Genomic DNA, 57,671 nt, shown 5'->3' with positions numbered 1-57,671 from the left:
CCCTGGCTGAGGCTGCGGGCCTGAAGCCCGCGATCCTGGACATCGAGTCGCACGCTTCCCGCCTGGCCATGGAGCGACTGGTCTCGGCCCTGCCAGGCGAGGGGCGTGATGCCCTGGTCGCCCTGTTCGAGATCGGCGCCGAGAACACCAGCCTGAAGGTCCTGCGCGACAACGAGTTGCTCTACGACCGCGATCAGGCCTTTGGTGGCGCGCAGCTGACCCAGTTGATCTCGCGCCAGTACGGCTTCTCGTTCGAAGAGGCCGAGGGCAAGAAGCTCTCGGGTGACCTGCCAGAAGACTTCCAGAACACCATCCTGGCGCCCTTTGTCGACAGCCTGTCGCAGGAAATCGGTCGCGCACTTCAGTACTTCTTCACCAGCACGCCGCACCACAAGGTGCACTACGTGATGCTGGCCGGTGGCACGGCCACCTTGCCCGGTCTGAAGGAGCGCGTGACCGACCTGACCGGTTTCGCATCCATGGTCGTCAACCCTTTCGAAGGCATGAAACTCGGTTCGGCCGTGCGTGAAAGCAAGCTGCGCCGTGAGGCCCCCGCTTACCTGACCGCCTGTGGCCTGGCCATGCGGAGGTTCCTCGCATGATTTTGATCAACCTCCTGCCTCACCGCGAGGAAAAACGCCGCCTGCGCAAGCAGGCCTTCTTCGCTGGCCTCGGGCTGTCCCTGGCCGCTGGTGCCTCGATCGTGGCGCTGGCGTACGGCGTTCAGGTGCAGATGATCTCCGGCCAGCAGGAGCGCAACCAGTACCTGCGCTCGGCCATCACCAAGCTCGACGAAGAAATCAAGGACGTGTCGGCCCTCAAGGCCGAGATCGAATCCCTGAAGGCCCGCCAGCGCGCCGTGGAAGACCTGCAAACCGGCCGCAACATGCCGGTCTACCTGCTCAACGAGCTGGTGGCCCAGACGCCCGAAGGCATTTACCTGACGTCCATTCGCCAGAACGGCCGCACCGTGCAGGTGACCGGCATGGCGCAGACCAACGAGCGCGTCTCCGAGTTCCTGCGCAACACCGGCGGTCGCTCGACCTGGCTGGAGCGCCCCGAGCTCGTCGAAATCAAGGTGTCGAACCAGGCCTCGAAGGATGCCCGTGCGGCCAAGCGCCTGTTCGAGTTCACCATGCGGGTCTCTTTGAAGCAGCCTGCCTCCGAAGAGAGCGCCGAGAGCGCATCCCGTCCGCGTGGCGCAGGCAAGCCTGCGGCCAAACCTGCCGGTCAGTCCTGAGGAGTCGCAGGTGGCCAAAACCAACATGAACATCGACGTCAACGCCCTCTTTGAACAGGCCCAGAGCCAGTTCAGCGGGCTCAATCCCAACGAGCCGGGGCAGTGGCCCTTGCTGCCCAAGCTGGCAAGCTTCGTCTTCGCTGCCATCCTGATTTTTGGCGTGGGCTGGGTTGCCTTGCTCTCCGGCCAGCGCGACGAGCTCGAAGCCGAGCGCAACAAGGAGCCGCAGCTCAAGCAGGAGTTTCGCGACAAGGTGGCTCAGGCGGTCAACCTGGCCGAGTTGCGCAAGCAGCTCATCCAGGTCGATGAGTACGTCAAGCAGCTCGAAAAACAACTGCCCGGCAAAGCCGAGATGGACGCGCTGCTGTCCGACATCAACCAGGCTGGCCTGGGTCGTGGCCTGGATTTCGAGCTGTTCCGCCCGGGTCAGGTCGTTGTCAAGGACTATTACGCCGAGCTGCCGATTTCGATCCGCGTGACGGGTCGCTATCACGACGTCGGCGCCTTCACCGCAGACATCGCCAACCTGTCGCGCATCGTGACCTTGCACAACCTGGTGATCACCAACGTGGGCAAGGATGCCGGGCAAGGCAACCTGGCGCTGGAAGCCACTGCACGCACCTACCGTTACCTTGACCAGGCCGAGCTCGACGCCATGCGCGCCGAAAAGAACAAGGCTGGCAAAGGCAAGAAAGGGGGCAAGAAATGAACGCGCCCTTGAAGAACGTGAAGGCAACGCGCCTGGCCTGTCTGGCCCTGGTGCTGCCGCTGATGCTGAGCGCCTGCGGCGGTGAGCAAGATGAGCTGCAGGCCTGGATGGACCAGGAGCGTCAGCACGTCAAGCCCAATGTGCAGCCGCTGTCGCCGCCTCAGAAGTTCAACCCGGAAACCTACGCCGGCTTGGATGGCGTCGAGCCTTTCAGCACCCAGAAGCTGACGGGCGCCCTCAGGCAGGAAGCTCGCCAGCCGAACTCTGCGGTGGCGGCCGAGCTCAACCGCCGCAAGGAGCCCCTGGAGGCCTACCCGCTGGACAGCATGTCCATGGTGGGCAGTGTCCAGAAGCAAGGGCGGCCATATGCCCTGCTCAGGGTCGACAACCTGCTCTATCAGGTCAAGGCAGGCGACTACCTGGGTCAGAACTACGGAAAGATCCTGAAGATCACCGAAACCGAGATCTCACTGCGTGAGATCGTGCAGGATGCCGCTGGCGAGTGGATCGAGCGGCCGACCACCCTGCAGTTGCAAGAGGGTGGCAAGTGATGATGAAGCTGGAGAATGCATCGATGAAAACGTGGCGTCTTGCGATGGCTGGGGTTGCCCTGGCACTGGTGTCGCCCCTGACCCTGGCGGCTGCGGCCATTCAGGCCATCACCAGCACGCAGCAGGCGGGCACGGAGGTCGTGAGAATCGACCTGTCCGAGCCCCTTGCCACGCTGCCGGCCGGCTTCGTGGTGCAGGCGCCTCCGCGCATCGCCATTGACCTGCCTGGTGTGACCAACGCCCTGGCGCGCAACGTGGTCGAGATCAACAACGGCAACCTGCGCACGGTCAACGTGGCCAACGCCGGCGACCGCAGTCGCGTGGTGCTCAACCTGCGCCAGGCGACCACCTACCGGGCGCAGTTGCAGGGCAAGTCCCTGTTGCTGATCCTGGATCCGGCCGTCGGTGCTGCCCCGGCTCCGGCCCAGACCGCGCAGCCCGCCCAGGCTCAGGTCAAGGCAGGCGCTGCGAACGCCGAGCCGGTGCATTTCGCCGAGAACAAGAACGCCACCCCGCTGGCCCTCAAGGAAGTCGATTTCCGTCGAGGGCAGGACGGTGCGGGTCGCGTGATCGTCGAGCTGCCCAACAACCAGGTGGGCGTGGACATCCGCCAGCAGGGCCCGTCCCTGGTGGTCGAGTTCGTGCGGGCCACGCTGCCCGAGCGGCTGCGCAAGCGCTTCGACGTGGGCGATTTCGGCACCCCGGTGCAGAAGGTCACGGCTTCGCAAAGCGGCGACCGCGTCAAGCTCACCGTCGACCCCACGGGTGACTGGGAACACTCTGCCTACCAGAGTGACAACCAGTTCGTGCTGGAAGTGCGTGCGCGCAAGGTCGACCCCAACAAGCTGACCAAGGGCCCGGGCTACTCGGGTGAGAAGCTGTCGCTGAACTTCCAGAACATCGAAGTGCGTGCGCTGCTGCAGGTGATCGCCGACTTCACGAACTTCAACGTTGTGACGTCTGACACCGTCACGGGTAACGTGACCCTGCGTCTCAAGGACGTGCCCTGGGATCAGGCCCTGGACATCATCCTGCAGTCCAAGGGGCTGGGCGTTCGCAAGTCCGGCAACGTGCTGTGGATCGCGCCCAAGGACGAGATCAACGCCAAGGAAAAGATCGACCTGGAAGCCAAGGCCCAGGTGGCGGCGCTTGAGCCGCTTCGCACGCAGTCCTTCCAGCTGAACTACGCCAAGGCCGAGGACATTGCCAAGGGCCTGGCTGGTCGCAGTGCGGGTGGTTCGGGCGGCGGCAGCGGGCAGGGCAACGGCCGGATCCTGTCGCCGCGCGGCAGCGTGATCTCTGAATCGCGCACCAACCAGCTGTTCGTCAACGACATCCCGTCCAAGCTGGAAGAAATCCAGGCCCTGATCACCAAGATCGACGTGCCGGTTCGCCAAGTGTTGATCGAAGCTCGCATTGTCGAGGCCGATGACTCGTTCAGCCGCAACCTGGGTGTTCGCCTGGGCACCAAGAACAGCGGAGCGGTCGCTTCGTCTGGCAACCTGAACGTGGGCGTCTCCGGCAACTACTCCGGCGTGGTGGCCGAAACCGGTCAGACCCTGTCTGGCTCGGCCGCCAGCGTGGCCAACAGCTACTTCGTGAACTTGCCGGGCGCCGGCATCAACGGCTTCAACGCCGCATCGGTCGGTGTGTCCTTGTTCACCTCCAGCGTGAACCACGCGCTGAACCTGGAAATCTCGGCCCTGGAAGCCGATGGTCGCGGCAAGATCGTCTCGAGCCCGCGTGTCATCACGGCCGACCAGGTCAAGGCGCTGATCGAGCAGGGCACCGAGCTGCCCTACCAGACGGCGACGTCCAGCGGCGCCACCGCCATCACCTTCCGCAAGGCCAACCTGAAGCTGGAAGTCACGCCGCAGATCACGCCTGAAGGCAGCGTGATCCTGGACGTCGACGTCAACAAGGACAGCGTGGGCCAGATCACCACGGCCGGCTTCGCCATCGACACCAAGCACGTGCAGACGCAGGTGCTGGTCGAGAACGGCGGCACCGTGGTCATTGGCGGCATCTTCCAGCAGACCGAGAGCAATGCCGAACAGCGCGTGCCGCTGCTGGGCGACATCCCCTACCTCGGCGCTTTGTTCCGCAACAGCTCGCGCAGCACCCAGCGCCGCGAACTGCTGATTTTCCTGACGCCCAAGGTGGTGTCCGACCGCACGGCATTGCGCTGATGTCGTCGGTGGTGGCTTTGGTGGGCTTGCCCGGAGGGGGCAAGTCCACGGTCGGGCGGCAGTTGGCCCGGCGACTGGGGGCTCGCTTCCTGGACGCGGACGCGGTGCTCGAAGAGCGGATCGGCATGCCGATCCGTTCGTATTTTGAGCAACACGGAGAGCAGCCGTTTCGTGACCTCGAAGAGCAGGTCATTGAAGAGCTGACGTCGCCGCAGCAAGGGCCCTTGATCCTGGCCACGGGCGGTGGCGCGGTGCTGCGCCCAGCCAATCGCAAGCGCCTGCACGAAGGCGCCACGGTCATTTACCTGCGATCGACACCCGAAGAATTGTTCAAGCGCCTGCGGCACGACACCCAGCGCCCGCTTTTGCAGGTTGCCGATCCGCTGGCCAAGCTGAGGGAACTCCACGCACAGCGTCACCCCCTGTACGAGGAGGTGGCGCATTACCGCGTGGACACAGGGCGGCCGTCGGTGGCGACTTTGGTCAACATGATCATGATGCAGCTTGAACTCGCGGGGCTGTTGCCTGCGCTGACGGTGCCGCCCGCGGAGCCGTCGCCATCGGTGTGATGCGCCGCCACGGCGAACACCCATGAAAAAGGCCGAACAGTTGTTCGGCCTTTTCGTTTGTTCGCTCAGGCATGGGGCCTGCCGCCCCAAGCCCCGGAATCAGCCCAGTCGGACCAGTTGCCCTTGCAGGCGCTCCACCGTCGCGCTGAAGTCGGCCACGCGTTGCTTTTCCTGCTCGACCACGGCTGCGGGCGCGCGGGCCACGAAGCTTTCGTTGCCCAGCTTGCCTTGGGCCTTGGTGATCTCGCCTTGCAGGCGGGTGATCTCCTTGCTCAGGCGGGCCTTTTCTGCCTCGACGTCGATCTCGACGTGCAGGGCCAGGCGGGCCTCGCCGTGCACGGCCACCGGGGCCATTTGCGTGGCGGCGGCAAACGCCGCTTCGTCGAGCACCTGCACCTCGCTGAGCTTGCCCAGGGCCTGGATGATGGGTGCGGCCTGGCGGATGAACTCGGCGTCGCCCGTGGTCAGCAGGGGCATGCGTTCGGCGGGCGAGAGGTTCATCTCGCTGCGCAGGGTGCGGGTGGTGCCCACGATGGCCTTGAGCTTGGCGACCCAGGCGTCGGACTCGGTGCAGACGCGGCCCAGATCGGCGCGGGGGTAGGCTGCCGTCACCAGGGTTTCGTCGCTGTCGGCCTGCTTGCGGCCGGCAACCGGTGCCACCACCTGCCACAGCTCTTCGGTGATGAAGGGCGTGATGGGGTGCAGCAGGCGCAGCACGGTTTCGAGCACGCGGATCAGGGTGCGGCGGGTGGCGCGCTGCTTGGCCTCGTTGCCCTCGGCCTTGGCAGCGTTGAGCTGGGCCTTGGCGATTTCGATGTACCAGTCGCAGTACTCGTCCCAGACGAACTGGTAGATGGCGTTGGCGACGTTGTCGAGGCGGAAGTCGGTGAAGCCTTGTTCGACCGCCGCTTCGACGCGCTGCAGCTCGGACACGATCCAGCGGTCAGCGGGGCTGAAGTCAAGGTAGCCACCTGCGGCGCACACGCCAGGCTCGTGCGTCTTGAGGCCACAGTCCTGGCCTTCGGTGTTCATCAGCACGAACTTGGTGGCGTTCCAGAGCTTGTTGCAGAAGTTGCGGTAGCCCTCGCAGCGCGTGGAGTCGAAGTTGATGGCGCGGCCCAGGCTGGCCAGCGCGGCGAAGGTGAAGCGCAGCGCGTCGGCGCCGTAGCCGGGGATGCCTTCGGGGAACTCCTTCTCGGTGGCCTTTCGCACCTTGGGCGCGGTCTCGGGCTTGCGCAGGCCGGTGGTGCGCTTGTCGAGCAGTGGGGCCAGCTCAATGCCGTCGATCAGGTCGACCGGGTCCAGCACATTGCCTTCGGACTTCGACATTTTGTTGCCTTGGGCGTCGCGCACCAGGCCGTGGATGTAGACGTGCTTGAAGGGCACCTTGCCGGTGAAGTGCTTGGTCATCATGATCATCCGGGCGACCCAGAAGAAGATGATGTCGTAGCCGGTGACCAGCACCGACGAGGGCAGGAAGAGGTCGAGCTCCTTCGTCTGCTCGGGCCAGCCGAGGGTGGAGAAGGGCACCAGCGCGGACGAGTACCAGGTGTCGAGCACGTCGGGGTCACGGGTCAGCTCACCGGTGTAGCCGGCGGCGCTGGCCTTGGCGCGCGCATCGGCCTCGGAGCGGGCGACGAAGATCTCGCCGTTGCTGCCGTACCAGGCCGGGATCTGGTGGCCCCACCACAGCTGGCGGCTGATGCACCAGTCCTGGATGTTGTTCATCCACTGGTTGTAGGTGTTGACCCAGTTTTCGGGCACGAACTTGACGTCGCCCGAATCCACCGCTTCGATGGCTTGCTCGGCGATGCTTTTGCCGCCAGCGCCGGGCTTGGTCATGGCCACGAACCACTGGTCGGTCAGCATGGGCTCGATGACCTGGCCGGTGCGGGCGCAGCGCGGCACCATCAGCTTGTGCTTCTTGACCTCGACCAGCTGGCCGTCGGCTTCGAGTTTGGCGACGATCTGCTTGCGGGCCACGAAGCGGTCCAGGCCGACGTACTCGGCGGGGATGTCGGTGGCCTCGTGGGCGCTGACCTTGGCTTCGAGGTCGAAGATGGTCAACATGGGCAGGCCGTGGCGAAGGCCGACCTGGTAGTCGTTGGTGTCGTGGGCCGGGGTGACCTTGACGACGCCAGTGCCAAATTCTTTGTCGACGTGCTCGTCGGCGATCACGGGCACCAGGCGGCCGGTGATCGGCAGGCGCACCTGCTTGCCGATGAGCGCCGTGTAGCGCTCGTCTTCGGGGTGCACCATGACTGCCGTGTCGCCCAGCAGGGTTTCGGGGCGGGTGGTGGCCACGACCAGGCTGGCGTCCGAACCCTCGACGGGGTAACGGATGTGCCACATCGAGCCGTCTTCTTCCTCGCTCTCGACTTCCAGGTCAGAGACGGCGGACTTGAGGATCGGGTCCCAGCTCACCAGGCGCTTGCCGCGGTAGATCAGGCCTTCTTCGTGCAGGCGAACGAAGGTCTCCACCACGACCTTGGAGAGCTTGTCGTCCATGGTGAAATACTCGTGTTCCCAGCTCACCGAGTCGCCCATGCGGCGCATCTGCTGGGTGATGGTGGAGCCGGACTTTTCTTTCCACTCCCAGACCTTGGCGACGAAGGCTTCACGGCCGAGGTCATGGCGCGACTGGCCTTTTTCCTGCAGCTGGCGTTCCACCACGATCTGCGTGGCGATGCCGGCGTGGTCGGTGCCTGGAATCCACAGCGTGTTGTGGCCCAGCATGCGGTGGTAGCGCGTCAACGAGTCCATGATGGTCTGGTTGAAGGCGTGGCCCATGTGCAGCGTGCCCGTCACGTTGGGCGGGGGCAGCTGGATGCAGAACGAGGGCTTGGCCGCGTCGAGGGTGGGCTTGTACAGGCCGCGTTGCTCCCACAGGGGGCCGTGCTGGGCCTCGATGGGGCCGGGTTCGAAGGATTTGGCGAGTTCGGTCATGGTGTGAGCGGCTGGCCGAGCGGGGCTCGGCGGCGGAAAGTGGTGCGGCTGTGGGCGGTGGTTGGCCGCTGCGCAGGGCAAGGGGCCAGCCCGCGCGCAGGCCAAACCTCGATTTTAGGTTGCTGCGGACCTTGTCAGGCGAATTCCTGCGCGTGGCGCGGACGCCGACCCGCGGGTCCAAAACATGATGTGAGTCAAGTGTGGCGGTGATTGCCGCCGAACGGGGTGGGGCGGCGGCTTGGCGGCTTGCTCCGCTGCGCCTACGATGAGCCGAGTTTCACCTTTTGCTGGAGGCGATCATGTACGAGCATTTGCTGGTGCCGGTGGACGGCAGTGAGTTGTCGCACAAGGCCATGGCCCACGCCATTGGGCTGGCCAAGATGCTGGGGGCGTCGATCACGGGCTTCACCGCCGAGCCGCCGCTGCCGGTGCTGGTGGTGGAGCAGGCCGCCGTGGCCTATGACGTGGCGACCTTCCAGGATCACGAGAAGCGTTGCGAGGCCCATGCCCGAGAGGTGCTGCTTGACTTCGCGGGCCGGGCCAAAGCCGCCGGGGTGACGTTCGACGGGCAGTTCATGATCACCGATGACGTGCAGCAGGCCATCGTCGACATGGCGAACAGGCAGCATTGCGACCTCATCGTGATGGCCACCCATGGCCGCCATGGGCTGGACGCCCTCATTCACGGCAGCCTGACCAAGAGCGTGCTGGCCCACAGCCAGGTCCCGCTGCTGGTGGTGCATTGACCCCATCGTTGAAAACATGCCGATCGATCTGACTTTCTATGGTGCGACGGGCACCGTGACAGGCTCGCGCAGCCTGGTGGACGTGGCGAGCCAGGCTGGCAGCCAGCGCCTGTTGGTGGACTGTGGCCTTTTCCAGGGCTACAAGACCCTGCGAGAGCGCAACTGGGCCGAGCTGCCTTTTGATGTCCGCAGCCTGGATGCGGTCCTGCTCACCCACGCCCACATCGATCACAGCGGGGCCTTGCCTTTGCTGATGAAGGCGGGGTTCAAGGGACGCATCTGGACCACGGCCGCGACGGCCGAGCTCGCCGAGGTCCTGTTGCTTGACACGGCGCACCTTCAGGAGGAGGAGGCCCGCTACCGCAACCGCCACGGCAAGACCAAGCACCAGCCTGCCGAGCCGCTCTACACGGTGGACGATGCGCACCGAGCCATCCAGCACCTGCAACGCGTGGGCTCGGATGGTCGGCTCGACCTGGGCGGCGCTCAGATCGAGTTCACGCCCGCAGGTCACATCCTGGGTGCCAGCAGCATCCGCGTTGGAAACGGCGAGCGCAGCGTGCTGTTTTCAGGTGACCTGGGGCGCGACGATGACCTGGTCATGTTGCCTCCTCAAGCCGGTCAGCGGGCCGACTGGGTGGTGATCGAGTCGACCTACGGCGATCGCCATCACATGGAGCAAGACCCGATCGAGCAACTGGGCGACATCGTGCGACGCACGGCAGCCCGAGGCGGGGTCGTGATCGTGCCCGCGTTCGCGGTGGGGCGCACGCAAAGCCTGTTGTACGGGCTTTACCGGCTCAAGCAGGCCGGTGCCATCCCGGACTTGCCGGTGGTGCTGGACAGCCCCATGGGCATCAAGGCCACGGGCCTGTACGAGCGCCACAACCACCTGCACCGGCTCAGCGACGACGAGTGTGAGGGCATCCGCCACATGACGCGCTTTGTCAGCTCCGTGGATGAATCGAAGGCGCTGATGCGGCAGCGCTACCCGATGGTGGTCATCGCGGGCAGTGGCATGGTGACGGGTGGGCGGGTGCTGCACCACATCGCTAACTTCGGCACACACCCGCGCAACACCATCGTGCTCAGTGGCTTCCAGGCCGGGGGCACGCGTGGTGCGGACCTGGCCGCAGGCGCCAAGTCGATCAAGCTGTTTGGCGAATACGTGTCGATCCGGGCCGAGGTGGCGCAGATCGAGGGGCTGTCGGCGCACGCCGACCAGAGCGGCCTGCTGAGCTGGCTCAAAGTCCTGGGCGAGGCGCCCCGGCAGGTGTTCGTGACCCATGGCGAGCCCCATGCCGCCGACACGCTGCGCCTGCGCATCCAGGAGCAATTGGGCTGGTCGGCCCGGGTGCCCGATTACCGCGAGACCTTCCGGCTCGACTGAGCCGGTGGTTTTCGGCTCAGCGGCCGAAAAAGAATCGGGTCATCTCGTCGGTGGCCGACAAGGCCGTGCTGCCTCGCCCGCCTCGGGCCTTCTGACCGCCCGGCCAGGAGTGCCCACCTGTGTCGGTCACACACAGCTTCACGCGGGCGCCACCCTGGCAGCCATCGTGCTCGGTGCAGCTCGCGCCAGCTTGCGTCGGCACCGTGCGGGGCGTGGCCTGGCACGCGTCGTGGGTCACCCAGCGCGCCACCGAGTCGGCCACGGACGTGAAGTCGGTCACTTGCTGGGAGGCCTTGCCGGCGCCACCGTTGAAGAGCACCCGCTCGTCGTCCTTCGCGTGGATGTGCAGCACCGACACCGGGCGGCTTGGCTGGCAAGTGCGGGTGTTGTCGGTGCCCGCGACGGCGGTGATGGCGGTGAACAGGTCGCTGGCTTCGCACGCCAGGCGGTAGGACATCATGGCGCCGTTGGACATGCCGGCGGCGAACACCTGCCTGGGGTCGACCTGGAACCGCTTGCCCAGCTCGGCGTGGATGGCGCGCACGAAGCCGACGTCGTCGACCTGGTCATCGCGCGCGGCGCCGCAACAGTTGCCGGCGTTCCAGGTGGCGAGCTTGCCGGACTTCAGTCGGCCGTGGCCGTTGGGGAAGACGACCAGGTGGCCCAGGCGGTCTGATGCACCGATCTGCCCATAGAGGCGGTCATCTGAGCCGTGTTCCATGTTGCCACCGCCTCCGTGGAAGAAGTAGACAACAGCCGTGGGCCGACCCGACTGGAAGTTGTGCGGCACATGCAGCATCCATTGGCGGGTCTCGCCGCGCCAGGTGAGCGTGAGTCGGTGGGTGCCTGGCGTCGTGGGGACATGGCTGGCGCCTGGTTCCGTCGCACCCGATGCCTGGGCCTGGCGGCGCTCGCGCAGCTTCTCGAGCAGCGGGCCGGCGTTCACGGCGGTCACGAGGGCCAGGCCGGCCAGCGATGCGGCCAGGAGTTTGAGGGGCGTCATGAGGCAAGGTTGCGTCGGGTTGGAGGTGGGGCAGCACGCAGGTGTGACCCAAGCAGGCTAGTGTCCCCTGCAGCCGGCGTCAACGCCGGGGTCCCTACAATCCGGGGATGAGCTTTCCGACCCCGTCTCCCGCCGAGTCCTCGCCGTTGCTGGCTGGCCTCAACCCCGAGCAACTGGCCGCCGTGACCGCCCCGCCAGGCCCGTCGCTGATCCTGGCCGGCGCCGGCTCGGGCAAGACGCGCGTGCTGACCACCCGCATCGCCTGGCTGATGCAGACGGGGCAGGCCTCGCCGGCCGGCATCATGGCCGTGACCTTCACCAACAAGGCCGCCAAGGAGATGCAGGCGCGCCTGTCGGCCATGCTGCCGGTCAACACCCGCATGATGTGGATCGGCACCTTCCACGGGCTGTGCAACCGCTTCCTGCGCGCGCACGCCAAGGCGGCCGGTCTGCCGCAGGCCTTCCAGATCCTGGACACGTCGGACCAGCTCTCGGCCGTCAAGCGCGTGATCAAGGCGCTGAAGTTCGACGAAGAAAAGTGCGTGCCCAAGCAGACCACCTGGTTCATCGCCAACTGCAAGGAAGACGGCAAGCGCCCGCAAGACCTGCAACCCCGCGACGAGCTCGGCCGCATGCAGCTGGCCGTCTACCAGGCCTATGAAGACCAGTGCCAGCGCGAAGGCGTGGTCGACTTCGCCGAGCTCATGCTGCGCACGTATGAGCTGCTGCGCGACCACCCCGAGATCCGCGAGCACTATCAGCGCCGCTTCAAGCATATCCTGGTCGACGAGTTTCAGGACACCAACCGATTGCAGTACCTGTGGCTCAAGATGTTCGCGGGCGACCCGGATGTGACGGGCAACAGCGTCTTCGCCGTTGGCGACGACGACCAGAGCATCTATGCCTTCCGGGGCGCGCAGGTCGGCAACATGTCCGACTTCGAGCGCGAGTTCCGCGTGCCGCGCGTCATCAAGCTGGAGCAGAACTACCGCAGCCACGGCCACATCCTCGATGCGGCCAACACGCTGATCGCACAGAACAGCAAGCGACTGGGCAAGAACCTGCGCACCGACGAAGGCCAGGGTGAGCCCATCCGCGTGCACGAGGCCGCCAGCGACTTCGCGGAGGCGCAATGGCTGATCGACGAGATCAAGCAGATCCGTCGCGGCGAGGAGCCCTTGCACGAGGTGGCCATCCTCTACCGCAGCAACGCGCAGTCGCGGGTGATCGAGTCGGCGCTGTTCAACGCCGGGCTGCCGTACAAGGTGTATGGCGGCCTGCGCTTTTTCGAGCGCGCCGAGGTCAAGCACGCGCTGGCCTACCTGCGCCTGATCGAGAACCCCAACGACGACACCAGCTTCCTGCGCGTGGTGAACTTCCCGGCCCGCGGCATCGGCGCGCGCAGCATCGAGCAGCTGCAGGATGCGGCGCAAGCCAGCGGCCGCAGCCTGGCGCAAAGCGTGACGGCGGTGCCGGGCAAGGCCGGCGCCAACCTGCAGGGCTTCGTGGCCCTGGTCGACGCCATGCGCGAGGCCACGCGCGGCCTGACGCTGCGCCAGATCATCGAGCACGTGCTGGACACCTCGGGCCTGCGCGACTTCTATCGCAACGAGAAGGAAGGCCAGGACCGGCTGGAGAACCTGGACGAGTTGGTCAACGCCGCCGAGGCCTTCGTGACGCAGGAAGGCTTCGGCAAGGACGCCGTGGCCCTGCCGGTGGACGAGTCGGCCGGCACCATCGCAGCAGGTCTGCCAGCCGCCGTTGCCCAGGTCGACACCTTGCCCGACGCCGAGACCGGCGAGATCATCTCGCCACTGCTGGCCTTCCTCACGCACGCCTCGCTCGAGGCCGGCGACAACCAGGCCCAGGCCGGCCAGGACGCGGTGCAGCTCATGACCATCCACGCCGCCAAGGGCCTGGAGTTCGTGCACGTCTTCCTCACGGGACTTGAGGAAGGCCTGTTCCCCCACGAAAACTCGATGTCCGACACGGATGGCCTCGAAGAAGAGCGCCGCTTGATGTACGTGGCCATCACCCGTGCGCGCCGCCGCCTGTGCATCAGCTTCAGCCAGACGCGCATGCTGCACGGCCAGACCCGCTACAACGTCAAGAGCCGATTCCTCGACGAGCTGCCCGAGGGCGCACTCAAGTGGCTGACGCCGCGCAACCAGGGCTTCGGCTCGGGTTTCGCCAAGTCCTACCAGGACGCGTGGTCGAGCGGCAAGGGCATGGGCTCGATGGTGGGGGCCGGGGCGCAACCCTGGCGCAGCAACACGCCGCCATCGTGGGCCGGGGCGCGCCGCGCAGAAGACAACTTCAAGGACCTCACCGCGCCCATCCCCAAGGCCATGGCCGAAGCCAAAACGGCGGGTGGCTTGCGCGTGGGGCAGGGCGTCTTCCACAACAAGTTCGGTGAAGGCGTGGTGCTCACGCTCGAGGGCAATGGCTCCGAGGCCCGCGTGCAGGTCAACTTCGGGCGACACGGCACCAAGTGGCTGATGTTGAGTGTGGCCAAGCTGACGCCGATCGAGTGAGCCCACACCCTGCTGCCCTGGCCGGTGGTGCAGGACTGGTGTCGCGATAGATTCTGGACAAGCGTTCGATAGAAGCGCTTGTGTCGGGTTTGTGCAGGCTGGGTGTCAAGCGTCACGGACCCTTGCTACAGTCAGAACATCCATTCAATTTTGTCTGCTCAGGAGATTGATCCATGGCCAAGACCGACAAGAAACCTGCCGCCAAGTCCGCCACCAAGGCTGCGGCCAAGCCGGTGCCCAAAGGCCAGGCCATTGACATCGGCATTTCCGCCGGCCACCGCGCTGCCATCGCCAAGGGCCTCAATGGCCTGCTGGCCGACACCTTCACGCTGTACCTGACCACGCACAACTTCCATTGGAACGTGACGGGACCGATGTTCAACACCCTGCACACCATGTTCATGGACCAGTACACGGAGTTGTGGAACGCGGTGGACCCGATCGCCGAGCGCGTTCGCGCACTGGGCTTCACGGCCAAGGGCTCGTTCGCTGACTACGCCAAGCTCAGTTCGCTGCCCGATGCGCCCAGCGAGCCGCCCAAGTCCAAGGAGATGATCCGCATCCTGGTGGCCGGGCACGAAGCCGTGGCACGCACCGCTCGCTCCTTGTACCCCTTGGTCGATGAAGCCTCCGACGAGCCTTCTGCCGACCTGCTGACCCAGCGCCTGGACGTGCACGAGAAGGCCGCCTGGATGCTGCGCTCGTTGCTCGAAGACTGAGCAAGGAAGGGCGCTGGCCGCTGCCTCAGCCGGGGGCCAGCTTCCGACGGCACTGAGCGGCCAGCGCCTCGGCGATGCGATCGCGGTCGTAGTGTTGCTGGGCGTAGGCGCGAGCCGCTTCGCCCAGTTGCGCCGCTCGTTGTGGGGCCGCCAGCAGCTCCAGGCAGCCCTCGGCCATGGCCGACGGGCTGTCACGCAGCAGCGCCTGTTGCCCATCGGTGAAGCCAAGGCCCTCGGCGCCCAGCGTCGTCGACACGATGGGCTTGCCGCGCAACGCCGCTTCGATCAGCTTGACTCGCGTGCCTCCGCCCGTGAGGATGGGGCAGATCACCACGCTGGCTTGCGCGTACACCGCTTCGATGTCGTCCACAAAGCCCAGCAGCTTGACGCCCTCGGGCATGCGAGAAGCCTCGCCGATGGCCTGCGGGCTGGCGCCTGCGAACCAGACCTCGGCATCGGGCCGGGCCTGGCGCACCAGAGGCCAGGTGTGCTCGATGAAGTGACGCGCGCCTTCGCCGTTCGGCTCGTAGGAGTAGATGCCGACCATCAGCAGGATGGGCGCCTGGGCAGCGGGCATGGACAGGTTCGGAGCCTGCGAGCTCACCGTGCCCTGTGAGCCCTGCGGCGGCAAAGGCAGGCCGTTCGGCACCACGGTGACCCGTTCGGTCGGCACGTCGCAGAAGTCGGCCAGCAGTTGCGCATCGTCACGGGCGCACACCAGCGTTTTCCAGGCGCGCCGCACGGCCTGACGCTCCAGGCGTGCCAGGGCGGGCAACTCGGCGCGCGACAGCCAACGCTCGCGTGTGCTCTGGCCCAGGCCCATGCGGCGCTGGTGCACCACGTGCTCGATGTCGTCCATGTCGAACACCGCTGTCGGCAGCCCCTGGCAGGCACAGAGCAAGGCCATGCTGCGCAGCCGATGCGCCAGCACCAGCACGGGCTTTTCATCGAGGGCGCGTTGCAGCACCTCGAGCTGGCCCCCGGCCACCGCTGCGCGCATGCCGGGCGACCAGCGTTGCGACACGCAGCCCAGCAGCTGTTGAACGATGTAGGGCGTGTGCACGTCTTTGACCGAGCGGGTCAGCCCGAGCACGCGCGCCTGCAGGCCCCAGTGCTCGCGGATGCCGTCTGACACGCGCGCCAGGGCCGCCGAGTCATGCCCTTCCACCCGGTTGCCTTGCGAGCACACAACGTCCAGCATCAAGCCGGTTCCAGCCATGGCCGTCATCAGCATCCGCAGGCGCTGGTAGATGCCGTGGCGGCTGGCTTGAAGGTCGTCCAGGGGCAGGGCAGTGACGATCAGGCAACGGCCACTGGCCAACGGTGGCGAGGCGTCAAAGCGGTCTGGCGTCGAGGCGGGCTGGTTCATGGTGGCCTGGGTGATGGGGCGTCGGCGAGGGACTGCGCGGGTTTCATCGACGCCACTGAAGCGCGTCGATGACGCGCCCCAGGGCCTTGGAGTTCTTGCGCAGCATGTCCAGGTCGTTTTTCTCCCAGGCCCCGATGTTCAGGGTCAGGATCAGGAAGAGCACGCCGAACAGCACGGTGGACACCAGCGTGCGCCAGATCGAACTCGGGTCATGCAGCGCCAGCTCGACCACGCCCAGCGCCATCAAGGCGGCCAGCAGCTGCAGCGCCACGTTGCGCACCGGGAAGCGGATGCCCAGGCTGCGATGCGCCACCGTGCCCACCATCGCCACATAGAGGATGTTGCCCACGGCGTTGGACAGCAGCGCGCCCGTGTAGCCCAGCCAGGGGATGAACAGGAAGGCTGTGGCCACCGAGATGCCGGCGCCTGCAAAGATGAAGCGCAGGCGGGCCTGGTGGTTGTCGGTGGCGATGAACACGGCCGAGTAGGAGGCCGAGGACGTCGTCAGCCCGCCGACGATGGCCATGGTCTGCAGGGCGGGGATGACCTCGTCGTAGGCATGGCCGTACAGCGTGTGCACGATCAGCTCGGACATCAGCCAGCCGCCTGCGGCCACCAGCACACCCATGAACTGGTAGAAACGCACCGAGACCGAGAAGATCTCCTGCACCTTTTCGCGCCCACCTTCCCCCTGGGCTCGCGAGATGAACGGCAGCAGCATCGACGAGAAGCCGTTGGTCAGCAGGTCCATGCCGCTCTTGGACAGCGCGCCAGCGATGTTGTAGAAGCCGACGTAAGTCGTCATCGCGCTCAGGCCCAGCAGGTAGGTGTCCATCGACTTGGACGACAGCATGCCCACCAGCGTCAGCGAGGTGTTCCAGCGCACGCCTTCGTTGAGCTTGGCCTTGATGTCGTCGGGCAGCGGGCCGTCCGAGGGGCGCAGGCCGGCGCGGCGCATCAGCACGTGGGCGATCACCGGGTGCAAGGCCGCTGCCGCCAGGAACAGCAACAGGTAGGCATCCAGTCCCTGCTTGGTCATGAACAGCGTGAAGGTCGTGGCCGTGGTGCCCAGGCTGATCAGCGTGGTGGTGATGGCCTCGGTGTGAAAGACCGAGTAGCCCTTGGAGGCAGAGACCTCGAACATGTACAGGGCGCGCAACACGGCGCACAGCACCACGAACACCAGGTGCAGCACCAGCCGCTGAGACACCTCCACCGGGTACACGGCGGGCAAGAAGGCCGTGGCCAGCAAAAGGGCCCCCATGCCGGCCAACGCCAGCCACAGCACCTTGCGCAGTCGCAGGAAGATGGCATGGCCCTGCTCGACGTCACCGCGCCCCACAGCCTCGGCGATGAAGCGGATGGCCGTGACGTTCAGGCCCCCACCGGCCAGGCTCACGGCCGTGCTCACCATCCAGATCAGGTAGGAGTAGACGCCGTAGGCCTCCGGGCCCAGCCCCCGGGTGATGAAGATGCTGTTGACGAAGCCGGTGACGAAGACGATGTAGCTCGACCCCGTCATCCATTTGGCCGCGTCAAAGGCCGACTGCTGCGAGCGCTTGATGTTCATGGGTCGCGATCATCCCTTGTCCGAAAGGGTTTTCGGCGGGGAGGGCGTGCCCCTGAACCACCAAATCAGGGGGAAATGAGCGCTCAGACCAGCCCGTTGCGGATGGCGTAGACCGTCAGCTCGGAGTTGTTGGTCAGGGCCAGCTTTTCCAGCACGCGGGCGCGGTAGACGCTCACCGTCTTGGGGCTGAGCAGCAGCTGCTCGGCGATGTCGGACAGGCGCTTGCCCGAGGCGATCATCACCAGCGTCTGCAGTTCGCGGTCCGAGAGCTTCTGGTGGGCGTCTTCCTGGGCGGGGGTGGTCAGGTTGTCGACCAGCATCTGCGCCATCTCGGGCGTGACATATTTCTTGCCCTGCGAGACGGTGCGCACGGCGGCGACGATCTGGGCGGCGTCGCTGCCCTTGTTGAGGTAACCGCTGGCGCCCGCTTTCAGGGCCCGCATGGCGTACTGGTCTTCGGGGTACATGGAGACCACCAGCACCTTGACCGGGTTGCCTTCTTCCTTGAGCACGTGCAGCACGTCCAGGCCGCTGCGGCCGGGCAGGTTGATGTCCAGCACCAGCACGTCGCAGCTTTGGTCGCGAAAGAGGGCGCGCAGCTCGCCGTAGTCGGCGGCTTCGCCCACGACGTCGATGTCTTCGGCGTCGGCCAGGGTGTCGCGGATGCCGCGTCGGATCAGCGCGTGGTCGTCACAGAGGATGACTTTGATCATAGGTTGCCCCAGGCGGTCGGGTCGTCTCGGTCGGGGTCAGCGATCGCTGCGTCACCATCCAGTGCGGGCAGCAGTCGATCGATGAAACCGTTTTCAGGGCCGGAGAGCGGCACGGACAGGATCAACGAGGTCACGCCGGGTTTGCTGCTGAGGTCGACCCAGCCGCCCACCGTCTCGGCGCGTTCGTGCAGGCCGCGGATCCCGAAGGAGCGCGCCTTGGCCAGGTCCTCCGGGCTCAGGCCTCGGCCATTGTCGGTCACTTCGATGGACAACACGCCCCCGGCCTGCGAGACATCGACGCTGACCTTGCTGGCCTGTGCGTGTTTGGAGACATTCGTCAGCGCCTCCTGGGCGAAACGGTAGGCCACCAGGGGCACGCCGATGGCCAGCTGCATCTTTTCGTGGCTGGTGCGGAAGGTGGTTTCGATGCCGGTGCGCTTGCCGAAGCGGTCGGTCATCCACTGCAGGGCGGCCACCAAACCCTGCTCCAGGATGGCCGGGCGCAGGTTGTGCATGATGCGCTGGCTGGCCTCGTGGGCGTGACCGATGGACTCCAGCGCCTGTTGCACCCTGTCTGCGATCTCGGGCGTCGGGGCGTGGCGAGCGATCCAGGCCAGGTCGAATTTCACAGCCGTCAGGGCCCCACCGACGTCGTCGTGGATCTCGCGGGCGATGGCGGCGCGTTCTTGTTCGATGCTGGTCTGCAAGTGCTGGGCGAGCTCACGCAACTGCTGGCGCGAGCGGGTCAGCGCGTGGTCGGCGCGCTGCTTGGCGATGCGGGTGCGGTTGGCTTCGATGGCCAGCAGGGCGGCCGGGGCCAGGCGGGCGAGGTTGCTTTTGAGCAGGTAGTCGTTGGCGCCATTGCGCATGGCCTGGACGGCGATGTCCTCGCCGATTTCGCCCGAAACCAGGATGAATGGCACGAGTTTGCCCAGAGCGCGCACCTTGTCGAGCGCCGCCAGGCCGGAGTAGCCAGGCAGGTTGTAGTCGGACAGGATCAGGTCCCAGTCCTCCGCCAGCGCCTCGATGAGGGCCCGCTCGGTCTCGACCCGGGTGATGTCGGCCTCGATGCCGCCTCGGCGAAGGTGGGCGGTCACCAGGGCGTGGTCGCCTTCGTTGTCTTCGAGGTGCAGAACCTTCAAGCGAACGGGCGGCAAGCCCGTGCCAGCCCCATTTACCGGGGGATTCGGTGTGGGCGAGTGTGAGAACTCTGGCACAGGTGCGTTTCCGATCCTTCGATTTGAGCCAAGTTTTCCCGCGTCATTTTGAACACCGACCGGCGAGAAGTGGAAAAAATTGTACCAACCGGCTAAAGCGCAAGGTCCGATTATGCAAAGGCCTAAGGATCTGCGAAAACCTGCCGAGAACCCCATGTGTCCGGTCATGACTTGAGCATGACCGCCCCCCAATCCGGTTGAGTGGAGCCACGATGAGCTACGAAGACCCCGGCACGGACCGGCCGCCAGAGATGCCTCTGCTGCTGGCGGCGGAGCTGCAGGATCACATGATGACGGCCACCAACGACCTGGAGCGCCTGCAGCGCTTGCTGGACGACGCCTGCCAGGCCCTGATGGAGGGCTTTCACACCTCGGCAGGCCAGCTCGGCACGGTCATCGACCAGGGGCACGAGATCACGCCGCACCTGCACGAGGTTCGCCAGACCCTGTACAAGGCCGTCACGGCCCTGCAGTTCCAGGACATGGCCACCCAGCTGATCGCCCACACGAACAAACGCCTGCGCAGCTGCGCCGACCAGATCGCCCGGGATGCCTTGGGCGACGACGACCCGGACGGGGCTGCCGTGGTCGAAGAAGGCCCGCTCAAGCCCAACCCTGTCACCCAGGACGAAATGGATGCCGGCTCGGTGGAGTTGTTCTAAAGAATGACTTACCACCTGCCGAAAACAACCATGCCGTTGACAGGTTTCAACACACCGATTCCCTCCTGATCACACTCATCCAGCAACGGAGCGCGCCATGCACTCGATTCTTGCCGTCGACGATTCCGCATCCATGCGTCAAATGGTCTCCTTCACGCTCAAGAGCGCGGGCTACAACGTCATCGAGGCCGTGGACGGCCAGGACGCCTGGGAGAAAGCGGGTGGACGCAGCTTCGACCTGGTGCTCACCGACCAGAACATGCCCCGCATGGATGGCATCAGCCTGACCAAGAAGCTGCGTGAGTCGCCCCAGTTCAAGAGCACCCCCATCCTGATCCTGACCACGGAGTCGAGCGATCAGATGAAGCAGGCTGGCCGCGCTGCAGGCGCAACGGGCTGGCTGGTCAAGCCGTTCGACCCGAACAAGCTGATCGAAGTGATCCAGAAGGTCATCCGCTGAGCGCCTGACCGACCGAGCGAATCGGCCCACCCGTTACACATCTGGAGCCAGACATGGCAGACACGAGCACCGACAACAGCACGTCATCCGCGGGCATCGACCTCAGCCAGTTCTACCAGGTCTTCTTTGAAGAAGCCGGTGAGAACCTGGAGAACATGGAGCAGCTCCTGCTGGAGCTCGACATCGAGTCCGCCGACGACGAGGAGCTCAACGCCATCTTCCGCTGCGCGCACTCCATCAAGGGTGGCGCCGCGACGTTTGGTTTCAGCGACGTGGCCGAGCTGACGCACCAGATGGAGACGCTGCTGGACAAGCTGCGTCGCCACGAGCTGACGCCCACGGCGCCGATGGTCGACGTGCTGCTGCAGTCGGGCGATGCGCTCAAGGCCATGCTGGGTCGTCATCAGGGCTCAGGTGCCGATGCCATCGACACATCTGAGCTGCTGGTCAACATCCGCGCCATGGTCGCTGGCGATGCGCCGGTGGTCGCCGTTGCGGCTCAGAAGCCCGCGCCTGCTCAGCCCGCCGCCACGCCTGCTCCCATCGCCGTCGCTGCTGCTGCGCCCGATGGCCAGCGCACCGTCGAGCTGCGTGTGGGCCCCCTGGACAACCCATCTCAAGCCGACAACTTGGTTGATCTGTTCAAGGAAATCGTCGACCTTGGCACCATCGAGCCTCTGCCGGATGACGCCATGCTCGTGGGCGTGCGCCGCTTCAAGGTCATCACCCGCACGCCCGAGTCCGAACTGCTGGACCTGTTCACGTTCCATGTGGCCCGTGAGCAGGTGGCATTCCTGGCAATGGGCGAGACCGCTCAGCCTGCTGCCGACGCCGGTTATGGATTCTTCGATGCCCCTGAAGCGCCCAAGGCACCAGAGGGTTACGGATTCTTTGACAACGCCCCCGGCTCGCCCGACAAGCCTGCACCGGTTGCTGCCGCCGAGGCGCCGCAGCTCAAACCCGTGGCCGCTGCAGCCAAGCCCGCTGCCAAGGTTGAAAAGCCCGCTGCCGGCCCCGAAACTTCGACCATCCGCGTGTCGGTCGAGAAGGTCGACCAGCTCATCAACCTGGTGGGCGAACTCGTGATCACCCAGGCCATGCTGGCCCAGAACAGCCGCGGTCTCGACCCGGTCGTCTACCAGCAACTGGTCTCGGGCCTGACCGACCTGGACCGCAACACCCGCGACCTGCAAGAAGCCGTGATGTCGATCCGGATGATTCCGATGTCGACGGTGTTCAGCCGCTTCCCTCGCATGCTGCGCGACCTGGCCAACAAGCTGGGCAAGAAGGTCGAGCTGGTCACCCAGGGTGAGGCGACCGAGCTGGACAAGGGCCTGGTCGAGAAGATCACCGACCCGCTGACCCACCTGGTGCGCAACTCCTGCGACCACGGCGTCGAAATGCCGGCAGACCGCCTGGCCAAGGGCAAGCCGGAAGTCGGCACCATCACCTTGGCCGCCTCGCACCAGGGCGGCTCCATCGTCATCGAAGTGCGCGACGACGGCCGTGGCCTGAACCGCGACAAGCTGATCAAGAAGGCCCGTGAGAAGGGCATCGATGCACCTGACACGATGACCGACGCCGAGGTCTGGAACCTCATCTTCGCGCCGGGCTTCTCCACGGCCGACGAAGTGACCGACGTCTCCGGCCGCGGTGTCGGCATGGACGTGGTCAAGAAGAACATCACCTCGCTGGGTGGCACGGTCGAGATCGACTCGGCCGAAGGCTACGGCATGCGCGTGGCGGTTCGCCTGCCACTGACCCTGGCCATCATGGACGGCATGAGCGTGGGGGTGGGCGAAGAGGTCTACATCCTGCCGCTGTCCTCGGTGGTCGAGAGCTTCCAGGTCAACCAGGACGTCATCAAGACCGTCGGCGGCTCGGGTCGCGTGGTCGAGGTGCGCGAGGAGTACATGCCGGTCATCGAGCTGGAAAAGGTCTTCCAGGTGCCTCGATTCGACTGGGAGCACAACAGCGGGATCATGGTGGTCGTCGAAGCAGAAGGTGGCCGAGTGGCCCTGCTGGTCGACGAACTGCTGGGCCAGCAACAGGTCGTGGTCAAGAACCTCGAATCCAACTACCGCAAGGTCAGCGATGTATCGGGCGCCACCATCATGGGCGATGGTCGCGTGGCGCTGATCCTCGACGTCGGCAGCCTGGTGCGCCGCTCGCGTCACTGACGCCGGGCACACGCAGGGCACAAGGAGAACAGCATGGGCATGATGGAAAAACTGGACGTGCAGACCGAACTGGCGCGCGAGTACCTGACCTTCCGCCTCGGTGACGAGGAGTACGGCATCGACATCCTGAAGGTGCAGGAAATCCGCGGCTACGAGAACCCGACCCGCATCGCCAACGCACCGCACTTCCTCAAGGGGGTGCTGAACCTGCGCGGCACGATCGTGCCGATCGTCGACCTGCGCCTGCGCTTTGGCTGCGCCACGGTCGAGTACAACGCCTTCACGGTCTCCATCGTGCTGCACATCGGCCAGCGCACCATCGGTGCCGTGGTCGACTCGGTCAGCGACGTGATGGAGATCCCCTCCGATGCGGTCCGTCCGGCACCGGAGATGAACTCGGCCATCGACGCCACCTACATCCGTGGGCTGGCCCAGATCGGCGAGCGCATGGTCATCCTCCTGGACATCGAGAGCATGTTGATGAGCCAGGACATGTGCCTGATCGACTGAAGCAGTTGAGCAGAGACAGGCGATCTTGTTGGAGCCGGGCAGTTGCCAGCGGCTTCGACACCAACCTTGTTGAGGAACGCGAGATGAAAAAGCACATCAAGTGGATGGTCGCCGCCGTGGTCGCCGCCGCAGGTCTTTCCAATGCTGCCCTGGCCGCCGATGGTGGCGCCACCAAGGACGATGCCGTGGGCATGGTCAAAAAGGGCGTGGCCCACGTGAAGTCGGCCGGCAAGGACAAGGCGTATGCCGAGTTCAGCGACAAGGCCAACGCCAGTTGGCGCAAGGAAGACCTGTACCTGGTGGTCTATGGCCTGGACGGCACCGTGCACGCCCACGGCGCCAACGCCAAGATGATCGGCAAGAACCTGATCGAGTTGAAGGACATCGACGGCAAGCTCTTCGTCAAGGAGCGCGTCGACATGGCCAAGTCCCAAGGCACCTTCTGGCAGGACTACAAGTTCACCAACCCCGAGACCAAGAAGATCGAGCCCAAGCAGATGTACTGCGAAAAGCTCGAGGACACCGTGCTCTGCGGCGGCATCTACAAGTGAACTGATTCGGTCCAGGATGCGGACCCGGTGGGTCCGAAGGATGACCCATGAAACTTCGCGCCAAGTTGATGGTGGCGCCAGCCCTGGTCAGTGGCGTGCTGCTGCTGGCCTTGGGCGGCTACCTGGCCGTGATGGCCCATTTTCGCGATCAAAGCCACGTCAGTTATGAGGACGCCATCACCCGGCAGGTCAGCATCGCGGGCGTGGTGGACTCGCTGGGGGATGCGCACGTCGACATGTACCGAACCGTCACGATCATCGGATCGCTCGACGATGCCCAGGTCAAAGCTCGGCGCGACGCCCTGCCCAAAGCGGCAGAGCAGGTCCGCAAGGGTGTGGAAACCAGCGTGCCCGAGGCGGTTCGTTCGTCACCTGCTTACCAGCAGTTTGATCAGGCGCTGAACAAGTACGCCAAGTCCGCCGATGCGGCCATTGACCTGTCCACCATCGACCCCAACACCGGCATCGCTGCCCTGCAGACCGCAGACGCCGATTTCAAGGCGGTCAAGGTCAGCCTTGATCAGCTCGAAGCACAGGTGCGAGGTGCGGCCGACGAGGCCGTGCTCGATCTCGAAGCTGCGGCTTTGCGCAACAGCCTGATCCTGTCGCTGATGGGTGTTCTGGCTGGTGTCGGCGCGCTGGTCTATGCATGGCGCTTGCAGAGCCAGGTGATCTCTGATCTGGGGCGGGCGGTCGATGCATCGAATGCGGTGGCGTCCGGGCGCTTTGACACCGACTTGTCTGCTCGCACGCAAGATGAGATCGGCCAGCTGATGGAAGGTCTGCAACGCATGGTCGCCGAGCTCTCGTCATCGATGACAGTGGTTCAACAGGCCGCGCAGATGATCGAGACCGCCTCCACGGAGATCGCTGCGGGCAACCAGGATCTCAGCCAGCGCACCGAGCACACGGCCTCGAGCCTCCAGGAAACCGCGTCCTCCATGGACCAGCTCACCAGCACGGTGAGGCACACGGCCGAGTCGGCCCGTTCGGCCAACGACCTGGCGGCCAGCGCCACCCAGGCCGCGCGCCAGGGCGGTGAGGTGATGCAGCAGGTGGTGCGAAACATGAGCGAGATCGACGCTGCCTCGCGCAAGATCAACGAGATCATCGGCGTGATCGATGGCATCGCTTTCCAGACCAACATCCTGGCCTTGAACGCTGCGGTGGAAGCTGCACGTGCCGGTGAACAAGGTCGAGGCTTTGCCGTCGTGGCCGGCGAGGTGCGCTCGCTGGCTCAGCGCAGCGCCAACGCCGCGCGCGAGATCAAGGGCCTGATCGGCTCGTCGACCGAACGCGTGGAAGTGGGCTCCAAGCTGGTGCAAGAAGCGGGCACGTCCATGCAGGGCATCGTCGAGGGTGTCGAGCGCGTGACGCAGATCATCCGCGAGATCACCCAGGCAGCCGACCAGGAATCCGATGGCATCGGCCTCGTCAGCCAGGCGGTGGGCAAGCTCGATCAGATGACGCAGCAGAACGCGGCCCTGGTTGAAGAGTCCGCTGCAGCGGCAGAGCACCTCAAGGGCCAGGCGGAAACGCTGGCCGAAGTGGTCAGGCGCTTTCAGTTGCGCTGAGCCCAGCGAGCCTGTTCAGTTCGAGGGCTTCGGATTGCGGTAGGCGTCGAGCAGTTCGCCTTGCGGCCCGAACAGCCGGTTGCGCCAAGCCTCTTCCAGAGCTTGCGTGGCCTGCTGGCGCGGGTGGAACTTGCGCCGCCAGAACTTGGGCATGTGGCGCAGCACCGAGCTGATCAATGCCTTGGGGCCAAACAGGGCCTTGAAGCCTCGCCGGTTCTCTTTCAGGTTGAAGAGTTGCCCTTCTTTGATCAGCAGGTGGAGCCAGCTGGCCACCACCGGCAGCATCACAAAAATGCCCACGAGCCAGCCGGCTTGCTTGCGCTCGCGCTGGGTGCCGCCGATCAGCTCGAAAACGTCGTAGGCCACTGACTTGTGTTCGAGCTCTTCGAGCGCGTGCCAGTACCAAAGCTGCAGCATTTCCGGGTCGGATGACTTTGCCAGGGCCTCGTCGGTCAGCCAGACCTCGGCGAGGTGGGCGGTGAAGTGCTCCATCATGGTGGTGCACGCCAATTGCAGCCGGGGCGAGAAGCGCTCGAGCTGGCGCAGTCCGAAGCGCACGTAGCGAGCAGGCAGGTCCACGTCGAGGCCGCGCTCGCGGAACAGGTCGTTGAGCCGATCGTGTTCACGGCCGTGCAGGGCCTCCTGTCCCATGAAGCCCGAGACCTGGGCCTTGAGCACCGGGTCGGTGATGCGGTCGCGGAAGTGGCGCACCGACTCCATGAAGAAGCGCTCGCCCGGCGGAAAGATGCCGGAGAAGACCACGAACATCAGGCTGGCCAGCGGGTTCTGGTCGTAAAAGAAATACCGCTGAGAAGCCTGGGGAAAGCGAAAGTCGATGTGACGGGGGGGATGCCCACCTGGGCGCCAGTGAGCGGGCGGGTGGCAACGGTGTCTGACATGCGTGGTCTCCTGATGGGCGCACGTTTGCTTGACGTGCACGATAATCGCTGACAGTTTGATCCGAATGTTCATTCGGATTCAATTCGGATCCTTTCACGTCAGCCATGCCACGCATCCCCCGACAGCAACGCGCCAAGTCCACCGTGGAAGCCATCCTGGACGCCGGCTACATCAGCCTGGGCAGGCATGGCCTGGCCGGCACCACCACCACCCACATCGCCGACATCGCGGGCGTCAGCGTGGGCTCGCTCTACGAGTACTTCCGCAACAAGGAAGCCATCTACGCGGCCATGCAGGAGCGCTTCGTTCGCGACCTGGTCAGCACCTTGCAGCCCCTGACACCCAGGATCGTGCGCACGCCTTTGACGCAGGCCATCCCGACGCTGCTCTACGAGGTGCAGGCCCTGCTGCTGCGCGACGAGCAGCGCTACCTGCGCTATGCCCGGGTGATCTTCAACGCCGACTTCCGCCTGGACCTGACCGAGGTCTCGCGCCTGCTGGGCGACATCATCGTGCAGTACTTGCTGCACAACCCGCAGTACGCGCGCATGCAGCGCTTCGCGGCCATGAGCTACATCTTCGTGAACGCCGGCATGTTCACCGTGATCCGGCACCTCTCCGATCCGAACCCGCCCATCTCATACGACGAGCTGGTCGATGGCCTGGCGCACATGGTGAGCCATTACGTTCGGATGGAGCAGCAGTTGATGCAGGCGGCGGCCCGAGACGGGCTGTCGGTGGCTCAGGCAGGCCCGTTGGGTGGGGGTGTCTCTGGCGGTGACCCTGGCGGTGCCGAGGGCGGTGTGCCCGGCGGCGGCTGAACTCAGCCGGCCAGCAGCGCCTCGGCCACGCGGCGGTCCAGCTCGGTCAGGGGCAGCGCCAGGCGAGCTTCGGCTTGCGCGACCTCGCGCTGCTTGGGCGCCCACACCGGCGCAGGCCAGCGGGCGTCCCAGTCGAAGCGCGCGATCACATGCCAGTGCAGGTGCGGCACCACGTTGCCCAGGCTCGCCAGGTTGACCTTGGTGGGCTTGATGTGCTCGCGCAGCACCGTCTCGACCTTGGCCACGGCCTGCATGATGCGGCTGCGGTCAGCCGGGGGCAGGTCGGTCCACTCGGCCACGTGCGCGTTCCAGATCACGCGGTAGAAGGCCGGGTGGTCGGCATCCACCGCGCGGATCACGCGCAGGGCTTCGTTGCGGAAGACGGGGATGCCACCTTCCTGCTCGCACAGCTCGCAACCGGTCATCGGACTCACACCAGCACCCGCTCGATGCCGCCGGTGTTGGCCCGGTCGACGTACTCGCGCATCCAGTTCTCGCCCAGGATCTGGCGGGCCATCTCGACGACGATGTAGTCGGCTTCGAGCAGGCCGTTGGCCGTGTCTTCACCGTAGCGGCTCAGGCCTTGCAGGCACGCGGGGCAGGAGGTCAGGATCTTGACGTTGTCCTTCTCGCCCAGCAGGCCCTGGTTGCGCAGCGCGGCCTCGCCCTTGCGGATCTCTTCTTCCTTGCGGAAGCGGATCTGCGTGGAGATGTCCGGGCGGCTGACGGCCAGCGTGCCGGCCTCGCCGCAGCAGCGCTCGGACTTGATGACGCCGTCGCCCACCAGGGCCTTGACGGTCTTCATCGGGTCCTGCAGCTTCATGGGCGTGTGGCAGGGGTCGTGGTACAGGAACGCGTCCTTGCCCTTGAGCGTGATGCCCTTTTCCAGCAGGTACTCGTGGATGTCGATGATGCGGCAGCCCGGGAAGATCTTGTCGAACTGGTAGCCCTGCAGCTGGTCATAGCAGGTGCCGCAGCTGACCACCACCGTCTTGATGTCCAGGTAGTTCAGCGTGTTGGCCACGCGGTGGAACAGCACCCGGTTGTCGGTGATCATCTTCTCGGCCTTGTCGAACTGGCCGGCGCCGCGCTGGGGGTAGCCGCAGCACAGGTAGCCCGGCGGCAGCACGGTCTGCACGCCCGCATGCCAGAGCATGGCTTGCGTGGCCAGGCCCACCTGGCTGAACAGGCGCTCCGAGCCGCAACCTGGGAAGTAGAACACCGCCTCGGTGTCGGCCGTCGTCTGCTTGGGGTCGCGGATGATGGGGACGTAGTCCTTGTCCTCGATGTCCAGCAGGGCGCGCGCGGTCTTTTTGGGCAGGCCGCCCGGCATCTTCTTGTTGATGAAGTGGATGATTTCCTGCTTCAGCGGGGCCTTGCCCACCGTGGCCGGCGGTGCGTCGGTCTGCTTGCGGGCCACCACCTTCATCACGTCGTTGGCCACGCGCTGCAGCGGCATGGCCACGTCCACCAGCGCCGTGCGGATCAGCTTGATGGTCTGCGGGTTGTTGGTGTTGAGCATGGCCATGCCGGCTGCACCAGCGGGGCGGAAGCTCTTCTTGCCCATCTTGGTCAGCAGGTTGCGCATGTTCATCGACACGTCGCCGAAGTCGATCTTGACCGGGCAGGGCGTCAGGCACTTGTGGCAGACCGTGCAGTGGTCGGCCACGTCCTCGAACTCGGACCAGTGCTGGATGGACACGCCGCGGCGCGTCTGCTCTTCGTACAGGAAAGCCTCGACCAGCAGCGAGGTGGCCAGGATCTTGTTGCGCGGGCTGTAGAGCAGGTTAGCGCGCGGCACGTGGGTGGCGCACACCGGTTTGCACTTGCCGCAGCGCAGGCAGTCCTTGACGCTGGCTGCGATGTCGCCGATGTCAGACTGCTGCATGATCAGCGACTCGTGGCCCATCAAGCCGAACGAGGGCGTGTAGGCCTCGGTCAGGTCGGCGGCGTGCACGTCATCGCCCAGGGCCTTGAGGGCCGCGCCGCGCAGCAGCTTGCCCTTGTTGAAGCGGCCTTCGGGGTCCACTTTCAGCTTGTAGGCCGTGAAGTTGGCGATCTCTTCGTCGGTCAGGAACTCGAGCTTGGTGATGCCGATGCCGTGCTCACCGGAGATGACCCCGTCGAGCGAACGCGCCAGCTTCATGATGCGCGCCACGGCTTCGTGCGCCGTTTGCAGCATCTCGTAGTTGTCGGAGTTGACCGGGATGTTGGTGTGCACGTTGCCGTCGCCGGCGTGCATGTGCAGGGCCACCCACACGCGACCGCGCAGCACCTGCTTGTGGATGCGCTTGAGCTCGTCGATGACGGGGCTGAGCGCCGCGCCGTTGAAGACCTTGGCCAGCGGCTCTCGGATCTCCTTCTTCCAGCCGGCGCGGATGCTCCACGTCTGCAGCAGGTTGAAGACGGTGCCCTGGCCAGCGGTGGCCTCATCTGGCACATAGGTGCCGTCCTGGTGCTGGGTGTAGCCCAGGGCCACCAAGTCGCCGCTGACGTCGGCCAGCGGGGTGTCGAGGTGCTGGTACAGGAAGCCCCAGCGGGCGCGCGTCTGGGCCAGCAGCGTTTGCGCCGCCTGCACCTTCTCGGTGAGTTGCTCGTCGCTGGGCAGCTCCGACGGGTCGTCTGCCTTGCCCATGAAAGCTGCCACCGCCGCGTTGCCACCCTTGAAGAAGGCGTCGAACGCATCCAGCAAGGCCAGCTTGTTGCGCAGCGAGAGCTCGATGTTGATGCGCTCGATGCCCAGCGTGTACTCGCCCATGCGCGGCAGCGGGATCACCACGTCTTCGTTCACCTTGAAGGCGTTGGTGTGCTTGGCGATGGCGGCGGTGCGCTTGCGGTCGGCCCAGAACTTCTTGCGCGCGTCGGCGCTCACGGCCACGAAGCCTTCGCCGTTGCGGCCGTTGGCCAGGCGGATGACCTCGCTGGTGGCGCGGGCCACGCGGTCTTCGTCGTCACCGACGATGTCGCCGATCAGCACCATCTTGGGCAGGCCATTGCCGCCCACCGTGCGCTTGCTCTTGGTCGCGTAGCCCACGGCCTTGAGGTAGCGGTCGTCGAGGTGCTCCAGGCCGGCCAGGATGGCGCCGCCTGGTTGCGCCATCTCGGCGAACATGAAGTCCTTGATTTCGACGATCGAGGGCACGCACAGGGTCGGGTTGCCGAAGAACTCCAGGCACACCGTGCGGGTGTGCTTGGGCATGCGGTGCACCACCCAGCGGCAGCTGGTGATCAGGCCGTCGCAGCCTTCCTTCTGGATGCCGGGCAGGCCGGCCAGGAACTTGTCGGTGACGTCCTTGCCCAGGCCTTCTTTGCGGAAGATGCGGCCGGGGATGTCGAGCTTTTCGGTGCGCAGGTGGGTCTTGCCGTCGGCCGCGTAGTAGTGCAGCTCGAAGCTCGCCACCTCGACGTCGTGGATCTTGCCCAGGTTGTGGTTGATGCGGACCACCTCCAGCCACTCGGCGTTGGGCGTGACCATGCGCCACGAGGCGAGGTTGTCGAGCGCGGTGCCCCACAGCACGGCCTTCTTGCCACCCGCGTTCATGGCGACGTTGCCGCCCACGCACGAGGCCTCGGCCGAGGTCGGGTCCACGGCGAACACGTAACCGGCGCGCTCGGCCGCATCGGCCACGCGCTGGGTGACGACGCCCGCGCCCGTCCAGACGGTGGGCACCTTGTGCTGCACGCCGGGCAGGTCGACCAGCTCGACCTCGGTCATCTGCTCGAGCTTTTCGGTGTTGATGACCGCGCTCTTCCAGGTCAGGGGCACAGCGCCGCCGGTGTAGCCGGTTCCGCCCCCACGCGGGATGATGGTCAGGCCGAGTTCGACGCAGCCCTTGACCAGGCCCGCCATCTCCTCTTCGGTGTCGGGCGTGAGCACGACGAAGGGGTACTCGACGCGCCAGTCGGTGGCATCCGTCACGTGGGCGACGCGGCTGAGGCCATCGAACTTGATGTTGTCGGCGCGGGTGACGCGACGCAGGGCCTCGGCAGCCCGCTTGCGCAGGTCGGCCATCTGTTCGAAGGCGCGCGCGAAGCGGTCGATGGCCTGGCCGGCGGCTTCGAGCAATTCGCCGACCAGCTTGTCGCGCCCGGCGTCGCTGCCGGGGGTGCGGCGCTTGTTGACTTCGCTGAGGCGGTGATAGAGCGCGTCGATCAGCTGGCCACGGCGCTTGGGCGTGTTCAGCAGGTCGTCTTGCAGGTAGGGGTTGCGCTGCACCACCCAGATGTCGCCCAGCACCTCGTAGAGCATGCGGGCGGAGCGGCCGGTCTGGCGTTCGGTGCGAAGCAGGCTGAGCACCTCCCAGGCACGCTGGCCCAGCAGGCGCTGGACGATCTCGCGGTCCGAGAAAGAGGTGTAGTTGTAGGGGATCTCGCGCAGGCGGGGTTGGCCGTCGGCGTGGCCGTCGGCGACCTGGGCGGTCATGTGGGTCAGCTCGGTGGGTGCGTTCATGAGGGCGCCGGGCGCGAAAGGCCAGTTTTGGCCGGGTTCCTGAATGAAAACGCCACGGAGCCGGGGCGACGCAAGCCGCCCAGGCACTGCGGTGAGGGGGTGGTTTTCGCGCCTGAGGCGAGATGTTAACGCACCCCACCCACCCCTTCCCGCGAAAAGGGCACTTCACACCCCCCTGTGGATCGTTTCATGCTTGAGGGGTTTCGCTATCCTGACACCCATGCCGACGCCGACCTCCCCACTCGATCCTTGGCCTTACCCTTGCTGGATTGCCCACCGCGGCGCCGGCTCGCAGGCCCCTGAAAACACGCTGGCTGCCTTTCGCCTGGGTGCCGATCATGGTTTCGGGATGTTCGAGTGCGACGTCAAACTGAGTGCAGATGGGGAGCCTTTCCTGCTGCACGATGCCGAGTTGGAGCGCACCACCAACGGGCAGGGCTTGGCCGGCGCGCTCACCTGGGACGCCTTGTCCAGGCTGGATGCGGGGTCGTGGCATGGCCGGTCCCACGCCGGAGAGCCCTTGCTGCGCCTGGAGAGCCTGGCGCGTTGGCTTCAGGCCTTGGGGCTGATGGTGAACCTGGAAATCAAACCCTCGCCGGGCGATGAGGTCCGCACGGGTCGCACCGTGGCCGACCGGGTCGCCCAATGGTGGGCTCAGGCCGAGGTCAAGCCGCTGCTGAGCTCGTTCAGCGTCGAGGCCCTGAGTGCCGCGAGGGACGCCCAACCCGATCTGCCCCGTGCCCTGCTGGTCGATCGCTGGATCCCGGAGGCCGTCGAGCAGGCGGTCGAGATGGGTTGCTGCGCCCTGGTCGTGCACCAGGCCTTCCTGAGCGATCGTCGCATCGAGATCATCCACGAGGCAGGGCTCAAGGCGTTGGCCTACACGGTCAACGAAGCCGAGCGTGCAGACACCCTCTGGGCGGGCGGTCTGGATGGCCTGATCACGGACCGGGTCGATGCGTTCGAGCCGCAGGCCCGACTCGGGCTTCGCCCGGGCGCCCGTATCCCCTTGGACCAACTCATCGCCGAGTCGGCCACGGCACCCGAATCCGAGTCGGTACCCGACTGAGGTCGTCCCGACGCCTGGCAGGCGCCGAGGTGCCCTCGGTTCAGCTCAGCGCCGACAAAAGCTTGGCGTGGATGCCGCCAAAGCCGCCGTTGCTCATGCACAGGATGTGATCACCCGGCCGCGCGACCTTCACCACCTTGGCCACCACGGCGTCGATGGTGTCGGCCACCAAGGCGCGCTCGCCCATCTCGGCCAGTGCTTCGCCTGCATCCCAACCCAGTCCGCCTGAGTGACAGATCGCCAGGTCGGCGTCTTCCAGAGACCAGGGCAGCAGGGCTTTCATCGTGCCCAGCTTCATGGTGTTGGAGCGCGGCTCGAACACCGCGATGATGCGCGCGTCGGGCCCGACCTTGCGGCGCAGACCATCGACCGTGGTGCGGATCGCGGTGGGGTGGTGGGCGAAGTCGTCGTAGACGGTGATGCCGCCCACCTCGCCCTTGACCTCCATGCGCCGCTTGACGTTCTCGAACCGGCCAAGCGCCTCGCAGGCCTGCTGAGGCGGCACGCCCACGTTTTCGGCGGCGGCGATGGCGGCCAGCGCGTTCATCTGGTTGTGCTCGCCCAGCAGGCTCCATTCAACGCGCCCGACCAACACACCGGCCTTGAGCACGTCGAACGAATGGGGCTCGCCACGGGCGCGAAAGCCTGGCGTGTCACCGCGCACGCCGAAGCGTGCGGCGTCGCTCCAGCAGCCGCGGGTCAGCACGCGCTCGAGGGCCTCTTCGCGGGCATTGACCACCAGGCGGCCCGAGGCCGGCACGGTGCGCACCAGGTGGTGGAACTGCGTCTCGATGGCGGCCAGGTCGGCAAAGATGTCGGCGTGGTCGAACTCGAGGTTGTTGAGCACGGCGGTGCGCGGGTGGTAGTGCACGAACTTGCTGCGCTTGTCGAAGAAGGCCGTGTCGTACTCGTCGGCCTCGATGACAAAGGGGTGGCCGCCGACGGGGCGCGAGGCCTCATCGTTGCGGCCCAGTCGGGCCGAAACGCCGAAGTTCTGCGGCACGCCGCCCACCAGGAAGCCGGGCTGCAGGCCGCAGGCCTCCAGGATCCAGGTCAGCATCGAGGTGGTCGTCGTCTTGCCGTGCGTGCCGGCCACGGCCAGCACATGCCTGCCTTGCAGCACGTGTTCGCTCAGCCACTGCGGGCCGCTCGTGTAGGGCAGGCCCGCGTCGAGGATGGCTTCCATCAGCGGGTTGCCCCGGCTGACCACATTGCCAACCACGAACAGGTCGGGCTTGAGTTCAAGCTGATCGACGCCGTAGCCTTCGATCAGGTCGATGCCGAGGGCGCGCAGCTGGTCGGACATCGGCGGGTAGACGCCGGCGTCGCAACCGGTCACGCGGTGGCCGGCCTCACGGGCCAGTGCGGCCACGCCACCCATGAAGGTGCCGCAGATACCGAGGATGTGGATGTGCATGGGGTCGCTTGAAAAAGGGGCCTCAGAGCCGGCGGAAGGCGTTGGCCGCGGCCGCGACCGTGTCGGCGATGTCCTGGTCGGTGTGGGCGGCGCTGACGAAGCCGGCTTCGTACATGGCCGGCGCGAGGTACACGCCCTGGTCCAGCATCAGGTGGAAGAAGCGGTTGAAGGTGTCGGTGCCCCGCGCCATGACTTCCTGGTAGTTCTGGGGCAGCTCGGGGGCAAAGAAGAAGCCGAACATGCCGCCTTCGCTGTCGGCGGTCAGGGGCACGCCGGCATCGGTTGCCACCTTCACGAAGCCGCCCATCAGCTGGCGTGTGCGAGCCGACAGCTGTTCGAAAAAGCCTGGCTGCTGGATGAGCTTGAGCGTGGCCAGGCCACAGGCGGTGGCCACCGGGTTGCCCGAGAGGGTGCCGGCCTGGTAGACCGGGCCCAGCGGCGCCAGCTTGGACATGACCTCGCGGCTCGAGGCAAAAGCCGCCAGCGGCATGCCCCCGCCAATCACCTTGCCGAACACGCTCATGTCAGGCTGGAAACCCGGGATCAGCTGCGCGTACAGGCCCTGGGCGCTGCCCAGCCCAACACGGAACCCGCTCATCACCTCGTCGAACACGAACAGGGCACCGTGCTGCTTGCACAGCTCGCTGACGCGCTGGATGAAGGGCACGCTGGCGCGCACGAAGTTCATGTTGCCGGCGATGGGCTCGATCATCACGCAGGCGATGTCATCGCCCTGGGTGGCAAAGGCCTGCTCGATCTGCTCGATGTCGTTGTAGGTCAGCACCAGGGTGTGCTGCACCACCTCGGCCGGCACGCCGGCGCTGGTCGGGTGGCCGAAGGTGGCCAGGCCCGAGCCGGCCTTGACCAGCAGCGCGTCAGCATGACCGTGGTAGCAGCCCTCGAACTTGATGATCTTGTTGCGGCCGGTGTGGCCGCGCGCCAGGCGGATGGCGCTCATGCCGGCCTCGGTGCCCGAGCTGACCAGGCGCACTTGCTCCGCGCTGGGTACCAGTTTCAGGATTTCTTCTGCGAGCTCGATCTCGCGCTCGGTGGGGGCGCCAAAGGAGAAACCCTCCAGCGCTGCTTTTTGCACCGCCTCGAGCACCTCGGGGTGACCGTGGCCCAGGATCATCGGGCCCCAGGAGCCGATGTAGTCGATGAAACGGGTGCCGTCGGCGTCCCAGGTGTAGGCGCCCTGGGCGCGTTGGATGAAGCGGGGCGTGCCGCCCACGGCCTTGAAGGCACGCACGGGCGAGTTCACGCCGCCCGGGATGACGCGCTGGGCGCGCTCGAACAGCTGGGCGTTGCGGGACATGTCGGTGGACGTCAGTGGACGTTGCGGGAAGAGGGCGGCGGGGTGTCGTCGAGCGTGGGCTGGCCCGGCTCGCTGCCCTCGGGCAGCGGCTCGCCATCCACCGAGGCATCGCCCGGGGGCAGGGCCCAGAAGAAGCGGTCGGGCACGACGTTGCCCATGCCGGGGCGAAAGCCCGCGTCCAGCGCCTGGTCCAAAAAGCTCAGGGCCTCGGACACGGCGACATCGAGCTCGGTGCCGCTGGAGAGGATGGCTGCCAGCGCCGCCGACAGGGTGTCACCCGCGCCCACGAAACCGGCCTCGAAGCGCTCGAAGCGCTCGCCCGCCAGCGCGCCTTGCGGCGAGGCCAGCACGTTGTCGATGAACTGGTCGGGCAGTTGCACGCCGGTCACCAGCACGTAGCTGGCGCCCAGCTCGGAAGCGGCCACGGCCAGCTCGCGCGCCGAGGGCATGCGCTCGGATTCCCACTCGGGCAGCAGGAAGTCGGTCAGGGTCTGGTGGGCGCCAACCAGCACGTGCGTGGCCGGCAGGATCAGCTCGCGGTAAGCGTCCAGGTAGGCCATCTGGGCGTCGTCGTCCATCCACGACAGGTTGGACAGGTGCGCCACCAAGGGGGTGTCGGGGTAATCCGACAGGATCTCGGCGACCACGCTGATGTTCTCTGCGCTGCCCAGGAAGCCCACCTTCCAGGAGGCGACGGTCACGTCTTCCAGGATAGAGCGGGCCTGCTCCATGACGGCTTCCGGGTCGATTTCGACCGACTCGAACACCTCGGCGGTGTCTCGGATCAGCAAGCTCGTGACCACGGGCAGCGCGTGGGCGCCCATGGCGGCCACGGTGGCGATGTCCGCACCGATGCCCGAGGCCCCGCTGGGGTCGTTGGCATTGAAGCTCATGACGCAGGCTGGCGCACCCCCGTCCTGGTCGGTGGGGGGCTGGGCTTCGTCCGGGCCGGTCTGGAGTGCGTTCATCAGGTGGGTAAACAGTGTAAGAAGCGTGAGCCATTGCCGGCAAACCCTGCGGTTTACACAAAAAAGGCGTGGCTACAATGGCCTGATTGTATTCAAGCTGGTCTGAACCAACGTGAGCGAGTTTCGTACCTGGATGTGCCTGATCTGCGGCTGGATCTACGACGAGGCTGCGGGCCTGCCAGAGGAGGGCATCCCCCCCGGCACCCGCTGGCAGGACGTTCCCATGAACTGGGTCTGTCCCGAATGTGGCGCCCGCAAGGACGATTTCGAGATGGTGCCTCTCTGAGCCCCTCGACCATGAAAACGCTGCCCGATGGCCCTCAGGGCATGTCGGCCAGATGGAGGAGTGTTTGCAGTGTCTGAATCCGTGAACCCCGACGCCCCCGCGCCCCGGAAGGTGCTTGTCATCGATGACAGCAACACCATCCGCCGCAGCGCCGAGATTTTCCTCAAGCAGGGCGGCTACGAGGTCGTGCTGGCCGAAGATGGCTTCGACGCCTTGTCCAAGGTCAACGACCACGCCCCCGACATCATCTTCTGCGACATCCTGATGCCCAGGCTGGACGGTTATCAGACCTGCGCCATCATCAAGCGCAACCCGCGTTTCGCCAACACGCCCGTGATCATGCTGTCGTCCAAGGACGGGCTGTTCGACAAGGCACGTGGCCGAATGGTGGGTTCGCAGGACTACCTGACCAAACCGTTCACGAAGGACCAGTTGTTGCAGGCTGTCGCTCAATACACCGCTGAACACCGATAGAACGCCCCCAGGGGGGGTGCGGCCGCGCCGAGCGGGCTGTGCGACCTCCCGAAGTCCCCAGAATGTGAAGATCCACGCCACGCGCCATGTCACGGGAGGGCGCAGTGGCGAACGACAAGAGGTTAGCCATGTCCATCCAGAAAATCCTGCTCGTTGACGATTCCAAGACCGAACTTCACGTTCTGTCGGAATTGCTGACCAAGAAGGGCTACAAGGTGCGCACCGCCGAGAATGGCGAAGAAGCGCTCAAGCGCCTGCAGGAAGAAAAGCCCGACCTGATCCTCATGGACGTGGTCATGCCCGGCCAGAACGGCTTTCAGTTGACACGCGCCATCACCCGCGATCCGGACTTCGCCAACGTGCCAGTCATCATCTGCACCAGCAAGAACCAGGAGACCGATCGCGTCTGGGGCATGCGCCAGGGCGCTCGCGACTACGTGGTCAAGCCGGTCAACCCGGACGAGCTGCTGGCCAAAATCAAGGCCTTCGGCTGATCCGGAGCACCTTCGATGGCCAACAAGGAAGCCCTCAGGGAATTGCAGCAACGGCTGGCCGAGCGCCTGCAGACGGTGCGCGAGCAGGCGCCCACGCGCAGCTGGTTGGCCGTCGAGATCGCCGGGCACGGTTTTTTGTTGCCGCTGGACCAGTCCGGTGAAATCTTTCCGCTCGCCACCATTCACCCGGTGCCGCACAGCGCCGAGTGGTTCCTGGGGGTGGCCAACCTGCGCGGCCAACTCAACGGCGTGGTCGACCTGGCCAGCTTTCTGGGCATGGCCAAGCGCGCGCCGCGCCCCGTGACCGAAGGCGCCGCCCCGCGTGACGCTGGCCGGCTGGTGGCCTTCAATGCCCGCCTGCAGGTCAACGTCGCGCTGCTGATCGATCGCCTGCTGGGCCTGCGCAACCCGTCCAACCTTCAGCCCGTTCCTCAAGTCGAGGACGCGAGGCGGCCGCACTTCATCGGTCAGCAAATGATCGATGCCCAGGGGCGCACCTGGCATGAACTCGACCTCACGGCCCTGGCCTCGGACGAGGCCTTCGCCCGCATCGACGCCTGAAGGGCGTGGACGCGCGAAACAAGAACACAGCAAATCACAGAAGTCACTGGAGCAAGCACATGAGTTTCCTGAGCCGCATCAAGGAGCTGGGCAAGACGCAGGATCGCGAGGAAGTCCAGCCGGAAGCCTTGAGCACGGAGGGCATGGTCACGGCCGATGGCTCCCAGCAGGTGGACACGCAGTCATCGCCTTCGACCATCCAGCCTGGCGGCAACACCACGACTTCGGACTCCATCATTTCTGAGGCCGCGCCTTCGCAGTTCCCCGATGACTACAACGAGACCCGGCTGAACGCGGAGGCCCTGTCAACCCCGGCGCCCGGCAGCGAGTCGCAGACGGGCCTGCCCCTGATCGGCCACCTGCGCCTGGACCGCCAGCAACGCGTCCTCGGTGGTGCGCTGGCCGTGGGCGTGTTGGGCTTGATGCTCGCCGCCTTCCTCTCTGTGAACGCAGCCGACCGACGCGCCGCCCAGACCGGTGCCACCGGTCAGGCCCTGATGCAGTCGCAGCGCCTGGCCAAGTCGGTGTCGCAGGCCCTGATCGGCCGCGCGCAGGCCTTCCCGGAAGTGGCGGACTCGGCCAAGGTGCTCGCCACCAACGTGCGCGGCCTGGCCCAGGGCGACAGCGCACTCAAGCTCTCCGAGGTCTCGGGCGCCGCGCGCGATGCGCTCACGCCCATGCTGCCGCTGGTCGATCGCGCCGAGAAAAACGCCAACTTCGTGTTGAGCCAGAAGCAGACGCTGACCCAGGTGAGCGCGGCCCTGCGCGAGGTCAACAGCCAGTCGTCCGAGTTGCTCGACCTGGCCGAAGGCATCGCCAACGCCCGCATCGAGAAGGGTGGCGTCTCCCCGGCTGAAGCCTCGGCCCTGAACCAGCTGGTGATGCTGACGCAGCGCATCGGCAAGTCGGCCAACGAATTCCTGACGGTGGAAGGCGTGTCGACCGAGGCCGTGTTCCTGCTCGGCAAGGACTTGAACGCCTTCAAGGAAACCGCCGAGGGCCTGCTCAGCGGCAACCAGGACCTGCGCCTGGTCGCCACGCGTGACCCGGAAATGCGCGAGATGCTCGACGCCCTGCTCAAGATCTTCGAGCGCACGCGCACGCAGTCGACCTTCATCCTGGGTTCGCTCCAAGGCCTGGTGGCCGCGCGCGATGCGCAAGTGGCCGTGATCGACGACTCCGAGCCGCTGCGCAAAGGCCTTGAAGAAGTGCAGGCCAAGTTGTCCGAAGGCGCCGGCATCGGTGGCCTGAACGTGGCCCTGATCCTGGTCTTCCTGCTGTTGACTGCCACGGCTTCCTACGGCCTGCTGCGCGTCTTCCTGACCGACCAACGTCAACGCGCTTTGATCGCCGAAGCCCAGCGCCAGGAGGCCGAGCGCCAGGAGCGCGAAGCCAAGCGCGTCAACGACGCCAACCAGGCCGCCATTCTGCGTCTGATGAACGAACTGCAGCTCGTCGCTGAAGGCGACCTGACGCAACAAGCCACCGTGACGGAAGACATCACCGGCGCCATCGCCGACTCGGTGAACTTCACTGTTGAAGAGCTGCGCACGCTGGTGTCTCAGGTGCAAGGCGCTGTGCTGCGGGTGTCGGAAACGACGAACGAGGTGGAAAGCACCTCGACCGAGCTGCTGGCCGCGTCAGACGAACAACTGCGCGAGATCCGTGAAACCGGTGAATCGGTGCTGCAGATGGCAGGCCGAATCAACGAGGTGTCCGCCCAGGCCCAGCACTCCGCCGAGGTGGCGCGCCAATCGCTGGCCGCCGCCGACTCCGGTCTGGCCGCCGTGCAGAACGCCATCGGCGGCATGAACACCATCCGCGAGCAGATCCAGGAAACCTCCAAGCGCATCAAGCGACTGGGCGAGTCGTCTCAGGAAATCGGCGAAATCACCGAGCTGATCTCGGACATCACGGAGCAGACGAACGTGCTGGCTTTGAACGCCGCCATCCAGGCCGCGTCAGCCGGTGAAGCCGGTCGCGGCTTCTCGGTGGTGGCCGAAGAAGTGCAGCGCCTGGCTGAACGCTCTGCCGACGCGACCCGCGAAATTGCCGCGCTGGTGCGCACCATTCAGACCGACACGCAAGACGCCGTGGCCGCCATGGAGCGCTCCACGCAGGGTGTGGTCGAAGGGGCTCGCCTGTCTGACGCCGCCGGATCTGCCCTGGGTGACATCGACCGCGTGTCGCGCCGCCTCGCCGAGCTGATCGAGCAGATTTCGTCGCAGGCCCTGCGCGAAGCCGACAACGCCAACGTGGTGGTCGCCAACATCCAGCACATTTTCGCCGTGACCGAGCAGACGGGTGAGGGCACGCGCTCGACCTCGCAGCTGGTTCGTGAACTGGCCAAGACCGCTGAAGAACTTCAGCAGCAGGTGGCCCGATTCAAGATCGCTTCCTGATCGGCTTCGCAGCACCACGAACGTCAAGACAAGCAAACACCCGGGATCCCATGGACAGCCTGCAAACCGACGCCGCCCTGCCCGCAGACGACCTCAGCGCCCTGGCATGGGTGCAGGACGAGTTGCGCAAGTCGCTGGACGCCGCACACAAGGCGCTCAACCGTGCGCTCAAGGACCAGGCCTCGGCCTCGCAGTCGGACGTCGATGCGCTCGATCCGTCCGTGTTGCGCACCGCTCGCCAGCAGATCCACCAAGGTGTGGGCGCGCTCGAACTAGCTGGCTTGCCTGCCGGCGCGGCCTTGCTGCGCGCCAGCGAAGCGCTGGTGCAGAAGTTCGTGGGCCGTCCGGCCTCGCTGTCGGCCGATGCCGTGCGCGACATCGAGCGTGCCTCGTTTGCTCTGCTCGACTACATGGGCCGCCGCATCGGTGGCAAGCAGGTCTCGGCCGTCGAGCTGTTCCCGCAGTACGAGGCGCTGGTGTCTCGCGTGGGTGGCGGCTTGCCGCGTCCTTCCGACCTCTGGTCGCAGGACTGGCCTTCGCTGTCGCTGGAGTCCCGCCTGGAAGCGCCCGATGACGTCGAGCCCCGCAAGCCCGATGCGGGCACGGTCGATGCCTTCGAGCGTGGCTTGCTGGGCCTGATGAAGCGCCAGCAGCCACAAGACGCTCGTGACTTGGCTCAGGTTTGCGCCGCCCTGGCGCGCGACGCCGAACAGCGCCGCGCCCACCGCGAGGCGGCCACCTGGATGCTGGCCAGCGGCTTCCTCGAGGGCCTGGCCGACCGCCACATCGCGCTCGACGTGCACGCCAAGCGCGTGCTGTCGTCGCTGCTCAGCCAGTTGCGCGTGCTGGTGCGCGGCAATGGTGTGCCGTCTGATCGCCTGGCCAACGAGCTGCTGTTCTTCTGCGCCCAGGCCCAGGAAACGCCAGCTGCCGAGCGCTCCGTGCTCACCCGCGTGCGCCGCACCTTCGGCCTGGAGCGTCATCGGCCGGTCAGCCTGGCGGCGTCTTCGCTGGGGCGGCACGATCCGGCCACCATCGCCCAGGCGCTCAAGCGCGTGGCCAGCGCCAAGGAAGGCTGGTCGGCCGTGGCCGCTGGCGAGGCCCTGCGCCTTGGCGGCCTGAACGAGCAGTTCAGCCTGGTCGGTGACTCCTTGCGCAAGCTGTTCCCCGATGGGGAGGTGCTGGCCACGGCTTTGTCCGATGCCGTGCAGCGCACCGTGCAGTCGTCTCAGGGCCCCGAGGCCGGCTTGGCCATGGAGGTCGCCACCAGCGTGCTGTACGTCGAGGCTTGCCTGGAAGACGGCGAATTCGAGTCCAGCGAACAGCACGAGCGCATGCAGCGCCTGGCCGATCGCATCCGCCTGGTCAGCGAGGGCCAGACCGCTCCGCCGCTGGAAGGCTGGATGGAGGACCTCTACCGCCGTGTCTCCGACCGCCAGACCATCGGCAGCGTGGTGCAGGAATTGCGCACCACCCTGTCGGAGTGCGAAAAGCAGATCGACCAGTTCTTCCGCGACCCCCAGAACCGTGCGCCCCTGGTGAACGTTCCGAACCAGCTGCAGTCCATCCGCGGCGTGCTGGCCGTGCTGGGGCTGGACCTGGCCGCCCACGCGAGCGTGCGCATGCGCGACGACGTCGACCAGCTGCTGCTGCCATCGAGTGACCTGCAAGAGGCGGCCGAATCGGGGGTCTTTGACCGCCTGGCCAGCAACCTGGGTGCCCTGGGTTTCCTCATCGACATGATGGGCGTGCAGCCATCCCTGGCGAAGTCCCTGTTCACCTACGACGAAGCCAGCGGGGTGCTGTCCCCGCTGATGGGCCGCGAAAAAAAAGTCCTGAGCACGCCGGATGACCCGGTCGAGGCCGCTGCGCACCACGTGCAGCAAGTCGAAAAGCAGGAAGCCCAGGCCGTGGCCGAAGAGGTCGTGCAAGCGCTGGAGCAAGCCGGGCAGGGCGATGCGAGCCTGGACCTGGTGTCCGAGCAGTTGCAAAAGCTTGCCGAGACCCCGCACGTGCAGGAACAGTCCGAGCTGGCTGGCACCCTGGCTGCGGCCCAGGCCGCGCTGGATCAGGCTCTGCAGACCGATGACGCCGCATCGACCGCCGCTGCGCGCGAGCAGGTCTCCCAGGTGCTGGCCGACCTGACCCAGCCAGAACCGGAGCCCGAGCCTGAAGCCCCGGCCTTCCCGCCGCAAGCGCCCCTGGCCCCGACCCCGGTGGTCGAGGCCCTGGCCACCGGCCTGGAAGAAGACGACGAGATGCGCGAGATCTTCCTGGAGGAAGCGCGCGAAGTCATCGACCAGGCCCGTGAAGGCCTGCAAAGCCTGAGCGAGCAACCGGACGACGTGCAGGCCCTGACCTCGGTGCGTCGCGCCTTCCACACCCTCAAGGGCAGCTCGCGAATGGTTGGCCTCAAGGAGTACGGCGAAGCCGGCTGGGCCTGCGAACAGCTCTACAACACCTGGCTGGCGTCCCAGGCCCCGGCCAGCGCCGACCTGCTGGGCCTGAGCCACGAGGTGCTCGATCACCTCGCCCAATGGACCGAGGCCATCGCCGAGCGCCGCGACGCGGCCTGGTCGAGCGCGCCTGTTGTGGCCGTGGCCGATGCCATGCGCCTGCGTGGCGAGCGTCACTCGCTGGCTGCTGCGCCGCAAGTGTCGGCGTCGCCCGATGCAGCCCTGGACGTCCTGCCCACCACGTCGGAGTCGGCACTCGTTGACCTCACCGAGCCCCTGCCCCTGATCGAACAGGGTGCCGACCTGGTGTCGGTCGAAGAAGTCATCTCCCTGGACTTGCCCGAGTTGCTTGCCGAGCCGGTGCCTGCCAGCGAGGCAGCGCTGGTGGCAGCGGTCGAGGCCGGCCTGTCCGACCTTGACTTGCCCGACGCACTGGGCCAACAGCCCAGCCCGGCCGAAGCCACGTCGATCGCGCAAGCCGTCGTCCTGCAAGACGAAGAGCCCCTGGACCTGTCCAACCTGGAGGTCATCGAGCCCGTCGAAATCCGCTCGCCGGACGATGGCGCGCCGACCCAGGCAGGCTCCTTGGGTGACACAGCCCCGGTCGTCACCGAAGTCGACTTCTCGCTGGATCTGTCCTTGGGTGATTCGCCCTCAGGTGAACTCGAACCCGCGCCGGAGCCCGAGTCCGACACAGAAGGCAGCGACGAGCCCGTCAAGGTCATCGGCGACCTGCGCATCCCCATCCCGCTGTTCAACATCTACCTCAACGAGGCCGATGAGCAGTCTCGCCGCCTCGGCCATGCCTTGAGCGAATGGGCGCTGGAGGGCGCGGTGCGCCCGGTGGGCGACGACATGGTGGCGCTGGCGCATTCTCTGGCCGGCAATTCCGCGACCGTGGGTTACACCGACCTGTCCAGGCTCGCGCGCCTGCTCGAGCATGGCCTCAGCCGCGCCCAGACCCTGGGCCGTGTTCGCGAGAGCGATGCGAGCCTCTTCAACGAAGCCGCCGAAGAGATCCGCCAACTGCTCCATCAGTTTGCCGCTGGCTTCTTGCGCCCTGCGTCGCCCGACCTGCTGAGTCGCCTGGACGACTACGACCACGAGGCCTCGCGCCTGATCGAAGCGCGCAGCCTGCAGCCATCGAACGACGACCCGCAGGCGACCGGTCCTGGTGCGCTGTACGAAGCCTCCGAGCGGTCGCACCTGCGCCTGGTGCGTGCCGAGCCGGATGCGTCCGAGGGTCCCGATGAGCACGAGCCCATCCATGCCGAGACCGTTCAGCCCACGCCCGCCTCTGCCGCGCTGACGCCCTTGGCCGAGCTGAACCTGCCCTGGGACGGCGAGGACGACATCGATCAGCTGGACCAGGTGGACGCCGACCTGTTCCCCATCTTCGAAGAAGAAGCTCAGGAACTGTTGCCTCAGCTCGCCAACGAAGTTCGCCATTGGCTGAGCCGGCCTGAAGACACCGAGGCGGCCTCCGCCTGCATGCGCACGCTGCACACCTTCAAGGGCGGTGCCCGCCTGGCCGGGGCGATGCGCCTGGGCGAGCTGGCCCACCGACTCGAGTCCGCCATCGAGCGCTTGCTCAGTGCTGGCAGCCCCAGCGCCGATGCCGTGGCCCCGCTGGAAGGCCGTGTGGACCGCCTGGTGGACGACTTCGAGGCCCTGCGTCAGCGCGATGCGACCCAGCAGGCCGATGTGCTGGCGCACTCCCTGGCCAGCCCGCTGACCGAGGCCTCGCCGCCGATGGCGCCCGTGCCGCCGTCCGAGCCCGAGTTGGCGAGCGTCGACATCGACCCCGATGGCCCTGCCGACGTGGGCGCTCAGTTGGCGGAACCGGCCAGCCTGTCGCCGAGCTGGTCGGCCCCCGTCGTCGACGCAGACCAGCCGACTTTGGCTGCACCCAACACCGCAGCCGAAGCGCTGGTGCCCATCGACTGGGCCTCGCTGCCCCTCGATCGCCTCACCGCCATGCGGCCTGCCGTGCGTGAGAACACGCAAGGCCCGACCCATGCCGCCGTGCGCGTGCGTCCTCAACTGCTCGACCGCCTGGTCAACCACGCCGGCGAGGTCGCCATCACCCGCACCCGACTGCAAGGCCAGGTGGGGCAGATCAAGGGCTCGCTGTCCGACCTGACGGAAAACCTTGACCGCCTGCGCCAGCAACTGCGCGACATCGAGCTGCAGGCCGAAACCCAGGTGGCCACCCGCATGGAGCAGGCTCGCGCCGCGTCCCAGCAATTCGACCCGCTCGAATTCGACCGCTACACCCGGTTCCAGGAACTCACGCGGATGATGGCCGAGTCGGTCAACGACGTGGCCACCGTGCAGCGCACCCTGCAGCGCAGCATGGAAACCACCGAAGACCAGCTGGCTGCTCAGGCTCGCCTGACGCGTGACCTGCAGGACGACCTGCTGCGCACGCGCATGGTGGAGTTCGAAGGTCTGTCCGATCGTCTCTACCGCGTGGTGCGTCAGGCCGCCAAGGAAACGGCCAAGCAGGTGCGCCTGGACATCGTGGGCGGCAGCACCGAAGTCGACCGCGGCGTGCTCGAGCGCATGACCGGTGCCTTCGAGCACCTGCTGCGCAACTGCGTGACCCACGGCATCGAGTCGCCTGAAAGCCGGGCGGCATCGGGCAAGGACGCCACCGGCACCATCACCGTGACGCTTTCGCAAGAGGGCAACGAAGTCAACATCGCTTTCAGCGACGACGGTGCAGGCCTGCGCCTGGATCGCATCCGCGAGCGCGCCTTGTCCCTGGGCCTCATCCAGCCTGACGCACAGCTCAGCGATGACGAGCTGGCCCACCTGATCTTCACCCCCGGCTTCTCCACCGCCGACCAGGTCACCGAACTGGCGGGCCGAGGCGTGGGCATGGACGTTGTGCGCGCCGAGGTCAACGCCATGGGCGGTCGCGTCGAAACCCACACCGAGGCCGGACAGGGTACCCGCTTCACGCTGATCCTGCCGCTGACCACTGCGGTCACCCGTGTGGTGATGTTGCGTTGTGGGCAGATGAACGTGGCCGTGCCGACGCACCTCATCGAGATGGTGCGCCGCTCGCGACCGGCCGAAGTCGAGCAGGCCTACCGCGAAGGCTCCATCCCCTTCGGCGATCAGACCTTGCCGTTCTACTGGTTGGGTGCGCTGCTCGATTTCAGCCCCATGGGCGTGGAGGGTGGCCGCAGCCTGCCGGTGGTCATCGTGCGCTCGGCCCAGCAACGCATCGCCATCCACGTGGACGAAGTGCTGGGCAACCAGGAAGTGGTGGTCAAGAACCTGGGCACGCAGCTCTCGCGCCTGCCTGGTCTGGCCGGCATGACGCTGCTGGCGTCTGGCGCTGTTTCGCTCATCTACAACCCGGTCGCGCTGGCCACGGTCTATGGCGATCAGGCCCGCGAGGTGACGGGTAAGGCCCTGGCCGCGGCGGGCGATGCGGCCGGTGGCTGGCTGCAGCCGCACGCCAAGCCCCTGCTCGTGGCCGAGGCACAGTCGGCCGAACCCGACGTGCCACTGGTGCTCGTGGTCGACGATTCGCTGACCGTTCGCCGGGTCACGCAGCGCCTGCTGGCGCGCGAGGGCTACCGCGTCAACCTGGCAAAAGACGGGCTGGAGGCCCTTGAATCCTTGGCTCAGGAGCGCCCGGCGGTGGTACTGTCGGACATCGAAATGCCCCGCATGGACGGCTTTGACCTGGTGCGCAACATCCGCGCTGACCAGAAGCTCGCCGGCCTGCCCGTCATCATGATCACCTCACGGATTGCGCAAAAACACCGTGACTACGCGGCCGAGTTAGGGGTGAACCACTACCTCGGCAAACCGTACCGCGAAGAAGAATTGCTGGCGTTGGTGGCCCGTCATGCCGCCGCGACCGACATCGCCATCTCGTGACGATCGCCCTTTTCGGGTTCAAGCTGTAATTGCCACCTTTGCCTCATCACCCTTCAGACATCCCTGCGCCAGCCCCGGCCATGGATGACGCCATCTCCCACCTCGCTGCGCTGACCGCCCAGCGGGACAGGGAGTTGTTGGACGTCACCCTGGCCCAGGGCGTGCTGGATTTGCTGGGCTCGGTCAGCGTGGGGGTGCACCGCCTCATTGGCCGCGAGGACGAGGTACGGCGCTGGTTGTGCTGTGGCCTGGCTCGCAAGGGCCAGATCGCGGTCTCCGACCCGTCCTGGGTCGACCTGCACACCTTGCCGCTGGAGGCCGACCACCCCTTGCGCGCCAAGGCCCTGGCCTCTCGCCTTTCCGAGCAGAGCGGCCCCGACTCAGGGCAGCCCGGGCACCTGATGGTCATGCCCCTGCCTGTCGAGGTGGGCTTGCCCGGTGTGCTGGAGGTCCATTCGGACGAGCCCTTGTCCGTGCGAGCACAGCGCACGATCCAGACGGTTCTGAAGGTGTTTGGCAACTTCCAGAACTTGCTGGAGTCCAGTCAGCGTGACGCGCTGACAGCGCTGCTGAACCGGCAGACTTTTGACGCGACCTTCCTGAAGGCCTCGATGCCGGTGACCGAGCGTGGCGCCGATCACGCCGAGGGCGAGCGTCGTCACAGTGACTCGTCTGGCTATTGGCTGGGCGTTGTGGACATCGACCACTTCAAACGCGTCAACGACGGCTTCGGGCACCTCATCGGTGACGAGGTGCTGGTGCTGGTCGCGCGCATCATGCGCCAGACCTTCCGCCACCACGACCGGCTCTATCGCTTTGGCGGTGAAGAGTTCGTCATCTTGCTGCGCGGCGGCAGCGAAGAGGACGCCTTGGGGGCCTTCGAGCGCTTTCGCCTCAACGTGGCGCAGTACCCGTTTCCGCAGGTGCAGAACGTCACCGTCAGCGTGGGCTTCACCGAGGTGCGCCACCAGGACACCCCCAACGTGGCCTTCGCGAGGGCCGACCAGGCCGTCTACCGTGCCAAGCACCAGGGACGCAACCAGGTGCTCAGCCACGAGGGACTGGTTCGCGCTGGCGTGCTGGCCTCGCCCGAGGCGCACATCGGCGACGTCGAACTGTTCTGAGCGCTCAGGGCTTGCGTGCCGGCTTGGCTGGGGCCTCGGCTTTGACCACGGCGTAACGATCCAGCGTCAGCAGGCGGGCCTCATCGTGCTGCACGATGGGCTGAGGGTAGTCGCGCCCGATCACCACGTCTTCGGCAGCGGCCAGGTCGGCAGGGCGAGCCAGCCAGGGCGCGTGCAGGGCGTTGTCGGGCAGCTTGGCCAGCTCGGGCACGTAGCGGCGGATGAACTTGCCCTGCGGGTCGAATTTCTCGCTCTGGCTGATGGGGTTGAAGATGCGGAACCAGGGTTGCGCATCGCAGCCCGATGAAGCCGCCCACTGCCAGCCGCCGTTGTTGGCGGCCAGGTCAAAGTCCAGCAGCTTCTCGGCGAAATAGGCTTCGCCGCGCCGCCAGTCGATGCCAAGGTCCTTGATCAGGAAGCTGGCGGTGACCATGCGCAGCCGGTTGTGCATGTAGCCGGTCTGGTTGAGCTGGCGCATGGCCGCGTCCACCAGGGGGTAGCCGGTGCGGCCTTCGCACCAGGCCGCGAAATGGGCGTCGGCCTGCTTGCCCTTGGCCCACTTGATCTTGTCGTACTCGCGCCGGTAGGCATGGCCGACCACGTGCGGGTGGTGGTGCAGGATCTGGTGATAGAAATCGCGCCAGATCAGCTCCGACAGCCACACCTGCGCGCCAGCCGAGCCGCGCTGGCTGCGCTGCCAGGCCAGGTCGGCCAGCTCGCGGATGGACACCGTGCCAAAGCGCAGGTGGGTCGAGAGGTAACTCGGGCCTTTGACGCCGGGGTAGTCGCGCAGTTCGTCGTAGCGGTCGATGCGGCCCAGGAAGTCGTCCAGCAGGGCGCGCGCGCCACTCATGCCAGCGGGCACCTTGAGGTCTTCCACGGGCTCGAAGCCGATGTCGCCCAGCGTGGGCACGTGGTCCTGCTCGCTTGGACAGACGGCCGGCGGGATGGGCGCCAGGTGCGCCGCGTACTTCTCGACCGGGTAGGGCTTGACGTAGAAGGGCTCGATCTTCTTGAGCCAGGCGTTCTTGTAGGGCGTGAAGACGCCATATGGCGTGCTGTTGCCGGTCAGCACCTCGTTGCGTTCGAAGACAACGTGGTCCTTGAGGGTGTAGAGCGCCGCGCCGATGTCGCTGAGCTTGCCGCGCACCTGGGCGTCGCGAGCCAGGGCGTCGGGATCGTCGTCGTGGTTGGCGTAGACGGCCTGCACGCCCAGCTCGGCGGCCAGTTTCGGGATTTCCACACGGGCGCTGCCCTGTCGCACGATCAGCCCCGCGAGGGAGGGCGAAGGGGCGCCCACCTGCCGCGCCAAGTCTCGCAAGCCGGTGTCCAGCTCCACCAGCGAGTCGCGGATGAACGCCACGCGCCGATCCTGCCGGGGCAGGGTGGCCAGGATGTCGCTGTCAAAGACGAAGGTGCACCACACCCGCTGGGCGTTTTTCAGGGCATGGAAGAGGGCGGCGTGGTCGTGGTGACGAAGGTCGCGGCGGAACCAGACCAGGGCTGAGGTGTGGACGTCGGGCATGGGGGGGAGGTGAAGCAGGGGCGGCGGCGTAAAATCATGACATGTCTGCAGGCTCCCCATCTTCCCGCACCATCGACCTGACCGATCAGTTCCTCATCGCCATGCCCAGCATGCGCGACGACAACTTCGCCGGCGCGGTCGTTTACCTGTGCGAGCACAACGCCAATGGCGCCCTTGGGCTGGTGATCAACCGCCCGACCGAGTTGCCTTTGCAGGAGCTCTTCGAGAAGGTCGACCTCAAGCTCGAGCGCCCCGACCTGGCTGACGAGCCGGTGTATTTCGGCGGCCCGGTTCAGACCGAGCGAGGTTTTGTCCTGCACGACCGCCTGGACGAAGAGGGCGGCCATTACAACTCCACGCTCAAGATTGGCGCGGCAGGCCTGGAGATGACCACCTCCCGCGATGTGCTCGAGGCCCTTGCTGGGGGTGCCGGCCCCAAGCGCGTCTTCGTCACCCTGGGCTACTCGGGCTGGAGCGCCGGGCAGCTCGAAGACGAAATTTCTCGCAACGGCTGGCTGACCGTCAAAGCCCAACCCGAAGTCATCTTCGACACCCCGGTCGAGCAGCGCTATGACAAGGCTTTGTCTCTGTTGGGTGTGGATCGCAACTTCCTGATGGGCGAGGCCGGTCACGCATGAGCGCGGCTTCCACCTCCGCTGCCGTGCTCACCTACCTGGCCTTCGACTACGGCGCCAAGCGCGTGGGCGTGGCCTGCGGCAACAGCCAGACGCGCCAGGCCCAGCCACTTCAGACCATCGCTGCCGAAGGCACCCTGCGCTTCGAGCGCATCGCGCAACTGGTGGCCGAGTGGCAGCCTGCGGCGCTGGTGGTGGGCGTGCCTTTTCACCCCGATGGCGCCGAGCATGACAACACCCTGCGCGCGCGCAAGTTCGGGCGCCAGCTGTGCGGGCGTTTCCACCTGCCCGTGCACGAGGTCGACGAGCGTTATTCGACCACCGAGGCCATCGCCCACGGTGCGCGCGACCTGGACGCCGCCTCGGCCGCCATCCTGCTGCAACAATACTTTGACGCCATGGGTGCTGCCGCCGCAACCGGCGCCGCGCCCCACACCGAAAGGCCCGCGTGAGTTCCACCCCGCACACCCTGCGCCTCGACGCCGAGGCCCTGTACACCAACCTGCTGGACGGCGTGCGCCGCCTGGTCACGGCCGACACCACCTTGGTGGGCGTTTGGTCCGGTGGCGCCTGGCTGGCCGAGCGACTGGCCCGTGACCTGGGTCTGAGCACCCCGCATGGCGTCATCTCTTCGGCCCTGCACCGAGACGACTTCGGCTCGCGCGGCATGAGCTCCACCAAAGGCGCCACGCACCTGCCCTTCGAGGTCGAAGGCCGCCACATCCTGCTGATCGACGACGTGCTCTACACCGGTCGCACCACGCGCGCCGTCATCAACGAGCTGTTCGATTTCGGTCGTCCTGCCAGCGTCACCCTGGCCGTGCTGGTCGACCGAGGCGGGCGCCAGTTGCCCATCGAGCCGGCCTATTCGGCCGCCCGCATCAGCCTGCCCGCCGACGAGCGCGTCTCGCTTGACCGCGCCGATGACGGGCGCTTCCAGTTCCATTTCGAGAAGGTGTGATGAGCACCTCCCTGCCCATGCGCAAACCCCAACGCAACCCGCAGCTCAACGCCCACGGCGAGCTCATCCACCTGCTGTCGACCGAGGGCCTGCCCAAGGCCAACATCCACCAGATCCTGGACACGGCCGAGCAGTTCCTGAGCTTCAACGAGCGCGAGGTCAAGAAGGTGCCGCTGCTGCGCGGCAAGAGCGTCTTCAACCTGTTCTTCGAGAACAGCACGCGCACGCGCACCACGTTCGAGATCGCCGCCAAGCGCCTGAGCGCCGACGTCATCAACCTCGACATCGCGCGTTCATCGGCCTCGAAAGGCGAGAGCCTGCTCGACACCATCGCCAACCTGTCGGCCATGCAGGCAGACATGTTCATCGTGCGCCACAGCGAATCGGGCGCGCCTTACCTGATCGCCCAGCACGTGGCCCCGCACGTGCACGTGGTCAACGCCGGTGACGGCCGCCACGCGCACCCCACGCAGGCGCTGCTGGACATGTACACGATCCGGCACTACAAGAAGGACTTCACCAACCTCACGGTGGCCATCGTGGGCGACATCGTGCACTCGCGCGTGGCCCGCTCCAACATCCACGCACTGACCACGCTGGGCGTGCCCGAAGTGCGTGTGGTCGGTCCGCGCACCCTGGTGCCTGGTGACCTGCGCGAGATGGGTGTGCGCGTGTGCCACAGCCTGGAAGAGGGCATCCGCGGTGCCGACGTCGTCATCATGCTGCGCTTGCAGAACGAGCGCATGAGCGGCGGCATGCTGCCCAGCTCGGGCGAGTTCTTCAAGGAGTTCGGCCTGACGCAAGCCAAGCTGGCGCTGGCCAAGCCCGACGCCATCGTCATGCACCCGGGCCCCATCAACCGCGGCGTCGAGATCGAATCCGCCGTGGCCGATGGCAAGCAAAGCGTCATCCTGCCCCAGGTCACCTTCGGCATCGCGGTCCGCATGGCCGTCATGTCCATCATCGCCGGCAACGAAGCATGAAGATCCTCATCCAACAAGGTCGCCTGGTCGATCCCGCGTCCGGCCTCGACCAGGTCGGCGACCTGGCCATCAGCGCTGGCCGCATCACCGCCATCGGCAACGTTCCGGCCGACTTCGCACCCGACCGCACCATCGACGCCAAGGGCCTGATCGTCGCGCCTGGCCTGGTTGACCTGGCCGCCCGCCTGCGCGAGCCCGGTTACGAGCACGAAGGCATGCTGGAGAGCGAACTGGCCGCTGCCGCCGCAGGTGGCGTGACCAGCGTGGTTTGCCTGCCCGACACCGACCCGACGCTCGACGAGCCCGGCCTGGTCGAGATGCTCAAGCTGCGCGCACGCAAGCTCAGCCGCTGCCGCCTGTTCCCGCTGGGTGCGCTCACGCGCGGCCTCAAGGGCGAGAACCTCACCGAAATGGCCGAGCTCAACGAAGCCGGCTGCGTCGGCTTCTCGCAGGCCGAGGCGCCCGTGCAGAACACCCAGGTGATGCAACGTGCGCTTCAGTACGCCGCCACCTTTGGCTACACCGTCTGGCTGCGCCCGAACGACGGCTGGTTGGGCAAGGGCGTGGCCGCCAGCGGTTCTGTGGCCACCCGCCTGGGCCTGTCGGGCGTGCCGGTCGCCGCCGAGACCATCGCCCTGCACACCATCATCGAGCTGGTGAGGGCCACCGGCGCACGCGTGCACCTGTGCCGCCTGAGCAGCGCCGCCGGCGTCGAGTTGGTGCGCCAGGCCAAGGCCCAGGGCCTGCCCATCACGGCGGATGTCAGCATCAACTCGCTGCTGCTGACCGACATCGACATCGGCTACTTCAACCCCTCGATGCGCGTGAGCCCGCCGCTGCGCCAGGTGCGCGACCGCGACGCCCTGCAGGCCGCCCTGGCCGACGGCACGCTCGACGCGCTGGTCTCTGACCACACCCCCGTCAGCGAAGACGAGAAGACGCTGCCCTTCGGCGAAGCCGAGCCCGGCGCCACCGGCCTGGAGCTGCTGCTGAGCCTGGCCCTGAAGTGGTCGGGGGCCGACGCCACCGACTCGCCCGACGCCGCCAGCCTGCGCCGCGCCCTCTCGGTCGTCACGCAGGGCCCGGTCAAGGTGCTGGGCGACTCGCTTGGCTCTCTGGCCAGCAGTGCAGGGCGCCTGACCGAAGGCGGCGTGGCCGACATCGTCATCTTCGACCCCGCCACGCGCTGGACGGTGCAGCCCGACGCCCTGGTCAGCCAGGGCAAGCACACGCCCTTTGCCTTCAAGGACACGGGTTTCCAGCTGGCCGGTCGCGTGCGCCTGACCCTGGTGGCAGGACAGGTGGCCCACGAAGCATCCGAAGCCGAGTCTGCCGCCGCAGCCTGAGCACCGCTGCGAGATGTCCCGGGTGCCCCTTCAACAGCATGCCTCTGCCGCCGCGCCCGTTTCCGGGCGCTGGCTGCGCTCGCCCATCGCGGCCTGGCGGCTGACCCGCGCGGTGCTCCACATCCTCTGGGGCGTGGTGCTGGTGCTCACCGTCTGGGACCGGCTCGATGCGCGCCAGCGGCGCGAACGCCACCTCGACTGGTCCAGGAAGCTGGTGAACCGCCTTGGCGTCACGCTGGAGGTGCGCGGCGCGCCTCACCCGTCGGCCAAGCTCGTGGTGGGCAACCACGTTTCCTGGCTGGACATCGTCGCCATCAATTCGGTGATGCCTTCGCGCTTTGTCTCCAAGGCGGAGGTGGCGAGCTGGCCGATCGTGGGGCGCCTGGTGACGGCCGCAGGCACCCTTTACCTGGTGCGCGAACGCCGACGCGACGCCATGCGCGTGCTCGGCCTGATGGCCCAGGCCCTGCGCGACGGCGACACCGTCGCCGTCTTTCCCGAGGGCACGACCGGGCCGGGAGGCCACATCATGCCTTTTCACGCCAACCTGCTGCAGGCCGCCATCGACGCGCCAGCACCGGTGCAGCCCGTGGTCATCGCCTACCGGGAGCACGGCCATGCGGTCAGCCCCTCGGCCGCGTACGTGGGCGACATCGGGCTGCTGCAATCGCTGTGGATGACCGTCACCGCTCGGCAGTTGGTGGTGCGCGTCGAGTTCCTCGAAGCGCGAACGGTGGCCCATGCCGACCGCCGGGCGCTGTCCGATCACCTCCATCAGGATATGAGTGCCACGTTGCAACGGACGATCTGCGAAAACCCGCAGACGTGACATAAGCCCGTTGTACGACGTCTTATTCGGACAACTCTCGCGGGTTTCAGCCGATAGTCTGAGCACTCCACATCGCGACATTCTTGCGGTGCGGTAACAAAATCCGTCTCTCGGTCAGTGTCAATCACTCGATCCGGGGGTCGAACGCTCAATTCACCCTGATGAGGAGCCCCTCCATGTCCGACAAGACACTGCAGCGCCTGCCCCTGGCGCTCGCCGCCCTGCTGACTTGCGTCAGCGCTCATGCCGATTTCACCTCCGCAGACGGCAAGGCCCGTCTCTCTGGGTTCGGCACCGTGGGTGCCGCCCGCACCAGCACCGACGACGCCCTGTTCAACTACCCAGGGCAGGGTGGTGGCGTGGACAAGCAAATGGGCATGGAGCCTGACACCAAGGTGGGTGTGCAGGGCTCTTACAAGTTCACCAACACCATTTCGGGCACGGCTCAGGTGCTGACCAAGTACCGCGCCTCTGGCCAATACCAGCCCGAGTTCGAATGGGCCTTTGCCAAGTGGCAAGCCATGCCCAGCCTGGCGGTCCGTGCAGGCCGCATCGGCGCCCCGTATTTCATGATCTCCGACTTCCGCGATGTGGGCTACGCCAACACGGCGGTGCGCCCACCCCTGGATGTTTACGGCCAAGTGCCCGTGAGCTCGTTCGATGGTTTGGATGTGTCCTACCAGACCGAGTTGATGGGCGCCAACGTGACCTCGACCATTTGGGGCGGTAGCTCGCGCGCGGAGTTTTCTTCGTCTCTGCGCAGTGGCGCATCGGAGGTCGAGCCCAGCGTCGTCAAGATCAAGAACTCCCTGGGCTTCAACCTGCAAGCCGAGTTTGACAACGGCTTGACGGTGCGCGCGGGGCACGCGGGTGGTGCACTGACCGTTGAGTCGAACACAGCCAACTCGGTCATCAACGGGGCCAATGCCCTGGCGGGCAGCGCGACGCTGCAGGCGCTGGGCTATGGTGCCGCACTGGCTGCCGACGCAGCTGCTGTGCGCGCAGCCCTGACCACCCAAGGCGTCCGAGCAACGTTCTCGGGCATCGGGGCTTCCTACGACCAGGACAACATCGTCTTGTCCGGCGAGTTCACCAAGCGGAAAATCAAAAAGGGCTACATCGCCTCCACCACCGGTTGGTATGCGCTGGGCGGCTACCGTTTCGGCAACATCCTCCCTTATGTGGTGGTCTCCAAGTTGAAAGTGGATGATGCCAATGCGACCCTGCCGAGCTTTGCAGGCTACGCCGCGCTTTCGGCTGGTTTGCCTGGGCAGATTGGTCCAGCCGCTGTGCCTGTGCTGACCAGCGCTGGCACCGTTCGCGTGGGCACCAATGCCGTGCTGAACACCCAGAAGCTGGAGCAGAAGACCCTGAGCGTCGGTGTGCGTTGGGACGCCACCCGCAGCCTGGCGGTCAAGGCTCAGTTCGATCGCATCACCAAGCCCGCTGGTTCCGACGGTCTGTTCCTGGTCCCCGATCTCGCGGCCGACTTCGCCAAGGGCAACTCGTCCTTCCTCAACACCAAGAAGAACATCAACGTCATCAGCGTCGCTGTTGACTTCGTGTTCTGAGCTTGATCTGGAAGGAGAAACACATCATGCAAAAGACAAACCTCATCAAGTCTCTGGTGCTCGCCGGTCTGGTGACGCTGAGCAATGTGGCTGCGGCCGAAATCGTCGTGATCGTCAACCCCAAGAGCCCTTTGGCTTCGATGACGCCTGACCAGGTCAGCGCCATCTTCATGGGCAAGACCAACACGCTGCCGTCTGGCTCGACCGCCGCCCCGGCCGACCTGCCCGAAGGCAACGCTGCCCGCGACCAGTTCTACAGCAAGGCCGCAGGCAAGTCCTCGTCGCAGGTCAAGGCCACCTGGGCCCGCCTGACCTTCTCCGGCAAGGCCACCCCGCCGAAGGAATTGGGCACCGCTGCCGACGTCAAGAAGTTCGTCGCCAGCAACCCGGACGCCATCGGCTACATCGAAAAATCTGCGGTGGATGGCACGGTCAAGGCGATTTTGTCGCTCGACTGACGCCGTTCGCGGGTTGTCACGCTCCGATCCAGCGTGGCAACCCGCTCATGATCTCGATCACGGATCGCGTGGGTGCAGGCCACTACAATCCGGCACCCGTTGAAAGGTTTTCGAGATGTTTGATTTTTCTTTCCACGATGCCCTGATTCAGTGGGGCATCGGTGGTTTGGTGAATGCCTCGTGGTGGCAGATCGTTCTCTACACGCTGCTTCTCACGCACATCACCATTGCTTCGGTGACGATCTTCCTGCATCGTGCGCAGGCGCATCGGTCACTTGAGCTGCATGCGATCCCCTCGCACTTCTTCCGCTTCTGGCTCTGGTTGACCACCGCCACCGTCACCAAACAATGGGTGGCCGTGCACCGCAAGCACCACGCCAAGTGCGAAACCGCTGAAGACCCCCACAGCCCGGTGGCCCATGGCATCAAGACGGTGTTGCTGCGCGGTCGCGAGCTCTACGCCGCCGAGGCCGCCAACGGCGAAACCCTCAAGAAGTTCGGCCACAACACGCCGGACGACTGGCTCGAGCGCAAGCTCTACACCCCGCGAGCAGTCTGGGGCATCTGGCTGATGTTTGCCATCGACCTCGCCCTGTTCGGCGCCATCGGCATCACCGTGTGGGCGGTGCAAATGGTCTGGATCCCGATCACCGCCGCCGGCATCATCAACGGCCTGGGCCACTGGTGGGGCTACCGCAATTTCGAGGCCGCCGACGCCTCCACCAACGTGTCCCCCTGGGGCATCCTCATCGGTGGCGAAGAGCTGCACAACAACCACCACACCTACCCGACCTCGGCCAAACTGTCGGTCAAGCCTTACGAGTTCGACATCGGCTGGGGCTACATCCGTGGCCTGGAGATGATCGGCCTGGCCAAGGTGCGCAAGACCCCGCCGCGCCTGCAACTCGGTGACGTCAAGCCCGTGGCCGACGCCAAGACCCTGGAGGCCATCGTGGCCAACCGCTATGAGCTGATGGCCGGCTACGCCCGCGAAGTGCGCAGCGCCTGTCAGGCCGAAATGGCCCGCTTGAAAGCCGCTGGCGAGACCAGCGCCGCCTCGCGCCTGGCCCAGGTGCGTCGCTGGATGCACCGAGACGTCGAGCAGATGCCCGCAGGCATGCCCGAGCAGGTGGCCGATGCCTGCGCGCACAACCCCAACCTGGCCAAGCTGATTGCCATGCGCGAAGAGCTGCGGGCGCTGTGGACGCGCACCAATGTTTCCGCCGAGCAACTGGTCGTTGACCTTCAGAGCTGGTGCCAGCGTGCGGAGGCCAGCGGCATTCAGGCGCTGCAGGAGTTCTCGATGAAGTTGCGGGCCGCTCGC

47 protein-coding genes (2 of these 47 running past the window's edge) are annotated in these 57,671 nt (G+C 66.2%); 34 read left to right on the top strand and 13 right to left on the bottom strand.

Annotation, left to right across the window (positions count from 1 at the left end; all coding sequences use genetic code 11):
* The 6 genes in view from ABG80_RS12725 to ABG80_RS12700 are tightly spaced (at most 10 nt apart) and all read left to right on the top strand, a layout consistent with a single transcriptional unit that may run on beyond the window.
* Positions 1-602, top strand: the 3' portion of a protein-coding gene (locus tag ABG80_RS12725) for a pilus assembly protein PilM (protein ID WP_058087987.1). It extends 490 nt beyond the left edge of the window; the window shows 602 of its 1,092 coding nt (coding positions 491-1,092); its start codon lies beyond the left edge, outside the window; the stop codon is at positions 600-602.
* Positions 599-1,240 (top strand): PilN domain-containing protein, encoded by a 642-nt coding sequence (locus ABG80_RS12720; protein WP_058087986.1) that lies wholly within the window; start codon positions 599-601, stop codon positions 1,238-1,240. The genes ABG80_RS12725 and ABG80_RS12720 overlap by 4 nt, the downstream gene beginning before the upstream one ends.
* Positions 1,241-1,250: 10 nt before the next feature.
* Positions 1,251-1,949 (top strand): type IV pilus inner membrane component PilO, encoded by a 699-nt coding sequence (locus tag ABG80_RS12715; RefSeq protein ID WP_407638756.1) that lies wholly within the window; start codon positions 1,251-1,253, stop codon positions 1,947-1,949.
* Entirely contained in the window at positions 1,946-2,500 is a 555-nt protein-coding gene (locus ABG80_RS12710) for a pilus assembly protein PilP (protein ID WP_083506060.1), read from the top strand. Before ABG80_RS12715 ends, ABG80_RS12710 begins: the two co-directional genes overlap by 4 nt.
* Before the next feature lie 2 nt (positions 2,501-2,502).
* Positions 2,503-4,689 carry a type IV pilus secretin PilQ gene (gene pilQ / locus ABG80_RS12705; protein WP_058087985.1) on the top strand — a complete coding sequence of 729 codons (2,187 nt, stop codon included), beginning with the start codon at positions 2,503-2,505 and terminating at the stop codon, positions 4,687-4,689.
* Positions 4,689-5,258 carry a shikimate kinase gene (locus tag ABG80_RS12700; RefSeq protein WP_058087984.1) on the top strand — a complete coding sequence of 190 codons (570 nt, stop codon included), beginning with the start codon at positions 4,689-4,691 and terminating at the stop codon, positions 5,256-5,258. Before pilQ ends, ABG80_RS12700 begins: the two co-directional genes overlap by 1 nt.
* Positions 5,259-5,357: 99 nt before the next feature.
* Here ABG80_RS12700 and ABG80_RS12695 read toward each other — a convergent pair whose 3' ends face one another.
* Entirely contained in the window at positions 5,358-8,204 is a 2,847-nt protein-coding gene (locus ABG80_RS12695) for a valine--tRNA ligase (RefSeq protein WP_058087983.1), read from the bottom strand.
* A gap of 299 nt (positions 8,205-8,503) precedes the next feature.
* On the opposite strand from ABG80_RS12695, the gene ABG80_RS12690 reads away from it, so the two are divergent.
* Together ABG80_RS12690 and ABG80_RS12685 are read left to right on the top strand one after the other, a co-directional pair.
* Positions 8,504-8,950: a universal stress protein gene (locus tag ABG80_RS12690; RefSeq protein ID WP_058088183.1), complete on the top strand. Its 447-nt coding sequence runs from the start codon at positions 8,504-8,506 to the stop codon at positions 8,948-8,950.
* A gap of 22 nt (positions 8,951-8,972) precedes the next feature.
* The gene (locus ABG80_RS12685; RefSeq protein ID WP_058088182.1) at positions 8,973-10,340 is read left to right on the top strand and encodes an MBL fold metallo-hydrolase RNA specificity domain-containing protein; all 1,368 of its coding nucleotides are present in this window, start codon (positions 8,973-8,975) and stop codon (positions 10,338-10,340) included.
* A 16-nt stretch (positions 10,341-10,356) separates the two neighbouring features.
* Here the strand turns inward: ABG80_RS12685 and ABG80_RS12680 are convergent, their stop codons facing one another.
* Positions 10,357-11,343 carry an alpha/beta hydrolase family esterase gene (locus ABG80_RS12680; protein ID WP_058087982.1) on the bottom strand — a complete coding sequence of 329 codons (987 nt, stop codon included), beginning with the start codon at positions 11,341-11,343 and terminating at the stop codon, positions 10,357-10,359.
* Positions 11,344-11,450: 107 nt separating this feature from the next.
* Between ABG80_RS12680 and ABG80_RS12675 the strand changes: the two genes are divergently transcribed.
* Together ABG80_RS12675 and ABG80_RS12670 are read left to right on the top strand one after the other, a co-directional pair.
* A complete protein-coding gene (locus tag ABG80_RS12675) occupies positions 11,451-13,877 on the top strand; it encodes a UvrD-helicase domain-containing protein (protein WP_058087981.1) in 2,427 nt (808 codons plus the stop codon).
* Positions 13,878-14,050: 173 nt separating this feature from the next.
* Positions 14,051-14,596, top strand: coding sequence for a Dps family protein (locus tag ABG80_RS12670; RefSeq protein WP_058087980.1), 546 nt, complete (start codon positions 14,051-14,053; stop codon positions 14,594-14,596).
* Positions 14,597-14,621: 25 nt separating this feature from the next.
* Here ABG80_RS12670 and ABG80_RS12665 read toward each other — a convergent pair whose 3' ends face one another.
* The 4 genes from ABG80_RS12665 to ABG80_RS12650 all read right to left on the bottom strand — a co-directional run bounded on the left by ABG80_RS12665 (position 14,622) and on the right by ABG80_RS12650 (position 19,390).
* The gene (locus tag ABG80_RS12665; protein WP_058087979.1) at positions 14,622-15,965 is read right to left on the bottom strand and encodes a glycosyltransferase family 4 protein; all 1,344 of its coding nucleotides are present in this window, start codon (positions 15,963-15,965) and stop codon (positions 14,622-14,624) included.
* Positions 15,966-16,008: 43 nt separating this feature from the next.
* Entirely contained in the window at positions 16,009-17,535 is a 1,527-nt protein-coding gene (locus ABG80_RS12660) for a lipopolysaccharide biosynthesis protein (RefSeq protein ID WP_058087978.1), read from the bottom strand.
* An 83-nt stretch (positions 17,536-17,618) separates the two neighbouring features.
* Positions 17,619-18,248 (bottom strand): response regulator, encoded by a 630-nt coding sequence (locus tag ABG80_RS12655; RefSeq protein ID WP_058087977.1) that lies wholly within the window; start codon positions 18,246-18,248, stop codon positions 17,619-17,621.
* On the bottom strand, positions 18,245-19,390 hold the full coding sequence (locus ABG80_RS12650; RefSeq protein ID WP_235513843.1) for an ATP-binding response regulator: 1,146 nt from the start codon (positions 19,388-19,390) through the stop codon (positions 18,245-18,247). The genes ABG80_RS12655 and ABG80_RS12650 overlap by 4 nt, the downstream gene beginning before the upstream one ends.
* Positions 19,391-19,677: 287 nt before the next feature.
* Between ABG80_RS12650 and ABG80_RS12645 the strand changes: the two genes are divergently transcribed.
* From ABG80_RS12645 to ABG80_RS23970, 6 genes are all read left to right on the top strand, one after another.
* Positions 19,678-20,127, top strand: a complete 450-nt coding sequence (locus tag ABG80_RS12645) for a hypothetical protein (protein WP_058087975.1) — start codon at positions 19,678-19,680, stop codon at positions 20,125-20,127.
* A gap of 97 nt (positions 20,128-20,224) precedes the next feature.
* Complete coding sequence (locus ABG80_RS12640; protein WP_058087974.1) at positions 20,225-20,587, top strand: response regulator; 363 nt, start codon at positions 20,225-20,227, stop codon at positions 20,585-20,587.
* Between the two features lie 53 nt (positions 20,588-20,640).
* A complete protein-coding gene (locus ABG80_RS12635) occupies positions 20,641-22,767 on the top strand; it encodes a chemotaxis protein CheA (RefSeq protein ID WP_058087973.1) in 2,127 nt (708 codons plus the stop codon).
* Positions 22,768-22,800: 33 nt separating this feature from the next.
* Positions 22,801-23,277: a chemotaxis protein CheW gene (locus tag ABG80_RS12630; RefSeq protein WP_058087972.1), complete on the top strand. Its 477-nt coding sequence runs from the start codon at positions 22,801-22,803 to the stop codon at positions 23,275-23,277.
* Between the two features lie 83 nt (positions 23,278-23,360).
* Complete coding sequence (locus ABG80_RS12625; RefSeq protein ID WP_083506058.1) at positions 23,361-23,828, top strand: cache domain-containing protein; 468 nt, start codon at positions 23,361-23,363, stop codon at positions 23,826-23,828.
* 47 nt (positions 23,829-23,875) lie between these two features.
* Positions 23,876-25,402, top strand: a complete 1,527-nt coding sequence (locus tag ABG80_RS23970) for a methyl-accepting chemotaxis protein (protein ID WP_058087971.1) — start codon at positions 23,876-23,878, stop codon at positions 25,400-25,402.
* A gap of 15 nt (positions 25,403-25,417) precedes the next feature.
* On the opposite strand, the gene ABG80_RS12615 is transcribed toward ABG80_RS23970, so the two are convergent.
* Positions 25,418-26,374, bottom strand: coding sequence for a metal-dependent hydrolase (locus ABG80_RS12615; protein WP_152987614.1), 957 nt, complete (start codon positions 26,372-26,374; stop codon positions 25,418-25,420).
* Between the two features lie 32 nt (positions 26,375-26,406).
* On the opposite strand from ABG80_RS12615, the gene ABG80_RS12610 reads away from it, so the two are divergent.
* On the top strand, positions 26,407-27,123 hold the full coding sequence (locus tag ABG80_RS12610; protein ID WP_058087970.1) for a TetR/AcrR family transcriptional regulator: 717 nt from the start codon (positions 26,407-26,409) through the stop codon (positions 27,121-27,123).
* Between the two features lie 2 nt (positions 27,124-27,125).
* On the opposite strand, the gene ABG80_RS12605 is transcribed toward ABG80_RS12610, so the two are convergent.
* Positions 27,126-27,548: an HIT family protein gene (locus ABG80_RS12605; RefSeq protein WP_058087969.1), complete on the bottom strand. Its 423-nt coding sequence runs from the start codon at positions 27,546-27,548 to the stop codon at positions 27,126-27,128.
* 5 nt (positions 27,549-27,553) lie between these two features.
* Complete coding sequence (locus tag ABG80_RS12600; protein ID WP_058087968.1) at positions 27,554-31,573, bottom strand: DUF3683 domain-containing protein; 4,020 nt, start codon at positions 31,571-31,573, stop codon at positions 27,554-27,556.
* Between the two features lie 220 nt (positions 31,574-31,793).
* Here ABG80_RS12600 and ugpQ point away from each other — a divergent pair, with 220 nt between their 5' ends.
* Positions 31,794-32,642, top strand: a complete 849-nt coding sequence (gene ugpQ / locus ABG80_RS12595) for a glycerophosphodiester phosphodiesterase (RefSeq protein WP_200964311.1) — start codon at positions 31,794-31,796, stop codon at positions 32,640-32,642.
* Between the two features lie 40 nt (positions 32,643-32,682).
* On the opposite strand, the gene mpl is transcribed toward ugpQ, so the two are convergent.
* From mpl to thiD, 3 genes are read right to left on the bottom strand one after another with little or no spacing between them, the layout of a single operon-like run.
* Positions 32,683-34,059: a UDP-N-acetylmuramate:L-alanyl-gamma-D-glutamyl-meso-diaminopimelate ligase gene (gene mpl / locus ABG80_RS12590; protein WP_058087967.1), complete on the bottom strand. Its 1,377-nt coding sequence runs from the start codon at positions 34,057-34,059 to the stop codon at positions 32,683-32,685.
* A 22-nt stretch (positions 34,060-34,081) separates the two neighbouring features.
* The gene (hemL, locus tag ABG80_RS12585; RefSeq protein WP_407638755.1) at positions 34,082-35,374 is read right to left on the bottom strand and encodes a glutamate-1-semialdehyde 2,1-aminomutase; all 1,293 of its coding nucleotides are present in this window, start codon (positions 35,372-35,374) and stop codon (positions 34,082-34,084) included.
* Between the two features lie 11 nt (positions 35,375-35,385).
* Complete coding sequence (thiD, locus tag ABG80_RS12580) at positions 35,386-36,342, bottom strand: bifunctional hydroxymethylpyrimidine kinase/phosphomethylpyrimidine kinase (protein WP_058087965.1); 957 nt, start codon at positions 36,340-36,342, stop codon at positions 35,386-35,388.
* Positions 36,343-36,475: 133 nt separating this feature from the next.
* On the opposite strand from thiD, the gene ABG80_RS12575 reads away from it, so the two are divergent.
* The 7 genes from ABG80_RS12575 to ABG80_RS12545 all read left to right on the top strand — a co-directional run bounded on the left by ABG80_RS12575 (position 36,476) and on the right by ABG80_RS12545 (position 48,039).
* The gene (locus ABG80_RS12575) at positions 36,476-36,628 is read left to right on the top strand and encodes a rubredoxin (protein WP_058087964.1); all 153 of its coding nucleotides are present in this window, start codon (positions 36,476-36,478) and stop codon (positions 36,626-36,628) included.
* Positions 36,629-36,697: 69 nt separating this feature from the next.
* Positions 36,698-37,102 (top strand): response regulator, encoded by a 405-nt coding sequence (locus ABG80_RS12570; RefSeq protein WP_235513842.1) that lies wholly within the window; start codon positions 36,698-36,700, stop codon positions 37,100-37,102.
* Between the two features lie 128 nt (positions 37,103-37,230).
* The gene (locus tag ABG80_RS12565) at positions 37,231-37,596 is read left to right on the top strand and encodes a response regulator (RefSeq protein WP_058087962.1); all 366 of its coding nucleotides are present in this window, start codon (positions 37,231-37,233) and stop codon (positions 37,594-37,596) included.
* Positions 37,597-37,611: 15 nt separating this feature from the next.
* Positions 37,612-38,157: a chemotaxis protein CheW gene (locus tag ABG80_RS12560; RefSeq protein WP_058087961.1), complete on the top strand. Its 546-nt coding sequence runs from the start codon at positions 37,612-37,614 to the stop codon at positions 38,155-38,157.
* Positions 38,158-38,216: 59 nt separating this feature from the next.
* A complete protein-coding gene (locus ABG80_RS12555; RefSeq protein WP_058087960.1) occupies positions 38,217-40,559 on the top strand; it encodes a methyl-accepting chemotaxis protein in 2,343 nt (780 codons plus the stop codon).
* A gap of 50 nt (positions 40,560-40,609) precedes the next feature.
* A complete protein-coding gene (locus ABG80_RS12550; protein WP_058087959.1) occupies positions 40,610-46,915 on the top strand; it encodes a hybrid sensor histidine kinase/response regulator in 6,306 nt (2,101 codons plus the stop codon).
* A gap of 80 nt (positions 46,916-46,995) precedes the next feature.
* Complete coding sequence (locus ABG80_RS12545; RefSeq protein WP_152987613.1) at positions 46,996-48,039, top strand: GGDEF domain-containing protein; 1,044 nt, start codon at positions 46,996-46,998, stop codon at positions 48,037-48,039.
* Positions 48,040-48,043: 4 nt separating this feature from the next.
* On the opposite strand, the gene ABG80_RS12540 is transcribed toward ABG80_RS12545, so the two are convergent.
* Positions 48,044-49,564 carry a cryptochrome/photolyase family protein gene (locus tag ABG80_RS12540; RefSeq protein WP_058087958.1) on the bottom strand — a complete coding sequence of 507 codons (1,521 nt, stop codon included), beginning with the start codon at positions 49,562-49,564 and terminating at the stop codon, positions 48,044-48,046.
* 41 nt (positions 49,565-49,605) lie between these two features.
* On the opposite strand from ABG80_RS12540, the gene ABG80_RS12535 reads away from it, so the two are divergent.
* The 9 genes from ABG80_RS12535 to ABG80_RS12495 form a co-directional block, all read left to right on the top strand.
* Positions 49,606-50,202, top strand: a complete 597-nt coding sequence (locus ABG80_RS12535; protein ID WP_058087957.1) for a YqgE/AlgH family protein — start codon at positions 49,606-49,608, stop codon at positions 50,200-50,202.
* Positions 50,199-50,651: a Holliday junction resolvase RuvX gene (ruvX, locus tag ABG80_RS12530; protein ID WP_058087956.1), complete on the top strand. Its 453-nt coding sequence runs from the start codon at positions 50,199-50,201 to the stop codon at positions 50,649-50,651. The genes ABG80_RS12535 and ruvX overlap by 4 nt, the downstream gene beginning before the upstream one ends.
* Positions 50,648-51,160 carry a bifunctional pyr operon transcriptional regulator/uracil phosphoribosyltransferase PyrR gene (gene pyrR, locus ABG80_RS12525; RefSeq protein ID WP_058087955.1) on the top strand — a complete coding sequence of 171 codons (513 nt, stop codon included), beginning with the start codon at positions 50,648-50,650 and terminating at the stop codon, positions 51,158-51,160. The genes ruvX and pyrR overlap by 4 nt, the downstream gene beginning before the upstream one ends.
* Entirely contained in the window at positions 51,160-52,143 is a 984-nt protein-coding gene (locus ABG80_RS12520) for an aspartate carbamoyltransferase catalytic subunit (protein ID WP_407638754.1), read from the top strand. Before pyrR ends, ABG80_RS12520 begins: the two co-directional genes overlap by 1 nt.
* Positions 52,140-53,489: a dihydroorotase gene (locus tag ABG80_RS12515; RefSeq protein ID WP_058087954.1), complete on the top strand. Its 1,350-nt coding sequence runs from the start codon at positions 52,140-52,142 to the stop codon at positions 53,487-53,489. The genes ABG80_RS12520 and ABG80_RS12515 overlap by 4 nt, the downstream gene beginning before the upstream one ends.
* Positions 53,490-53,502: 13 nt before the next feature.
* A complete protein-coding gene (locus tag ABG80_RS12510; protein WP_058087953.1) occupies positions 53,503-54,318 on the top strand; it encodes a lysophospholipid acyltransferase family protein in 816 nt (271 codons plus the stop codon).
* Between the two features lie 176 nt (positions 54,319-54,494).
* Positions 54,495-55,889, top strand: coding sequence for a hypothetical protein (locus ABG80_RS12505; protein ID WP_058087952.1), 1,395 nt, complete (start codon positions 54,495-54,497; stop codon positions 55,887-55,889).
* A gap of 26 nt (positions 55,890-55,915) precedes the next feature.
* A complete protein-coding gene (locus tag ABG80_RS12500) occupies positions 55,916-56,347 on the top strand; it encodes a type 2 periplasmic-binding domain-containing protein (protein WP_058088178.1) in 432 nt (143 codons plus the stop codon).
* A 115-nt stretch (positions 56,348-56,462) separates the two neighbouring features.
* A protein-coding gene (locus tag ABG80_RS12495) for a DesA family fatty acid desaturase (RefSeq protein ID WP_058087951.1) crosses the window boundary here: on the top strand, positions 56,463-57,671 show its 5' portion. The gene runs 9 nt beyond the window's last position; only the first 1,209 of its 1,218 coding nucleotides appear in the window; it begins with the start codon at positions 56,463-56,465; the stop codon falls past the right edge of the window.

Origin of the sequence: Aquabacterium parvum, from assembly GCF_001447195.1 — a bacterium.
In the GTDB taxonomy this organism is placed as follows: domain Bacteria; phylum Pseudomonadota; class Gammaproteobacteria; order Burkholderiales; family Burkholderiaceae_C; genus Aquabacterium; species Aquabacterium parvum.
Note: the sequence above shows the minus strand (reverse complement) of the source record. Positions and strands in the feature narration are given on the sequence as shown.

Bases quoted from the DNA above. Each gene is read 5' to 3' on its own strand.
- ABG80_RS12720 (WP_058087986.1), top strand. From the start codon at position 599: ATGATTTTGATCAACCTCCTGCCTCACCGCGAGGAAAAACGCCGCCTG.
- ABG80_RS12710 (WP_083506060.1), top strand. From the start codon at position 1,946: ATGAACGCGCCCTTGAAGAACGTGAAGGCAACGCGCCTGGCCTGTCTG.
- pilQ (WP_058087985.1), top strand. From the start codon at position 2,503: ATGAAGCTGGAGAATGCATCGATGAAAACGTGGCGTCTTGCGATGGCT.
- ABG80_RS12700 (WP_058087984.1), top strand. From the start codon at position 4,689: ATGTCGTCGGTGGTGGCTTTGGTGGGCTTGCCCGGAGGGGGCAAGTCC.
- ABG80_RS12695 (WP_058087983.1), bottom strand. From the start codon at position 8,204: ATGACCGAACTCGCCAAATCCTTCGAACCCGGCCCCATCGAGGCCCAG.
- ABG80_RS12690 (WP_058088183.1), top strand. From the start codon at position 8,504: ATGTACGAGCATTTGCTGGTGCCGGTGGACGGCAGTGAGTTGTCGCAC.
- ABG80_RS12680 (WP_058087982.1), bottom strand. From the start codon at position 11,343: ATGACGCCCCTCAAACTCCTGGCCGCATCGCTGGCCGGCCTGGCCCTC.
- ABG80_RS12675 (WP_058087981.1), top strand. From the start codon at position 11,451: ATGAGCTTTCCGACCCCGTCTCCCGCCGAGTCCTCGCCGTTGCTGGCT.
- ABG80_RS12670 (WP_058087980.1), top strand. From the start codon at position 14,051: ATGGCCAAGACCGACAAGAAACCTGCCGCCAAGTCCGCCACCAAGGCT.
- ABG80_RS12665 (WP_058087979.1), bottom strand. From the start codon at position 15,965: ATGAACCAGCCCGCCTCGACGCCAGACCGCTTTGACGCCTCGCCACCG.
- ABG80_RS12660 (WP_058087978.1), bottom strand. From the start codon at position 17,535: ATGAACATCAAGCGCTCGCAGCAGTCGGCCTTTGACGCGGCCAAATGG.
- ABG80_RS12655 (WP_058087977.1), bottom strand. From the start codon at position 18,248: ATGATCAAAGTCATCCTCTGTGACGACCACGCGCTGATCCGACGCGGC.
- ABG80_RS12645 (WP_058087975.1), top strand. From the start codon at position 19,678: ATGAGCTACGAAGACCCCGGCACGGACCGGCCGCCAGAGATGCCTCTG.
- ABG80_RS12640 (WP_058087974.1), top strand. From the start codon at position 20,225: ATGCACTCGATTCTTGCCGTCGACGATTCCGCATCCATGCGTCAAATG.
- ABG80_RS12635 (WP_058087973.1), top strand. From the start codon at position 20,641: ATGGCAGACACGAGCACCGACAACAGCACGTCATCCGCGGGCATCGAC.
- ABG80_RS12630 (WP_058087972.1), top strand. From the start codon at position 22,801: ATGGGCATGATGGAAAAACTGGACGTGCAGACCGAACTGGCGCGCGAG.
- ABG80_RS12625 (WP_083506058.1), top strand. From the start codon at position 23,361: ATGAAAAAGCACATCAAGTGGATGGTCGCCGCCGTGGTCGCCGCCGCA.
- ABG80_RS23970 (WP_058087971.1), top strand. From the start codon at position 23,876: ATGAAACTTCGCGCCAAGTTGATGGTGGCGCCAGCCCTGGTCAGTGGC.
- ABG80_RS12615 (WP_152987614.1), bottom strand. From the start codon at position 26,374: ATGAACATTCGGATCAAACTGTCAGCGATTATCGTGCACGTCAAGCAA.
- ABG80_RS12610 (WP_058087970.1), top strand. From the start codon at position 26,407: ATGCCACGCATCCCCCGACAGCAACGCGCCAAGTCCACCGTGGAAGCC.
- ABG80_RS12605 (WP_058087969.1), bottom strand. From the start codon at position 27,548: ATGACCGGTTGCGAGCTGTGCGAGCAGGAAGGTGGCATCCCCGTCTTC.
- ABG80_RS12600 (WP_058087968.1), bottom strand. From the start codon at position 31,573: ATGAACGCACCCACCGAGCTGACCCACATGACCGCCCAGGTCGCCGAC.
- ugpQ (WP_200964311.1), top strand. From the start codon at position 31,794: ATGCCGACGCCGACCTCCCCACTCGATCCTTGGCCTTACCCTTGCTGG.
- mpl (WP_058087967.1), bottom strand. From the start codon at position 34,059: ATGCACATCCACATCCTCGGTATCTGCGGCACCTTCATGGGTGGCGTG.
- hemL (WP_407638755.1), bottom strand. From the start codon at position 35,374: ATGTCCCGCAACGCCCAGCTGTTCGAGCGCGCCCAGCGCGTCATCCCG.
- thiD (WP_058087965.1), bottom strand. From the start codon at position 36,342: ATGAACGCACTCCAGACCGGCCCGGACGAAGCCCAGCCCCCCACCGAC.
- ABG80_RS12575 (WP_058087964.1), top strand. From the start codon at position 36,476: ATGTGCCTGATCTGCGGCTGGATCTACGACGAGGCTGCGGGCCTGCCA.
- ABG80_RS12565 (WP_058087962.1), top strand. From the start codon at position 37,231: ATGTCCATCCAGAAAATCCTGCTCGTTGACGATTCCAAGACCGAACTT.
- ABG80_RS12560 (WP_058087961.1), top strand. From the start codon at position 37,612: ATGGCCAACAAGGAAGCCCTCAGGGAATTGCAGCAACGGCTGGCCGAG.
- ABG80_RS12555 (WP_058087960.1), top strand. From the start codon at position 38,217: ATGAGTTTCCTGAGCCGCATCAAGGAGCTGGGCAAGACGCAGGATCGC.
- ABG80_RS12550 (WP_058087959.1), top strand. From the start codon at position 40,610: ATGGACAGCCTGCAAACCGACGCCGCCCTGCCCGCAGACGACCTCAGC.
- ABG80_RS12545 (WP_152987613.1), top strand. From the start codon at position 46,996: ATGGATGACGCCATCTCCCACCTCGCTGCGCTGACCGCCCAGCGGGAC.
- ABG80_RS12540 (WP_058087958.1), bottom strand. From the start codon at position 49,564: ATGCCCGACGTCCACACCTCAGCCCTGGTCTGGTTCCGCCGCGACCTT.
- ABG80_RS12535 (WP_058087957.1), top strand. From the start codon at position 49,606: ATGTCTGCAGGCTCCCCATCTTCCCGCACCATCGACCTGACCGATCAG.
- ruvX (WP_058087956.1), top strand. From the start codon at position 50,199: ATGAGCGCGGCTTCCACCTCCGCTGCCGTGCTCACCTACCTGGCCTTC.
- ABG80_RS12520 (WP_407638754.1), top strand. From the start codon at position 51,160: ATGAGCACCTCCCTGCCCATGCGCAAACCCCAACGCAACCCGCAGCTC.
- ABG80_RS12515 (WP_058087954.1), top strand. From the start codon at position 52,140: ATGAAGATCCTCATCCAACAAGGTCGCCTGGTCGATCCCGCGTCCGGC.
- ABG80_RS12510 (WP_058087953.1), top strand. From the start codon at position 53,503: ATGTCCCGGGTGCCCCTTCAACAGCATGCCTCTGCCGCCGCGCCCGTT.
- ABG80_RS12505 (WP_058087952.1), top strand. From the start codon at position 54,495: ATGTCCGACAAGACACTGCAGCGCCTGCCCCTGGCGCTCGCCGCCCTG.
- ABG80_RS12500 (WP_058088178.1), top strand. From the start codon at position 55,916: ATGCAAAAGACAAACCTCATCAAGTCTCTGGTGCTCGCCGGTCTGGTG.